Raw genomic sequence first — 57,671 nt, forward strand, 5'->3', positions numbered from 1 at the left:
GAAGTGATGATGCGCTCCTTCTTGAAAAGGCCGGCGTCCTTTATTTTCTGAAGCTCTTGTTCGAGGTCGGGCTGGAGGGTGGCGTACATGGGGTGGTGGGTGGGTGATAATTAAGGCAGGTGCTATTTAGCGAAAGGGCTGAAAAACTTTCTGGATTTGAGGTCAGTGGGCAACCATGCAAAACGCTGTTTGACGAATTCAGTTTTGACGGCTGGTAATATTGCTGACCACTCAATAATATCCCATAACAGCGACGTAACAACCAGTTCGCGTGCATCGCTAAGATGCAGAATTGTATAGCTGTAGTCTGAACTGGCTGCCCGGGTTATGGTTGGCTCGTGGCAGGAGAGCAACTCTATTTCCGACACTGCAAAAGTGAAGCTGATTTCTCGGTTAACATAAGTCATCGTCCTTTCCGCCCGATTAAAGCTGAGACGAGCCCGGCCGTCCCAGTGCCAGTACGTCCAGTACGTCCAGTACAGGCAAATGGCGGGAAAGCATCGCCAAGCCACGAGCAACATAAATATATCAACTATAAAAAGGCCTAACTGCGGCCCGTCTCTGACTATAATGCTGACCGCACCAGCAAGCAGTGCCAAACCAAATGAGGTTTGAACTAAGGTCCAGAACAGGCTCATGTTGTGCCACCATGAGAGCGAGAATTGAACAACTGGTTGCGCGAGATTCTTATCGCGGAAATATTCCTGTGCGCTAAGGCAAAGCGGAAAGACAATAACTAGTAGTAAAGCCGTGATAATTATCCCAATGTCTGGACTCATGGACGAAAAGAATCAGTAATTGTGCATTGTTATCGTCGCATCAGCACACTAATTACAACCTAACGTTGGGCCTGTTGCCGCACCAAAAACGCCTGCGCCCCCTTCCGTCCGCTGTCCATCAACTGCTTCTTTTGCGCGTCCGAAATCCGCTTGATTTTGGGGCTGAAGTTCAGGAAGTCGATGCTGATGGTGCGCTGCCAGTCGGCGGGCTGCACGGGATTGAGGTTTTCGAGGGCCACGGTGTAGAGCGCGCCCATGTAGGTGTTGAAATCGGTAATGTCGTAGGGCGCGAGCTGCTGGCGGCCAGCGGGCGCGCCATCCAGCGGAATCTGCTCGGCGCGGTCGAGGCGCAGGCCCAGGGTTTCGGGGTTGAAGACGTGGCCGTGCGCATCGGGCGCGGCAGCAGTGCCGGCGGCCAAGTAGCGCGGGTAGTCGAACAAATCGATGGGGTAGTTGGCCAGCAGGCCGCCGTCCACGAGCACCTGCACGGGCTGGCTGGGTGCAGGCGTGCCGGTGATTACCTTGTTCTTCGCATCGAGCAGCACGGCCCGGAAGTAAAGCGGAATGCTCATGCTGATGCGCACGGCATCGGCTACGCGCATGGTGGGCGTGGTTTCGTGGCTGAATACCTGCACGCGCTGCTGCGTGAGGTTGGTGCCCGTGGTGTAGAGGTCGCGGAAGCGCGTGGGCTCCTTCTGGGCCAGCGCGTGCAGTTCGCCGAGGGTGAGGTGGGCGTTTTTGGTTTTGCGGGCCACCAGCTCGCCGAGGTAGGTGCTGAACTCGTCGCCACGGTACCAGCCGTATTCCTTCACCAGCCGGTGCGTGCCCCCGAAGAAGATGAACCGGCCGTCGTTGAGCCGCTGCACGGGCGTGGCGTTCACCACGTCGATGATTTCCTGGGCCGAGTAGCCCACCGCCAGCAGCGCCGCCTGAATGGCCCCGGCCGAGGTGCCGCCCACCCGCGTGAGGCCGGCCAGCACGCCGCGCTGCTCCAGTTCCAGCAGGGCCCCGCCGTAGGCAATGCCGCGAATGCCGCCGCCCTCCATCACGAGGTTGCGGTAGCGGGGCGTAGTGGCCGGCTGGGCCTGAATGATGGGGCTGCCGAGCAGCCAGATTCCGAAGGATAACAGCAGCGCGCGCAGCTTCATGGGGCCAAAGATACCGCCGGGCGGGAGCCGGGCCGCCGGGCGCTACTCGTCGTGGGCGCGGCCCTGGGCAAACTCGTGCAGCAGCTGGGTTACTTCTTCGGCCGGGTGTGCGGCGAGGCCGGGCGCAGCCTTGAGAGGTAGGAAGCCGGTGATTTTTTCCAGGGCTTTGGCATCGGCCGGGGCGTAGGCCATGCGCCAGTCGGGAAAGGCGCGCTCGGCAATGGGGCCGTAGGCCAGCGTGCGCACGGCGAAGTGGCGCGGGTCGGCCTGAATGCGGGCGTAGAGCTGGCTGAGGGCCGGCTCGGGGCCTTCGAGCACCTGCATAAATTCGCCGTTGGCATACAGCAGCAGGCCGCCCAGGCGGGTCCGCTCGTTGTGCAGACGGGCTTTGCGCAGCAGCGGCGGCAGCGTCACTTCGTGCACCGCCCGCGAAGCCTGGCTGCGGTAAATCAGCGAGTAAAGCATCGGTTGTGGGGGCATAGGCGGGGCGGGGTTGGTGTAACTAAGGCGCTCCAACACCGTTGTGGGCAAAACGGTGCCCGCGGCGGCGGCGGCCCGGTATCTTTGCAGCCCGATTCCCGCTTTCCCACCTTCAACCCTGAACCACTCCGCGCATGGCTCCCACTCCCGGCGACCCTGAAACTTCTGTATTACCCGGCTCGGTGCTGGTGATTGGCGCCTGCGGCCAGCTCGGCCTGGAGCTGGTGGCCGCCCTGCGCCAGCGCTACGAACCCCACCTGGTAGTTGCCGCCGACGTGCGCCCGCCCAAAGACCCCAACATGCTGGCCGGCGGCCCATTCGAGCTGCTCGATGTGCTCGACCGCACCCGCCTCGACAAGCTCATTCGCCAGTACCGCCCCAAACAGATTTACCACCTCGCCGCGTTGCTTTCGGCCACCGCGGAGAAAAACCCGCTTTTCGGCTGGCAGCTGAACATGGATGGCCTGCTGATTGTGCTCGAAGCGGCCGTGGCCCACGGCGTGGCCCAGGTGTACTGGCCCAGCTCCATCGCCGTGTTCGGGCCCGACACGCCGCGCGACCACACGCCGCAGGTTACCATCATGAACCCCAACACGGTATACGGCATCAGCAAGCTGGCCGGCGAGCAGTGGTGCGAGTGGTACCACCGCAAGCACGGGCTGGACGTGCGCAGCCTCCGCTACCCCGGCCTCATCGGCTACAAGAGCCTGCCCGGCGGCGGCACCACCGACTACGCCGTCGACATCTACCACAAAGCCGTGGCCGGCGAAAACTACGAGTGCTTCCTGAGCGAAGACACGTATTTGCCGATGATGTACATGCCCGACGCGCTCAAAGCCACGCTGGATTTGATGCACGCCCCGGCCGAGCAAATTAAGGTGCGCACCAGCTACAACCTGGGTGCGATGAGCTTCTCGCCGGCCGAAATCACGGCCAGCATTCAGCAGCACGTGCCCGGTTTCGAAGTCACCTACAAACCCGATGGCCGCCAGCAGATTGCCAACTCCTGGCCCGCCAGCATCGACGACTCGAAGGCCCGGCAGGACTGGGGCTGGCAGCCGGATTTTGACCTCGACAAGATGACCGCCGACATGCTGCTGCATCTCAAGGAGATGAAGCAGGCGTAGATTTTTCCGTTTGATTAAAAAGGCCCTGCATTTGAAGATGCAGGGCCTTTTTTCATGCTCAGGCTTCAGCTATTCGACCCGCAGCCGGCTGGCGCCGGCCCCGCACCGCACCACGTAGAGGCCGGGGGCCAGACCGGCCAGGTCGAGCGTGGCGGCCCGGGTGCGGGCCGGCAGCTCCTGGCGGCGCACCTCGCGGCCCAGCGCATCAAGTACCTGCACGGGGCGCGCGGCCGGACTGGTTTCGGGCCAGCTCAGGCGCACAAGGCCCGCCGCGGGGTTGGGTGCCAGGGCAAATACTTCGGCCGGCGCGGGGGCGTGGGTGGCCAGCGCCGTGCCGGCAAAACGCGCCGCAAAGGCCATCGGGAAGCTGGTTGTGCCGCTGAGCGTGAAACCGCCGAAGCCGGCAGCATTGCCGCAGGAGCCCGCTACGGTTATGCTGCCCTCGGCATCGATGCTGACGGCATTGGCTTCGTCGTTGCCGGCCCCGCCGGCGCGCACGGCCTGCGTCCACTGCCCGGCGGCGTCGAGTCGGGCCACAAATACATCGTACAGCCCGCCGCTGCTGCTGAGGGCCAGCGGGCCAAACGCAGCCGTAGCGACCTGCCCCGGGCTGCCGTAAACTCCGAACAGGCCGGCCACCGTTGCATTGCCGGCGGCATCCACGGCCAGGGCGCGGGCCAGGTCGTTGGCAGGGCCGCCGGCGCGCACGGCCTGCGTCCACTGCCCGGCGGCGTCGAGCCGGGCCACAAATACATCGTAGCTGCCCGCGCTGACGAGGGTGGTCGGGCCAAAGGCCACGGTTTCCAGCAACACGCCGGCAACGGTAGCCGTGCCCGCCCCATCCACGGCCAGGGCATTGATGGTGGGCGGCGGGGCCAGGCGGCTGTTGTTGGTGAGCTGCACGGCCTGCGTCCACTGCCCGCCGGCGCTGAGCCGGGCCAGGTAAGCCGACGTGCCGCCCAGCGCATTGCTAAGTGCGAGCGCGCCAAAGCGGGTATTGGCATCGAACTGGCCGGCCAGCACCACATTATCGGCGGCGTCGAGGGCCACGGCGCTTACCAGGTTGCGGAAAGGCACGGTGCTGAAAGCACAGGTGCTTTGGCTGGCCTGCGTCCAGGTGCCCGCCGCCAGGTTGAGGCGTGCGACGAATGCGGCGGTGGTTACGCCGTCGGCCGCCAGCGTAGTGGGGCCGAAGCCCGGGCTGCCCTGAAAGCTGCCTGCCACCACGGCGTTGCCGGCCGCGTCGAGGGCCAGCGCGTTGGCCTCGTCATTGCCCGGGCCGCCGGCGCGCACGGCCTGCGTCCACTGCCCGCCGGGGTTGAGCCGGGCCACGAAGGCATCGGTACCGCCCGCGCTGGTGAGGGCGAAGGAGCCGAATTCCGCCGTCGCCCCGGCCACCAGGTTGCCAAACCGCCCGCTGATAATGGCGTTGCCCGCCGCATCAAGCTTCAGCCCGCTCACCACGTCTTCGCTCGGCCCGCCGGCCCGCACGGCCTGCAGCCACTCGCCACCGGGCCCGAGGCGGGCCACAAATACATCGGAGTAGCCCTGACTGACGAGCGTGGTGCCCCCCAGCGTGAAACTGCCGGAAAAATTACCAGCTACGACGGTATTGCCGGCCCCGTCCGGGGCAGCGGCAACGATGACTGAGCCGCCGGGAGCTCCCACAGGAGCTGGGTCGACGATGGCGCCGGGGGCACTGGCCCAGTGCCAGCTTTGCGCCTGCAGCGTAGCGGGGGCGGCGAGAACCAGCAGCCAACCAATGGCTTGCCAACGGAATGTATTTTTCTTCATGGGGCAGCGAAAAAAACAGGAATAAAAAGGCTGTGTGGAGCAGCCACTGAATGGCTGATTAGTCACGTCACCTTTTGGTTGCCTGCTGCCCCGAAAAAGTTTCAGCGGCTGTTTTCCTTAAAGCCCACAATGCCCCGCATTAACTTGATACGGGGCGTTGTGGGCATAAAATTGACTCCCGAGTAATCAGGCCTGCTGCTGCGAAGTCTCCGCTGCTTTAGGTTCGGTGGGCCGGCTGCCGCCGGCGTGCCGGGGCACGTTGAACAGCACCGATGTGGCCCACGGCACGGCAAAGGCGGCTACCGTGAGCACGGTAATCACCACGTCGGCGGTTTCGCTTTCCAGCGCCTCGCTCACCGGGTGGCCGGGCAGGAAATGAGCCACCAGCGAGAGCACCAGCTTGAGGCCCAGCAGGCCGATAACGCCGAAAGCGGCGGTTTCCAGAAACGGGTATTTGCCCATGAGCAGCACGAAGCCCTGCGCCACCAGCCGCATGGCCAGAATGCCGATGAACACGCCCACGCAAATCAGAATCAGGTTGTCGGTGAAGGCGACGACGGCAAACACGTTATCGATGGAAAAGGCCAAATCCATCAGCTCAATCAGGGCCACGGTGGCCCAGAACTTGCCGAACAACCCCAGCGTGTTGCGGTAAATCCAGCTTTTTTCCTTCTCAATTTTTTCCTCATCGTGCGCCGGCCGGGCCTTGAAATGGTCGAAAACCAGGTACAGCAGGTAGAGCCCGCCCAACGGCTTCAAAAACCAGAACTTGATGAGAAACGACGCAAACAGAATGCACAGCCCCCGGAAAATATACGCCCCGAAAATGCCGTAGCGCAGGGCCTTATGCCGCTGCTCCTTGGGCAGGTCGCCTACCATCGTAGCCAGCACCGCGGCGTTGTCCACCGAAAGCAGGCTCTCAATGATAACCAGGTTGCCCACGATGGCCAGCGAGGCCAGCGGGTTGTGCAGAATTTGCTCGATGTATTGATTCACGGCGGGAAAAGCTAGGGTAGCTGAGTAACGAGGCAGTAGGCGGAATGATGCCAGAGTGCATGGAATACAAAAGAACGTCATGCCTCGGCTACGCCCGGCATGACGTTCTAATAATCACAATTGAATGATGCCCAGCAGCAGCGACACGGCCAGCATCACCAACACCGTGCCGCCGGCCCATTTGAGGGTGAAGCGCTGATGCGCGCCGATGTCGACCCCGGCCAAACCCACCAGCAAATACGTGGACGGCACCAGCGGACTTAACAGGTGCACCGGCTGCCCCAGCAGTGAGGCCTTGCCCATCGTAGCCGCGCCGATGCCAAATGCCGAGGCCGCCTTGGTGAAAAACGGCAGGATGCCGAAGTAGAACGCGTCGTTCGACATGAAAAAGGTGAGCGGCGCACTCACCAGCCCGGTCAGCACCGGGAAGTGCGGGCCCCAGGCGGCCGGCACCAGCTGCACAAACGTCTGGGCCATGGCATCAACCATGTGCGTGCCGTTGAGAATGCCGGTGAAGATGCCCGCCGCAAACACCATCGCCGCTACCGACAGCGCGTTGCCGGCGTGGGCCGCAAACCGCTGCCGCTGCTGCGACAAATTGGGGTAGTTAATCACGGCCGCCAGCGCAAACGCCAGCATGAACAGCACCGGCAGCGGCAGCAGCTCGCGCACCAGCGCCACCATCAGCCCAATCGTCAATAGCGCATTCACCCACAGCAGTTTGGGGCGGCGCAGGGCTTGGTCTTCGGGCGAAAGCTCCAGGTCGGGGCATTCGGGCAAGGGCTGGGGCAGGCCAGCAGCGAGGCCGAAAACCACGGACTTTTTCTTATTTACTTGGTTTAGATACTCCAGGCCCAGCCGTTTCCGCTCGCGCTTGCCGAAGCGCCAGGCCACGAAGAACACCCACAACAGCCCCGCGCCCATGGACGGAATCAGCGGGTTGAAAAGCTGGGTGCTGTCGAGGTGCAGCACGCTCATGGCGCGGGCGGTGGGGCCGCCCCAGGGCAGAATATTCATCACGCCGCCCACCAGCATGTTCATGCAAGTCAATATCAGCGGGTTGATACCGAGCTGGCGGTAGAGCGGCAGCATGGCCGTGACCACGATGATGTAAGTGGTGGCCCCGTCGCCATCGAGCGACACCAGCAGCGCCAGCAGCGCCGTGCCGATGATGATTTTCAGCGGGTCGCCGTGGGCCACGCGCTGGATGCGGCTGATAACCGGGTCGAACAGCCCGGCATCTGTCATCAGCCCGAAGTAGAGGATGGCGAACACCAGCATGATGCCCGTGGGCGCAATGTTCTTGATGCCGTCAAGCATCATCGGCCCCATTTGCCCTCCGAAACCGGTGAGCACCGCGAAGGCCACCGGCACCAGCAGCAGCGCCGTGATGGCCGACAGACGATTCGTCATAATCAGCACCATGAAGGTGAGAATCATGGCAAAGCCAGCGAGTGCGAGCATGGTGGCGGGGTAATAAAGATGTAAATTTTAGAACGTCATGCAGAGCGTAGCGAAGCATCTTTACCGCTTCGTTGCGCTGTATATTCACCAACCTAAGCAACGAATTCGTCCCACCTCACCCGTTGCAGCGAATGAGTTACTTAATGCGGTAAAGATGCTTCGCTGCGCTCTGCATGACGTTCTTTTTATCGTTCTGAATCAATCGTTCGCTTAGAAGCTGAAGCGCAGGGCCGAGAAATAATACGCGCCCATGAAGCCGAACTGCGAGGTGAAGCGCGTGTAGGGCGTCTGGCCCGAGGCCGTGAGCGAGGGGAAGGCGATTTGGTCGGGGTACACATCGAACAGGTTGTTGGCGCCCAGCGTGAAGCCCACGCGCGGCGTGAAATTGTAGGTCAGCGACGCATCGGTGATAACCTTGGCCGAGAAGGTCTGGTCGAGCTCGGCCGTGCTCTGAATGGCCGTGACCTGGCCGAAACGGGTAGCGCGCACCAGGCCTTCGAGCTTTTTGAAGCGGTAGTTGGCCGAGCCGATGAACTTGGAGCGCGGCTGAGCCACCTCAATCAGGCCAATCATCACGCGGTCGACGAGCGGGGTGCCCAGGTTGGCCAGCGACGGCGGTGTGCGCACTTCGCCCACTACTTTGGTCGAGTTCAGGGCCATGGCCAGGTTCAGGCCGAAATCTTGGTCGCGGCCCATGCGCTTGCGGTAGCTCGCCACCACGTCGAGGCCGCGGGTGCGGGTGTCGAGGGCGTTCGAGAAAAACTGCACCTGGGCGTAGCCCGAGCCGTTGAACACGGGCGCGAGAGCGGGCTTGGTGGCATCGAGCTGGCCCGAAATCACCACGCGGTCGGTGATGTCAATCTGGTAGGCATCGGCCGTAAACGTCAGGTCGGGCGTGACCTGGGCAGTGAAGCCGAGGTTGTAGTCAAGCGTGGTTTCGGCTTTCAATTTGCCCACGCCGAGGGCCTGCACGTAGGGGTTGTCGTTGCGCAGGTGGGCAATGGGGTACGAGTCGAACACGCCGTTGAGCGTCAGCCACTGGGCATCGGCGTAGTTGGAATAGTAGAGCTGGTGCATGGACGGGGCCCGGAAGCCGCGGTTGATAGAGCCGCGCACCGAGAACATCTCGGAGAACTTGTAGCGGGTCGAAATCTTACCGCTCACGTTGCTGCCAAAGTCGGAGTAGCGCTCGAAGCGGCCGGCCACGCCCACCAGAAACTTATCGGTGATGTCGCTGAGCACGTCGACGTACACACCGGCATTGTTGCGGGTGCGCGAAACGGCGTTCACGGCGGCGATGCCTTCGCGCCCGCTGCTGCCCACGTCGGGGTTGTTGGTGGTTACCGGACCTTTTTTCCAGGAAGCCTCGTCGCCGGCCAGCAGCTCGTACTGCTCCACCCGGAACTCGCCGCCGTAGCTCAGGCTCAACGATTTCAGGCTGCTTACTTCGAAGGATTTTGAGACGTTCACGTTGGCCAGCACCTGCCCAAACTTATTGGTGCCGGTGTAGAACGAGGTGGGCGAATTGCTGCCGTAGGAAGGGTTAACGGTGTGGTTGGCGTAAGTCTTGATGATGTTCTGGCCGCCGCCCACGCTGAAATCGAGGTTCCAGCCGCCGGCCGTTTTGCGGCGCAGGCCCACGGTGGAAGCTACGTCCTGCACCGTAGCCGGGAACACGGGGTTGTAGCCGTTCGGAAACAGCGAAAGCACCGCCCGCGCCTTGTTGCTGGGGTTGCGGAAGAAGCCGTAGGCCGTCATGTCTTTATAAGAGTACCCGCCGAACGAATACAGCCGCCAGGCGTCGCCCAGCGCCACTTCGCCGTTATAAAAGAACTGGCCCATCGTGTTTTTGGCCGTGCCGTAGGTGGTCACGTGGCGGTTGAAGCCGTTCTGGGCTACCAGGGCGTCGTCTTTGGCTTTGTCGGAATCGTATACGCGGCCGGTGTAGTCGCCCGAGCGGTTGGTGGGCGTGTTGTGGTGGCCCTGGGCGGTCAGGTTCAGGAAGCCGTCGCGCTTGCCTAGGGGCAGGCCGTAGTTCACGCCGAGGTCGAAGGTGTGGCCGTCGCCCATGGCCGTCACGCCATAATTGCCGTTAACGATGCCGCCGCGCGGGTTTTTCTTCAGCACAATGTTCACGATGCCGGCAATAGCGTCGGAGCCATACTGGGCCGCCGCGCCGTCGCGCAGAATCTCCACGCGCTCAATGGCCGCCGTCGGGATGGCGTTCAAATCAGTGCCCACCGAGCCGCGGCCTACCACGTTGTTCACGTTCAGGGCCGACGACTGGTGGCGGCGCTTGCCGTTAATGAGCACCAGCGTCTGGTCGGGGCCGAGGCCGCGCAGCGTCGCCGGGTCCACGTACGAAGTCACGTTGCTGATGGCGTGCTTAGTCGAGTTGAACGAGGGCGCGGTGAAGTGAATCATCTGGCCCAGCTCGGTCTGGCCGGTTTTGGTGATTTCCTTGGCCGTGAGCACGTCCACCGGCACGGGCAGGTCCACGTTGGTGCGGGCTTCGGAGGCGCGGTTGCCCACCACAATCACGTCGGCAATGGCGTGCGAGGTGGTTTTCATGGGCACATCCAAGGTGGTGGCGCCGGCGGGCACGGGCACTTCACGTAGCTCGTAGCCCACGTACGTCACCACCAGCACGTCGCCGTCTTCCACATCCAGCGTGAAGCGGCCGTCGGCATCCGTGGTCGTGCCCCGGTTGGTGCCTTTGATGGCCACCGAGCTAAACGCCAGCGGCGACTGGTCGTTGCCGTCCACAATCCGGCCCTTGAGTGGCCGGCGGGCCAGCGCCCCGAAATCGTTTGGGGCCGCCGCCACGGCCGGAGCCAGCGAAGCCGCGTGCGCCGCCGGGCTGGCCGCGCACTGCGCCGCCAGCAGCAGCGCCGCGCCCGCCGTCCGGGCCGAGAGGGAGGAGGAAGGTATGATTCGCTTCATGGGAATTTTGATGGAGGTGGGAATGATTGCGTGGTTTGGGAAGCGAAGTAGCGGGGCGATTTAGAATACATTTGGAAGATTTGGAATTTTTCAGAAAATAGTGAGTGGGCGCTTACTTATTTGGATTTAGCGCAAGTAAAATGAACGGTCATGCAGAGCGCAGCGAAGCCTCTTGCCCGCCACCACTAATCCTATCGATTGATTTACTGACTGCGGGCAAGAGGCTTCGCTGCGCTCTGCATGACGTTCTGAAAAAGCAGCCAAGCGCCCAAACCAGCCCTACCTTGCCGCTCATTCCCATCGATACCCCACATGAAACTGCTGCTCGTTGAAGACGAACCGGCCTTGCTGGCCAGCGTGGTGAGCTACCTGCAAGCCCAGCACTACGTGTGCGAAACGGCCACCACCTACGCCCAGGCGCAGGAGAAAATGGCGCTGCACGACTACGAGTGCATCGTGCTCGACCTCACCCTGCCCGGCGGCGACGGCCTCGACCTGCTGCGCGAGCTGCAAAAGCAGCAGAAAGCCACCGGCGTCATCATCACCAGCGCCCGCGCCGCCGTCGACGACCGCATCACCGGCCTGGAGCTGGGGGCCGACGATTACCTGCCCAAGCCCTTCTACCTGCCCGAGCTCAGCGCCCGCATTGCCGCGCTAGTGCGCCGTCGCCACTACCAGGGCACCAACCTATTGCACGCCGGTGAGCTGGCGGTGGACGTGCCCGCTCGCCGCGCCGCCGTGGCCGGCAAACCGTTGACATTGACCCGCACCGAGTTCGATTTACTGCTGCTGCTGCTGGCGAACCAGGGCCGCGTCATCACAAAAGGGGCCATTGCCGAGCATTTGTCGGGCGATGCGGCCGAGCAGTTCGACACGTTCGAAAACGTGTACGCCCACGTCAAAAATCTCAAGCGCAAGCTCACGGAGGCAGGCGCGCCGAACTACATTCGGATGGTGTACGGGCTAGGGTATCGGTTCGAGCCGAATAATTAAACGACCGTCATGCAGAACGCAGCGAAGCATCTCGCCTGCTATCACTAATCAATCAATAATGAGTTGCTACCACAGGCGAGATGCTTCGCTGCGCTCTGCATGACCGTTCAACTAAGTCGCATCCGACCATGAAGCTGCTGGCCCGCACCACCGTCGTTTTCCTGATTTACGCCAGCGTGGTGGCGGCGGCGGGCACGTTCGTGTACTACAACTTCATTCGCAAAATCTATTACCAATACGTCGACCGCACGTTGAGCCGGCGCAAGCTGCGCGTGGATAACGACCTGCGGCTGTACCTGCGCTCGCCGGCCGACCTGGACTTTTGGCATAAGCTCGACCACAACGTGGAGTTTGTGCCGCTGGCCGCGCCGGGACCGCCAGCCGCGTTCAGCGTGCGGATGATGTATAATAAGCTCGTTAATAAGACCGTGCCCTACCGGCAGCTGGCCGCGCCGGTGATGTTTCAGGGGCAGCCGTACCGGCTGGAGCTGCGCACGACGATGCTGGATAGCCAGGAGCTGCTGGCGCGCATCGGGCAGGCGGGGGCGCTGCTGTTTGGGGCGCTGCTGGTGGGGCTGCTGGTGCTGCAGCACGTGCTGGCGCGGCGGCTGTGGGGCCCGTTCTACCACACGCTGGGCGAGTTGCAGAAATACAAGCTCGACCAGCCCGAACCGGTGCACCTCGCGCCCACGCGCATCCCCGAGTTCAAGGCGCTGAACGCGGCCATCGGGCGGGTGCTGCACCGCAACCAGCGCATCTACCACCGCCAGAAGGAATTCACCGAAAACGCGGCCCACGAGCTGCAAACGCCGCTGGCCATTCTGCGCACCAAGCTCGATATGTTGGTGCAGGCCCCCGGCCTGACGGAGGAGCAGGCCAGCCATATCGAGCCGCTGCTCGACGTGACGCAGCGCCTCACCCACCTCAGCCGCAGCCTGCTGCTGCTCGCGCACCTCGACCAGCAGCTGTTCTTCCCCACCGAAACCGTGGATGTGGCCGCCACCATCCGCACGCAGCTGGGGCAGCTACGCGAGCAGCTGGCCGGCGCGGGCCTCACCCTCAGCACCGAAATTGTGCCTGCGCTGCCGCTGGCCGCCAACCGTTCGCTGCTCGATATTCTGGTGAGCAACCTGCTCAGCAATGCCATTCGGCACAACGTGGCGGGCGGCGTGGTGCGCGTAGCCCTCACCCCAGATTTGTTGACGGTGGAAAACACCGGCCGCTCTCGCGCCCTGCCCGCCGACCAGCTCTTCGTGCGCTTCCGGCCCGGGCCCGAGCGCGCGCCGGGCAGCGTGGGGTTGGGGCTGGCCATTGCTCGTCAGGTGTGCGAAACGTACGGGTTTCTATTGAGCTACCACTACGAGGAGCCCGGCCGGCACCAGATGCGCGTGCGGCTGGGGTAGGGTCAGCTTATAATCCCGTCATGCTGAGCGTAGTCGAAGCATCTCGCGTGTGGCACTGAATCAATCGTTGATTACGCCGACTTTCGGTTAAAAAGGATTAGTGGTGGCAAGCGAGATGCTTCGACTACGCTCAGCATGACGTTCTATTTTCGGCTGCCTTACTATCCAGCAGCCCGCTCATCTCCGTCAGTATCGCCGCCCAGTTTTCCAAGTACAGCATGTGACCCTGGGAGGGCAGCAGGTGCACGGGCGCGCCGCCCAGCCGCTGGGCCAGATACGGAATATTGCCGGGGGCCCACACGCCATCGGCCTGGCCGTGCCAAAGGCGCACGGGAGCGCGCACATCCTCGATGCGGAAGCCGGGCGGGCGGCACCAGGCCTGCGCATCGTCGTACACGCCGCGGCCGTGGTGAGCGAAACCGGCCACGGCGGCATCGCGCAACAGCGCCCGGAAGCGGGTGGTGACGCGGGCCTCTTCCGAAAACATGAGCCGGATAAACCAGTCAATCGTGCGGTCGGGGCGGTGCTGCCACTGCCGGCTGAGCCAGAGAAAGGTGGTGCGGTTCAGCCACGGAAAGCCGACCTGGCCCCAGCGCAGCAGCTTCCAGAGCCGCGAAAGGTGCGGGTAGGCGGCACGCTCGCCCAGCGGCAGGCAGGTGCTGAGCAGCTGCCCGGCCGCCACCCGCGCCGGGTGCCGCGCGGCCAGCGCCAACGCGTGCACCCCGCCCACCGACCAGCCCATCACGCCCACCGGCCCGGCAATTCCGAGCGCGTCGAGCATGGCCACCACATCATCAGCAAACGAAGGAAAAGTGAGGGCGCGGAATACGCTCGACTGGCCCACGCCGGGCCGGTCGGGGGCGAGAACCTGGAGTTGCAGGCGGGCCAGCAGGGCCGGGTCGTTCGGCAGCTCCAGGCCCGAGGAGCCGAAGCCGTGGTGAAATACCACCGGCCGGTGCGCCGGGTCGCCGTGGCGGGTGAGGCCCAGGGTGCGGCCGTCGGGCAAGCGGACGGTGAGGGATTCGGGCGTAAGCGAAGCGGACATGCGCCGTTGCATACGCGTAGCTTGGAGCAGTGGCCAATCTGGTGTTCGCGGCAACCTCGGCTTGAGTCGGACAGTTAGCACTAGCGGTAATACTTATCGCGCTGCACTGCTTCCAATTCCCCATGATAGTTAATTACACCGCCGCCGGTTGGGAAATCATCTACCAGCAGGCTCACGCGCTGCTGGCGGCGCAGCTCGCCTACGCCTGGCCCCCCACCCTGCCGCCCGACCGCTGGGTGGGCCTGCTGGCCGCCATCGCGCAGCACGACGACGAGCAGGCCGCCTGGCAAGGCCGCGGCGGCCACTACGGCCTCACGCCCGCCGGGGCCCCGGCCAATTTCACGCACAAGGAATTTTCGCTGGAACAGGCCGCCGGGGTGCTGGCCGCTGCCCGTTTCCAGGGGCGCTGGCGCAGCCTGCTCACCAGCCTGCACCTGAGCTGCCTCTACGAAAACCTGCGGGGCCAGAACAAGGAAATCGACGGCTTTCTGGACGAGCTGCGCACCCGGCAGCAGCAGTGGCGCCGCGAACTCAAGCTCGCCAAAAAAGAAGCCGACCAAGCCTACACCCTACTGCACTGGGCCGACCGCCTGTCACTCATCCTCTGCCGCCACGAAATCCCGGAGATGGGCCGGGCCGTGGAAATTCACCGCGGGCCCGATGGCACGGTGCACACCCTGGCCCAGCCCGATGGCGAGGGCACGCCGGTGGTCATCAAGCCCTGGCCGTTTCAGGCGGCCGAAATCGAGGTGAGCGTGGAGGCGAGCATGCTCACGCAGCTGCAGTTTAAAGACGATGCCGAGCTGGCCGCCGCGCTACGTAATGCGCCGGTGGAGACGCGCCGGTGGGTGCTGCGGCGGGGGTAGTTGATGGTTGGTAAAATCGGCTGTCATCCTGAGCGCAGCGAAGGACCTTATCACGCTAGAACGCTTCGTGCTGACGTGATAAGGTCCTTCGCTGCGCTCAGGATGACAAGTGCCTTCCGCTACTCCTTCAACTTCGCCACCGGCACCGCACTCGTCATCACCCCGGCCGGCACGGCCTGGCCCTGGAAAATATTGTCGAGCCGGGCGGGCTTGGCGGCGTCGCTGCGGTCGGCGGCGAGCAACAGCTGGCCGTGGCGGGCGTAGTCGGCCCAGCGGCGGCGGAAGGCGGGCTGGGCATCGTCGGCCTTGGCAAAATAGGCCCACTCATCGACGAGGCCGGTGGCGCGGTTCACCAGGATTTCGTAGCGGTTCTGGGGCGTCACGCCCACGTTTTTGAAGGTCATCTGGAGCAGATCGGCGAGGGCACCGGCCTGAGTTTTGGCTTCGCCCTTATAGGCGAGGGTCACGCCCGAATCCTTCAGCTTGAAGGGCATGAGCAGCCAGTACATGTTGTTTATCCAGATGGGGTTCATTTTGTCGAGCACCTTCTGGCCGGCGGGCGTGGTCGAAATGTCCCGGCCCCGGCTGTACACCTGGCCGCGCTTGGTGTTCAGGTTGTAGTTGGCCACCAGCGTGTCTTTTTCCCAGTGGAAGTCGCCGGTGTATTTGTCCCACACCTGGTACTGGCCTCCGAAAAAGCTCCAGCCGAAGTAGCGGGCGTTTTGCCAGGCCTCGTAACCACCCATCTCGCGCATCACGCGGTCGGCAATGGTCACGGCTTTGGCATCGGAGCCCGCCGCGTCGAAACCCTCGGCGGCGGGGTACGAGCCCTTGGCCACTTTGACTTTTTTCTGGGCCTGGGCCGGGGCGGCCAGCAGGACGCACAAGCCGGTTATCAATACCAGCGGGCGGGCAATTTGAATAAGTAGTCGCATAGGGGCAAGCATACGGAAAACCGGCCGCCGGGGGTGGCTTGCCTGCACGGTAACGCCGCCTGGCCATGGGGCCGCCCCTGCAAGTAATGCCAACGCCACCCCGCCGCGTGCGTACTAGCCCGGGTGCCGCCTGTTCCGGCACGTCCTTTCCAGTTCTGCATGGCCACGCACTACAAGTTTTCCGATATCCTCGCCGTCATCAAGTCTTCGGCGGGCGAGTTCAACAACAACAACTCCTTCCGGCACGCGGCGGCGCTGTCGTATTACACCATTTTCTCGCTGCCGCCGCTGCTGCTCATCGTCATCACCATTGCCAGCTCGGTGTATGGCGGCGAGGCCATTTCGGGCCAGGTGTACGGGCAGCTGAAGGGCCTGGTCGGGCCCGATTCGGCCAAATTCCTGCAGGATAGCATTGCCAAGTTCACGTTGCAGCAGCGCGGCCCGGTAGCTACTACCATTGGCGTGGCCACCCTCCTTTTCGCCGCCACCACCTTCTTCGTCACCCTGCAGGAAAGCATCAACGACATCTGGAACCTGCGGGTAAAAACCACCGGCATTGGCATCGGCGCGTTCATCAAACAACGGTTTTTGTCGTTCGGGCTCATTCTGAGTGTGGCGCTGCTGCTGCTCATTTCCTTCGTTATCAGCGCCGTGCTCTCAGCCTTCACCGGCTGGCTGCAGCGCCAGATTCCGGAAGCTGGCGTCATTGCCATTAAGGTGGTCGACTTCTGCTTGTCGCTGGGCATTACCACGCTGCTGTTCGCGCTCATCTACCGCTTCCTGCCCGATGCCATTATTCGCTGGCGCGACGTGGGCATCGGGGCCTTTATCACGGCGCTGCTGTTCGTGCTGGGCAAGTTCCTCATCGCCTTCTACATTGCCAAGGCCGACCCCGGCTCTGCGTTCGGGGCGGCGGGTTCGGCCATCGTGCTGCTGCTGTGGGTCAACTATTCGTCGCTCATCATCTTCTTCGGGGCCGAGTTCACCCAGGAATTTGCCGATGCCTTCGGCCAGAAAGTGCACCCCAAGGCCCACGCCGTGCGCGTGCACTGGTGCGAGATTCCGCCCGGCGAGTCGGACGAGGAAAAGGCCACCGGCCGGCCCCACGCCACCGGCAGCTGGCGCAAGTAGCCGCCCGAGGCTGGCAAAACCAGCCCCGCTGGCCCATCTTTGAGTCAGGCTTTCATCGATTCATGCGCACTCGCTTCTGCTCCATCCCTGCCCATCTGGGCCGCTTCGTGCTGCTGGGGGCGGCCCTGGCCGCTGGCCCGGCCCGCGCGCAGGTAGCACCGCCCGACACCGCGGTTAAAGCCACCGGCACCCCGGCCCGCCCCTACGCCGGCAACGGCAGCCGCCTGTTCGTCGGCCCCACGGCCCGCAACCTGCGGCGCGGCGAAGGCACGGTACAGGACATCGCCGTATTTGCCCTGGCGGCCGACTACGGCATCAGCGACCGGGTTTCGGTGGGCGTGCTGGGCACGTTTGTGCCGGGGCTGGGCAAGTATAATCTGGTGGGCATCACGCCCAAGTTCAGCGTGCCGGTGGGCGAGCGGGTGCACGTGGGCGCAGGGGCCTTTGGCTTGTACGTGAATGGGACGGCGGTGGGCCTCACCTACGCCAACGCCACGCTGGGCACGGCCGACCACCAGCTCACGGCCGGCGTGGGCTTTGGCTTCAGCGGCAGCGGGGGCTTTGGCAGCACGCCCGTGCTGATGCTGGGCGGGGCCACGCGCCTGGGCCGCCGCTTGTTTTTGGTCGATGAAACCTACCTGCTGCACACCAGCAGCGGCCGGCGCATCTCGGCGCTGGCAGGCGTGGCGGGTGGCCGGGCCGTGTGGCCGCGCCTGAGCGCCAGCCTGGGCCTGGCCTACCTGGCCTACGACTACCGCGAGCAGTCCGGCAGCAGCGCTATCAGCAACCGTAACGGGGCCGTTGGGCCCTACGCCGACGTGACCTTCCGCTTCGGCCAAGCGAAGTAACGGTTGCTTTTCCGAACACAAAAAGGCCCCTGCCAACCGGCAGAGGCCTTTTTCTTTTTTTGCAGAAAGGAAGGAAATGTGGGAAGCGCCGCTTAGTTGAACACGAACCCGTTCGGCCCCACCTTCACGGTGAAGGAGTCGATGGGCGTACCGTTGGGCTGGTAGCGCACGAAGCGGCCGTTGCTGTTGTAGCTGGGCGCAAGGGCCCCGTAGATGGTGTTGTCGCGCGGGTCGATGCCGAAGCCCGAGAAGCTACGCCGCAGGAAAGGGGTGGTGGGCAGGGCCGTGGCGCTGGTGCTCAACTGGTACTCGGCCCCACCGAAACGGTAGTAAAGCTGGTCCTTGGCCGGGCTGATGCGCAGCTGGCCGGGGCTGGCCGTGCCCGGGAAAGTCAGCTTGAGCTGGGTAGCCGGGCTGGCCGGGTTGAAGCGCACCAGGGTGCCGTTCGATACGCGCGTGGCCGTGTAGGGCGGCACCGACAGGTACGTTACGAAGCCCGAGCACAGCACCCACAGGTTGCCGTCTTTATCGGCCACCATGCTGCCGGGGCCATCGGCCACCGTAATGGTGCTGCTGAGCGTGCCGGTAGCCTCGTCAATCACCGACACGGTATTGTCGAGGCTGTTGGGCACGTAAATTTTGCCGCCCAGGGCCAAGAGCTGCTCGGGATTCCGGCCCACCGTTACGCGGCTGCTCACGGTGTTGGTCGTCAGGTCGATGATGCTGAGCACGCCGGGCAGGTAGCCGGTGTAGGGGCCGCGCCACTCCGTCACGTAGCCGCGCGTGGCCGAGGTGGAAGTGAAGTAACGCGGCTGCGTGAGGCCAGCAATGGTACCGGCCGTTTTGAAATCGGGCAGGTTCACCACCTCAATTTTGTTGGAAGCATTCACTACGATGTAGCCCTTGTTGCCCTGCACGCCCATGCTCTGCACCACATCGCCGAGCTTGGCCCCGCTGTTGGCGCTGCCGAAGGCATCCACGGTCAGCGTTTTAGCCGTGCGGTCGAACACGCTCACTGCGCCGTCGCCGGCCCCAAACTGGCCTTCGCTTAGCACATACACGCTGGTAGTAAGCGGAGCGGGCTCCGTAATAATTTCCTTTTTCGGGTCGCAGGAAGCGAGCAGCGCCAGAGCCGCCAGGGCCAGAGGGGTCAGATTTTTCATAAAAAAAGAAGAGGAAAACAGCGCCGACCGCAGCCGGCAAATAGGGTGTTGAAGAGAAAAATGAAATCAGAAATCGACCCGCAGGCTGCCGCCCACGCTGCGCGGCGGGGCCGGCCGGCCGGGGTAGCTCTCGTAGGCCTGGCCCAGCAGGTTGCTGGCTTGGGCCAGCAGCAGCAGCTTCGTGCCGGCCGGCCCGGGCAGCGTGCGCCCCAGCGTGGCCCCGAGCAGCAGCGTGCCGGGCAGGTAGTCCTGGCCCGAAGCGTTGATGTAGCGGTAGCTGCTGAACACCAGCGTGCTGCTGGCCAGCCAGCCACGCCAGCGGTGGTCGGTACTAAAACTAGCCTGGTGCCGGGGCACAAAGGCCAGCTGCACGCCCACGGGGTCGGGGTCGTCGGGCGCGCCCTGGGTTTTGCGGGTATCGGTGAGGTGGTAGGCCAGCTGCGCGCTGCCGGTGTAGTGGCCCCGCTGCCGCCGCAGCGCCGTGCTGGCTTCGAGGCCCTGGCTGCGCACGCGGCGCAAGTTGCGCGGGCTCCAGATGCCCGTGCCGGCAGTAGGCAACCACTGCACCCAGTTGTCCACTTCCTGCCGGAAGGCGGTAAGCTCGGTTTCGAGCACCAGGCCCGGCTGGCCGGCCAGCCGGTGGCGCAGGCCGGCTTCGTAGCCGAAGCCCGACTCGGGGCGCAGGTCGGGGTTGCCGCCAGGCCGCCAGTACCGCTCGTTCAGGGTAGGAGCGCGGTAGCTGCGGGCCGCGCTGGCGCTGAAAGTGAGTAAATGAGTAACTGAGTAAGGGAGTGAGGGGGGCAAATCCAGCTTCCCCGTTTCTGAAGCGGCTGCCGCAGCAGCGGGGGCAGCAGTTTCGGCTTCGGCCGCTGAGGCATTGGCTGCCGGATGCAGCAGGTCCCACTCCAGGCCCACGGTGGGCGTGAGGGGGGCCAGGCCGGCGGGCAGCGCGGCCTGCCGCAGGTTGGCCGAGAGGCGCAGGGTCGGGCGCGAGTCGTAGCGCAGCAGGGCGAAGGCGGCGGCGCGGTTCTCGGTTACCGGAACGGCCCCGTAGCCATCCACCAACGCCGCAAAATGCTGGGCTTCGGCCCCCAGGCGCAGGCTGCCGCGCGCGCCCAGCGCAGCGGTGTGCTCGGCCTGGGCCTGGGTGGTGCGCACGCGCGAGTTGCTGGGCGCGCCGCCGTCGCGGTAGTTCAGCACGTCCTCGAACCAAGCAGCACGGCCGCTCCACTGGCTGCGGGCGGCCACGTGGCGGTAGCCCAGCGTGAGGCGTCGGCTCTGGTCGCGTTCGCGGGCCTGCCCGCCGATGATGCCGGTACCGGACTGGATTTCGCGGTCAGTGTCCGTCAGCCAAGCGGCGACGCTGAGCTCGCCGGCCCGGCCCACGCGCCAGGCCAGGTCGGGGCTGAAACTCCACTGGTGGCGCAAAGCCGCGTTTTGCAGCGTGTAGCGCACGGGGCCGCGCGCCTCCTGCACCAGGTAGGAATAGTTGTTCTGCGCCTCGCGGTAGCCGGCGGCCACGCGCACCGCCACCGCCGCCGAGGCAGCCCGGACATCCAGGTTGCCGCCCACCAGTCCAAAACTGCCGGCCTCGGGCTGCACGCTCCCCCGATGCCCCACGCGCCAATCCGGCGCGGCATCGAGCAACACCGCGCCGCCCACGGCCCCGCTGCCGTAGAGCGCCGCCGCCGGCCCGGGCTGGATGCTAACGCGGGTGCTGGCCCCCACGGGCAGCAGCGCAAAATCCGTCTGGCCCAGCGTGGGCAGCATGATGTTCAGCCCGTTCCAGAGCACGGCCGTGTGCTGGGCCGAGGTGCCGCGCAGGGCAATAGTGGCCAGCTGGCCCGGGCCATAGTATTTGAGCGCCAGCGGGGTGCGGGCCTGCAGCACTTCGGCCAGGTTGCTGCCCCGGTACTGAGCTAGCACCGCCGAATCGAGCTCGGTGAGGGTGCTGCCCACGGCAAACCGCTCGGGACCAATAGCGCGCACGCGCACCTCGCCCAAGCGGTGCTGCCGCCGGCTCAGACGGGCCGAGTCGGCGGGCGCGGGCGAGCCGGCGGGGTTGGCCGGGGCCTGGGCCCACGCGCCGCCCATCGCAGCCAGGGCCAGCAGCGCACCGGCCAGCAGCCGGCGAAACAAGGAATTCAAACGCAACCGAATCAAATTCTCACTGAAGAAAATTCGATTCAAAATCTGCCCGCAAGCTCTTCTTTTGGAAGAAGCCCGCTGCCAGACCGAGGCCGAAAAACAGGGGGTAAGGTGGCTGCCCGGGGGCGGCCGCTGCTCTCTTTCTCCATCCGTCCTCCGCGAATGCTGAACCTGTGAATGCCCGGGCAGGTCTCCTGGCTTGCTTCGCCGAACGGGCCGCCTTCCCAGCTTACGGTTGCTAATCAACCGAAAATCAGTGGCTTGTGTGGCCCGCTCCGATATGAAGCGTACAGTTGCGGGGACAGCTCCGGCGTTGAACCGGATTCCCTTTTCAGCCGCGCCCCGCGATTGGGGTCTGGCACCTTGGCGGCCCAAAGATACGACAGCGACTAACAGGAACGGTCATGCAGAGCTTGTCGAAGCATCTCTACTGCTTCGTTGATACGATTCACGTGGAGCGGTAGAGATGCTTCGACAAGCTCAGCATGACGTTCTTTCTCGCGCGCGCTACAGGGCTACCGGCGCAGCGTCATGCCCACAAAGTATTCGTGGTCGGTGAGGCGGTTCAGGGCCAGGTGGGTGCCGAAATCGAGCTGCACGTTGGCATTCACCTTAATGATGGGCGCCACGTTCACCGACGACAGCCAGCGGCGCTGCTCGGTGTTCCACTGGGCCACGCCTTCGGTAATGATGCCCAGCCGCTTGGCAAAGTCGTACTCGAAAGCCACCGACGGCATCATGGTGAGGTAGCGCTGGCCGGCTTCGCGGTCGTAGTCAAGTTCGGAGGCCACCTGGGCTTCGAGGTTGAGGTCGTCGGTCAGCTCCACGTCGAGGGGCAGCACCACGCCGTATTCCACGGCCCCGTCGCCAACCTGGCCGCCGGTGGGCAGGCGCGCGTAGCCAATCACCGACATGGCAAACCGGCCCAATTGGTCGTCGCCCACAAAATTGTGCTTGAGGCGCACCGTCACGTCGCCGAAGCCGGCGTGGCGCTCCCGGCCTTCGGCGGGGTCATCGGGCTGCTGCTTAGCCACGCTGTAAACGGGCACTTCGAGTTGGATATCGGTGCGGCGGCTCAAGCCCAGCTTCAGCATGGAGTAGGCGGCGTGCCACTCGCGACGGCTGTTGGCGCCCGAACCACTGTTGATGAGGCGCAGGGCATCCATTTCCAGCTGAAAATGGCCGGCATCAACGGTAAACGGGCTCTCGGTAACGCCCGGGCGGTCGGGCTGCAGTTCGCGCAGGCGGTTGCGTGGCACCGGCTTGCGCCAGCTGAAATGGGCCGAATCGTAGGGCGAAGTTTTGGCGGGCGCCTGCGCCTGGGCGAGGCAGGGCAGGCTGCTCAGCGCCAGCAGGGTGAAAAGGTGTTTCATGGCCGCAGTACGGGCCACGTTGGTTTTTGACCGGAAAAAGCGGGTCATGCAGAGCGCAGCGCAGCATCTTTACTGCTCAATGCACTTATTTACTGCTGCGGTAAAGATGCTTCGCTGCGCTCTGCATGACGTTCTAAAGTCAGCTCTACTCCCATCTAAAACGGCACCACCATTTTCACCGCCACGTTGCGGCCGGGGTTGTAGATGCCGGTGCGGCCGGTGGGCGAGGCGGCGTAGTACTCGAAGTATTTCAACCGGTTGAGGTGGGCCTGATAGGGCGTATCGAACACGTTATCAACCTGCAACACGAATTGCGCCACTGGCCGGCCGGCCCGGCTGGTGAGCGTGGTGCCCGCGCCCAGCCCCAGCAGGGCGTAGCCGGCGGTGGCAGTTTCGCTGTTGTCGAGGGCCAGGAAGCGGTTTTGGCGGGCGCTGGCATCAAGGCTGGCGCGGAAGTAGGTGGCCGTAAGGCGGGCGCCTTCGCGGGCGGGCAGGGTGGCGCGCAGCTCGGTGCGGACCCGCAGCGGCGGCAGCAGCGGCAGGTAGCGGGCGGCGGGGCCGTCGCGCTCGAGCCGGGCGGCGTCGGCGTTTTCGCCGTTCACGAAGGCGATGTTGCTGGTGCTGGTCAGCCAGGGCAGGGCGGCTGGGCGCAAACTCAGGCTGGCTTCGAGGCCGTAGAGACGGGCGGCGGCCTGCTGAAACTGGTAGGTGGTATTGCCCGGCACGATGACGACCGGCTGGCCGGCCGCGTCCAGCAAGCGGGCCTGGTAGATGAAGTTCTGCACGTAGTTGTGGAAGACTTCCACACTCACATCGACCGTGGGCTGGTGCCAGAGCGCGCCCACGTCCTGCTGCCAGCTGAACTCGGGCCGGAAGTCGCGGTTGCCCAGGTACACGATGTGCGCGCCGGGGTCGAGGCCGTTCGAGCCGATTTCGGGGATGTTGGGGGCGCGGTAGCCACGGGCCAGATTGGCGCGCAGCGTGAGCCGCTCGGTGGCCAGCCAACTGCCGCCCACGCTGGCCGACACGCCCCGGTACCACTGCCGAAACGCCGGAAACTGCAGCTGCGCGCCCGCCGTGCCGGCCTGGACCTGCGCATCGAAGCCGGTGGCGGGGTTGGGCGCCACGTAGAAATCCGACCACGTCACCAGCCGCGTGTCGTAGCGCAGGCCGCCGCTCAGCTCCAGCTGGCCCAGCGGCTTTTTCAGCAGCAGGAAGCCGCCGGCATCGAGCAAATCGTAGTTGGGAATGGGAAAGTCGGTGGCCTGCTGGTGGCGGTTGAGCTGCCCCATACCGTTGCTGCCGACGCTGATTTGCAGGCCCTGCCACTCGGGCAGGTGGTAGCGCACGTCGTAGGTGTAGGTGGTGAGCTGCAGGGCCAGGCCGGCTTGGCTGGGCGCGGTGGGGTGGTTGAACTCCTTACGGTTGTTTTGCTGCGCGCCCAGCAGCAGGTGCAGCTCGCCGCCGCCCAGGTGCACCTGTGTTTTGGTGAACACGCGGTAGTGCCGGATGCGCTGGTGCAGCGGGCTGATGGCGTAGGAATTCAGCTCCTCCTCCCCCACCAACGGCCGGTTCTTAATGTCATCGAGCCCGCTCTCGAAAACCTGCCGGGTGAAGCGCCGGCTGAGCGAATCGCGGCTGCCATCCGGAATTTCCTGGCGGTTGTCGTACAGCGTGAGGTAGGCGTGGGTACTACCCCAGGCCTTGCTCAGGCCCACCATGCCCGTCAGCGTCAGCTCGCGGAAGCCGGTGTTGTATACCAAGCCATCCACACTATTGCGGTAGTCGCGGGCCATCCGGTGGCTGGCCCGAAAGCTGGTCTGGAAGCCATGATTCTGGTAGTTCAGGCCCAGGGAATTGCCAATCAGTCCGTTATTAGACTGATACTCATTAAGTACATCGCCACGCAGCCGACCATCGGGGCCGTCGGGCAAAGCAGGCAGCAGGTTCACCACCCCAGCCACCGCGTCGGAGCCGTAGAGTAAGCTGGCGGGGCCTTTCACCACTTCCACGCGCTCAATGTCGTAGCCGTCTACTTCCACCCCGTGCTCGTCGCCCCACTGCTGGCCTTCCTGCCGCAGGCCGTTGTACAAGGTCAGCACGCGGTTATAGCCCAAGCCCCGAATAAAGGGTTTCGACACGTTGGGTCCCGTCGTCACGGCACTCAGGCCGGGGATGCCGCGCACGGCCGCATCGATGACGTTGGTGTTGGCGTTGAGGGTGATTTCACGGCGGCCCAGCGTGGCAATGGGCACGGGGCTGCGGCGCAGTTCGGTGGCCCGGCTCACGCCCGTCACCACCACTTCGCCCAGGTCGGCGGCAGATGTCGTCAGCCCGAAATCAATGGTGAGTGGCGCACCAGCGGCCACCGTCACGCGCCGCTCGGCGGGCGCGAAGCCCACTGCGCTGGCCCGCAGCCGTTGCGGCCCCGCCGGCACACCGCGCAGCTCGAAGCGGCCGGCTGCGTCGGCAGTCGCGCCCACGGTGGTGCCCACCACGCCCACGCTAGCAAACGGCACTGGCTGGCGCTGCTGGTCGCGCACGGCACCGGTCACTTCGGCAGCCTGGGCAACAGCCAGTTGCGGCAGCCAGCAGAGAATGAGTAAGAGAATTTTCATGGGCATTTTAGCAGTTGGCAAATGGCAATAGCCAGCCGGCCGGCTAAAAAGCCGGTGCTTATCTGATGCCGTTTGGGGAGTAATTGAGGTCAGGAATAGCCCCTACCTCGTCAGGAAATAATTAACCGAAAAACGTCTGCCAGAGCAGAAACAGGTTGAGCACAATGATGATGCCCGACACTACCCAGGCCAGCACCTGCACCGCCGGGCGGTTCACAAACACGCCCATTTTGGCGCGGCTGCCGGTAAATAGCACCAGCGGTACCACCGCAAAGCTGAGCTGCAGCGACAGAATTACCTGGCTGAGTACCAGCAGCTGACCGGTACCTTTCTCGCCGTAGATGATGGCCACCACCAAGGCCGGCACCACGGCGATGAGGCGCGTGATGAGCCGGCGCACCCAGGGCTTCAACTTAATGTCGAGGAAGCCTTCCATCACAATCTGGCCGGCGAGCGTGCCGGTCAGGGTCGAGTTCTGGCCCGAAGCCAGCAGGGCCACGGCAAACAGCACGCTGGCCGCACCTGCGCCCAGCACTGGAGTGAGCAGCTTGTGGGCATCGGCAATGTCGGCCACGTTCTCGTGGCCCTTACCGTGGAAGGCCGCGGCGGCCGTCACGAGGATGGCCGCGTTCACGAAAAACGCCAGAAACAGCGCCAGCGTCGAGTCGATAGTGGCAAACTTGATGGCCGAGCGTTTGCCGGGCTCGTCCTGCGGGAAGGCCCGCGTCTGCACGATGCTGGAGTGCAGGTAGAGGTTGTGCGGCATCACCGTAGCGCCCAGAATACCGATGGCCACGTAGAGCATCAGCGGGTTGGTCACGATTTCAGGCTGCGGCACCAGGCCCTTGCTCAGCGCCAGCCAGTCGGGGTGTGAGGCGATGATTTCGTAGAGAAAACACCCGAAAATGAGCACAATAAGTCCCGCCACCAGGCTTTCGATGATGCGAAAGCCCTTGTTCTGAAAAAACAGCACCACCAGCACATCGAGCGTGGTGAGCACCACGCCCCAGGCCAGCGGCAGCTTGAACAGCAGGTTGAGCGCAATGGCCGAGCCGATGACTTCGGCCAGGTCGCAGGCGGCAATGGCGATTTCGCATAGCATCCACAGCGCCAGGCTCACGGGGCGCGAGTAGTGGTCGCGGCAGGCCTGGGCTAGGTCGCGGCCCGTGACGATGCCCAGCTTGGCCGCCAGGTGCTGGAGCAGCATGGCGAATAGGTTGGAAATCAACACTACGCTGAGCAGGGTGTAGCCGTAGCGGGCACCGCCGGCCAAGTCGGTGGCCCAGTTGCCGGGGTCCATGTAGCCCACGGCCACCAGCAGGCCGGGCCCCCAAAAGGCCATGAGCTTGCGCCAGAACGGGGCGTTGGCGGGCGGCACCTTAATGCTGGCGTACACCTCGCTAAGCGAGTTGCCGCGCCGGGCGTGGCGCCAGCCAGCTTCGGCGGGAGGGGTGGTTTCGGTGAGTAAAGAAGGAGGCACGGACAAATTCGAATAGCTAAAGTTAGCAATTTTTAGACGAACCTAAAAATAATTTTTGACTGGCTTAAATACCGTTTCGCCCGCAAAAGGTTGCGCGCCCTGAATATTTGGTTGGTCCCAGACAATCAGCGGCCCAGCTGCACAGTCGCGGGCCGGTACTACAGCGCCATTTTGCCCCCGGTGGGCCGCCCGCCATTCGTGCCCGACCTTTGCAGCCGCAACCGCCGCTTCATGACGCCCACCAAAATCAAAAACCGCCTCGGCCTGCTTTCCCTCGTGGTGAGTATTGGCCTGGTAGCCATCAAGTTCTACGCCTACCACCTCACCCGGTCGCAGGCCGTGCTTACGGATGCGCTGGAGAGCATTATCAACGTGTTTACCAGCGGTTTTGCCCTATACAGCCTCTACCTGGCCAGCCTGCCTAAGGACGAAAACCACCCCTACGGCCACGGCAAAATCGAGAACCTGTCGCTGGGTTTCGAGGGCGGCCTGATTTTCATGGCCGGGGCCTTCATCCTCTACAGCGCCTCGCGCCACCTGCTGCACCCCGAGCCCGTGGCCAAGCCCGACTGGGGCGTGCTGCTACTGGCCAGCACCGCCGTGGTGAACCTGGCCGTGGGCATGATATTGGTGCGCAGCGGCAAGAAGCTGAAATCGGTGGCGCTGGTGGGCGACGGGCAGCATTTGTTCATCGATGCCATCACGTCCATCGTGTCGTCGGCGGCGCTGCTGCTGGTGCAGGCTACCGGCATTGTGCAGTTCGACAGCGGCGCGGCGCTGCTGCTGGGCGGCTTCATTCTGGTGAACGGCGGCCGGATGCTGCGCAAAGCCGTGTCGGGCCTGATGGACGAAACCGACATTGCCGTGGTGGCCGAAGTCATTGCCGAACTGCAGGCCCAGCGCCGCCCGTCCTGGATTGACGTGCACAACCTGCGCGTGCAGCGCTACGGCTCCAACCTGCACATCGACTGCCACATGCAGATGCCCTACTACCTCACCCTGGAGCAGGTGCACACCCAGCTGCACGACATCGAGGAGTTGATTCGGGCGCGCTTCGCCGTGGAAGTCGAGATGTTCGTGCACGCCGACCCCTGCACGCCAGCCGCCTGCTCGCTCTGCCTGATGCCCGCCTGCCCCGTGCGCCAGCACCCGCTGCTCCACGAAGTGCCCTGGACGGTGCACAACGCCATCAAAAACGAGCGCCACCGCCTGGACTAGGTTGGACAACTACGCAAGCAGAGAAAAATGACCGCAAAAAAAGAAGGCCGCGAAATTCGCGGCCTTCTTTTTTTACTGAAGCAGTAGCGGCGGGATTACTGGCCGCGACGTACTTCCACCCAACCCTTCGACTTGTTGCCGCTGGTGTCGGTGATGTAGTAGTAGTACACGCCATCGGGCTGGCCGGCGCCGGCCCAGGTGTTCTGGTAGTTGCTGTATTCCTGCACCTTATTGCCCCAGCGGTTGAAGATTTCGAGCTTGCCACCGCGCTGGCTCACGGGCAGCACAAACACGTCGTTCAGGTTGTCGTTGTTCGGCGTGATGATGTTGGGCACGTTCAGCTCGGGCACAATGACGAGGCGCTGGAACACCGAGGCCGAGCACTGGCCGGGCACGCGCGAGGTAGTGCCGTTGGTGATGAGCGTGGAGGCCGCGCTGAGCTTGATGAGGTAGGTGCCGCCATCGGTCAGCTTTAGGTCGCGGGGGGTGTAGCCGCGGGCAAACACGACCACCGGCGCATTAGTCGTGGGGTTGCCGGCCCCGTCCTTGATGCGCTGATAAGTCCAGCGCAGCGAGTCGAGGCGGAATTCCGGCGAAGTGTAGCAGTTAGTGGTTACGCCGCTGGCGCACGGCACCTGGCCGTTAATCGTCGACTGGTTGGTGAACTTGTACGTAATCGGCGGCACCAGACGGCCGGGCGCAATGCCCGTGTTGCTCACCGGACGGCTCGAGATGGAGTCGGTGATGGTGAAGCGGGCCGCCACCGGCGGGGCCACCCGCACCAGAATCGAGGTCGTATCGCCGCAGCCCGGGCCGAAACCGCCAGTGGGCGTAATGAGCAGCCGGTAGCGGCTCGTCACGGTCGGGGTTACCGTAATGTTCTTGTTGGTCGCAGTGGCCGTATTGAAGCCGTTGCCGCGCACCAGGCTCCACTGGTAAGCGTAGGTTTGCAGTACCGACTTGCCGGTGACCGGGTTGCGAATCGAGTCGGGACGCACCACCGAGCCATTCAGGGCCAGCGAGCCGTTGCAAAGCGTGATGGGCGATACACCGCTCAGGCTGCTGCCGCCGGCCGTGGCCAGGGCCGTGGCAAAGTTGCCTTTCAGAATCCGAATCACGATAACGCGGTTCTGACGGCCCTTTACCGGGCAGGCATTGTCCTCAATCCCGACGTTGATGCGAATTACCCGGCCTACCATATTAGGCGAGGGCTGGAAGATGAACGTGGCCTGCGGGTTTTCCGACCCGTTGACGTGGGCCGGGTCGGTACTGAAAGAGAATACCCCCACGTCGCCGCTGGCCAGGTAGCTCGAGCCGGAGTTGATGGTAGCGGGCAGCGTCACAGTCAGGCGCTGGTGGGCGCTGGGGGTCTTCAGGTTGTCGGGGTCGGTGAAATTGATAAGCACCCGCGAGTAGTTGCACGAATACACGCTGATACGGGTGGTATCGACCGTGTTGGTGGTGGCCGTGTTCGAGTTCGGGGTCTGGTTCTGAGCCGTTACCGGGTTGGGCGTGGTGTTGGTACCGCAGTCGATAACAATGAGGACGGCCTCGCGGCGCACGCGGCCGATGATGCGGCGCACGCCGTTGATGCGGCGGTATTCGTTCACTTCCACTACCACCACGTACTTGTTGCCGCCGTCGCCAGCCGCCAGGTTGGGCAGGTAAACGTTGGGCTTGAAGGTAACGGTGCGGGCCTGCTGGTTGAGGCGGAAGTACGGCACACCCTGTTTAATGGGGCAGGAGCCGGTGGTGTCGGAAGCAACGGGCAGCGGCAGCTGCGGCGTATAGGTGCTGCCACCGGTGAGCGATGGGAACTCCAGCACGCACAACGGATTGCGGCTGAGAATGACAACACCGCCGAGCGCGCCGGGGTAAGGCTTGTAGGCAATGGGTACGCCGCAGTTATCGAGCGGGGCCGCCAGCGAGTACACCAGCGAGTCGCCATCGGGCTCGATGGCCGAGAAGCCGAACGTGGTGAGCTGGTTCACGCACACGTACTGAATCGGAATGTCCAGCGGGTCGAACTGGGGCGAAGTGTTCACCACACTGGTGCCCCGGTTGTCCAGGTAGGCTTCGGTGTAGAGGTAGTTGCCCGCGCCGCCGGTGAGGTTGCCGATGTCGGGGCGGTTGCCCAGGCGCGTGCTCATCGTCCACTGGCCCGGGGCCAGGGTAACGGTGGCTTCGTAGTTGGTGAAGTCGTAGAGCGGGTACGTGCCCGAGGGGTTGCTGCAGGTAGTGGGGTTGGTGGGGCACAGCGGGGTGGCGGCGATGGTCTGGCCCACGGGCAACAGGTCGGCCGTAACGCTGGCCGGGGCATTGCAGCCCCCGTTGCGGCAAATCAAATCGAACGAATCCGGCGTGGGAGCCCCCGAGCAGTCGCGATAAAGGCGAAACCGCACCCGGTACTGGTTACCCCCGAGCGAGGTATAAGTCATGTCGCAGCCCAGCAAGTGGGATGCCTGCGCGGTTGGCAGCCCGCCCAACAGGGCACACGCCAACAGCAGGAACCAAAAAGAAAGTAGTGTTTTTTTCATTGGGTGAAGGGTGAAGGGGACGAAAACAAAAAAGCGGAGGGGTGGCAGCGCAAGTAGTGGAAAACCCACTGAAGAAGAGCCGTGGTCGTAAGTGCCGGGCTTTGGCCAACCAAGTTACAAGCCAATCCGACACCAACAAAGCCTGGAGGCAAAATCAACCCCCAGAGTAGTTTTTTTTAGCGGCTTCTCAGCGAGCAAATTACGCGCCAAGGCCAGCAAACTTAGAATAAAAATGAACTATTTGGCAATAGTTTTTTCTCCCCATCTTTTCTCTGTATGTTGCTACGCGGTGCGCACCGGCCGCTGGCAGGCGGCCGCGGTAGCAATGTCCTCTTATCAGCGGGGCGCTACTGTAGCCAACTTGATAGCAGCAAGTACCTAAAGGATTTTTATTGCTTCGGCTTTGTGCTTACATTGCCCACTCGGACAGTGACATGACCCGCTTGCCCGGCACCCAAGGCAGCGGGTTTATTTAGTTGTTTCTTCACCAATTTTCCCCTTCACCCTCATGAAAAAACCCTTACTTGCAAAACTGCGTGGCTCGGGAGCCCACGCGCTGGCAATAGCAGCCCTGCTGCTAACCAGCGCGGCCGGCCACGCGCAGACAACGGCCTACTGCGCCACCGGCCTCGGCGGCGTCTGCGGTGGCAATAACATCACCACTCTCGGCATTACCGGCACTACCCTCAATGCTACGGGCCTTACCTGCGCCACCACGGGCGGGCAAGCCTACGCCACCTACCCGGCTACGGGCGCGACGACGGCCACGCTGTCGAGCGGGGTGCCCTACACCCTGAGCACGACGTTGAGCGGCGCGAGCATTGTATCGGTGTGGATTGACTACAACCACAACTTCGTGTTCGAGGCCAGCGAGTGGACGCAGGTGACCACCAGCTCGCCGACGGGCACGCCGGTGAGCGTGCAGCTGATAATACCGACCACCGCCGTGCAGGGCCAGACGGGCCTGCGCATCCGCAGCCGCTTGGCTGGCAACGCCAACGGTGCCACCGATGCCTGCACGTCGTTCGCCAGCGGCGAAACCAAAGACTTTACCGTGACCATTGGGGCACCGGTAGCCTGCCCGACGGTGTCGGGCGTGACGGTAACCAACATCACGGCCACGGGCGCTTCGGTGGGCTTCACTCCGGTTAGCGGCACCACCAGCTACACCGTGACGGCAACCCCAACCGGCGGCACGCCCATTACCCAAACCGGAACCACTTCGCCGATAACGTTGAGTGGCCTGACGGCCAGCACTACCTATACGCTGAGCATTGTGAGCAACTGCGGCGGCACCACTACCTCGGCGGCCGCCACCGGTTCGTTTGCAACGGGCTGCACGGCTGCACCCTATGCAACGGTGAATAACACGACGCCCTACACTCAGGATTTTGAAGCCACCTGGCTGAGCCAGTGCGGCACCCGAGACATACCGGCGACGAACTGGCGCAACACACCCATCACGGGCGACAACTCGTGGCGGCGCGACGACGACGGCGCCAGCGCCGCCTGGACTAGCACCTCGGGGGCCTACACGCCGGCCGGCAGCCCCCTCGGCAGCACCAGCCTGCACTCGGCCCGCTTTCACTCCTATGATATCGCCAACCGTGAGAACGGCCGGCTCGACCTGTCGCTGAACATGGCGGGCAGCAATGGTACCCCTACCCTTACCTTCGACTACATCAACACCAGCGGCTCCGACTCGCTGAAAGTGTACGTGAGCACCAACGGCGGCAGCACCTTCGGGGCCATGCTGCTGGGCCTGCGCAATGCCAGCGCCTGGGCGCGGCAAACGGTAGCCCTGCCCGCGGGCCTGACGGCAACCACCGTTATTCGCCTGCAAGCGGTAGGCGACTATGGCGTTACCGACATCGGCGTCGACAACGTGAGCGTGGGTTACATCAGCTGCCCGCCCGTGACGGCGGCCAGCCTTTCGAACATCACGGGCACGAGTGCTTCGCTCAGCTTCACGCCGGGCGCGGGCGCGGGTTCTTACATCGTGACGGTGACGCCGACCGGCGGCACGGCGACAACCATCACCCCGGCTCCCACCGGCTCGCCCGTGGCCCTGACCGGCCTGACGCCCAGCACGGCTTACACGGTGAGCATTGTGGGCAACTGCGGCACGACCAACGGCAACTCGACCGCCGTTACCCTTACGTTCAATACGGCTTGCGCAGCCGCGCCTTACGCGACGGTGAACAACACGACGCCCTACACCCAGGATTTTGAGGCCACCTGGCTGAGCCTGTGCGGCACCCGCGAAACGCCCGCCGTGAACTGGCGCAACTCGCCGTTGACTGGCAACAACTCGTGGCGCCGCGAGGACGACGGCGCCAGCGCCGCCTGGACCGGCCCGACCTCGGGCGCCTACACGCCCACCGGCAGCACCGTGGGCGGCGCCACCGGCACGCACTCGGCCCGCTTCCACACCTACAACGCCACGCGCGGCACCAGCGGCCAGCTCGACCTGGCCGTGAACATGGCCGGTACCAACGGCATTCCGACGCTGAGCTTCGACTACATCAACACCAGCGGTTCCGACTCGCTGGTTATTGCTGTGAGCACCAACGGCGGTACTTCTTTCGGGTCGACGCTCCTTAAGCTGCGCACCGCTACCGCCTGGACGGCCCAGACCCTAGCGCTGCCCACCACGGGCCTGACGGCAACCACCATCATTCGCTTCACGGCCTTCAGCGACTTCGGCACGACGGATATCGGCCTCGACAACGTGCGCGTGAGCTACGTCAGCTGCCCGCCCGTGACCGGGGTTTCCGTCTCCAACATCACGACCACCACGGCGAGCGTTGATTTTACGGCCAGCCCCAACGGCGGTTCTTACATCGTGACGGTGACGCCGACCGGCGGCACGGCCACTACCCAGACCGTGACCACCTCGCCCGTGAACCTGACTGGCCTGACGGCCAGCACCAACTACACGGTGAGCATTGTGGCCAACTGCGGCGCGGCCAATGGCAACTCGACCGCCGTTACGGCCACTTTCCGTACCGACTGTCTGCCCGCGCCTTACGCGACGGTGAACAACACGACGCCTTACACCCAGGATTTTGAGGCCACCTGGCTGAGCCTGTGCGGCATCAACGAAGTGCCCGGCGTGAACTGGCGCAATACCCCCACGACCGGCAACAACTCGTGGCGCCGCGAAGACGACGGTGTCAGCGCTGCTTGGACCGGCCCGACCTCGGGCGCCTACACGCCCACCGGCAGCACCGTGGGCGGCGCCACCGGCACGCACTCGGCCCGCTTCCACACCTACAACGCCACGCGCGGCACCAGCGGCCAGCTCGACCTAGCCGTGAACATGGCTGGTACCAACGGCATTCCGACACTGAGCTTCGATTACATCAACACCAGCGGCAACGACTCGGTGAGCGTATCGTTGAGCACCAACGGTGGCACCTCTTTCGGCCGGACGCTCCTTAAGCTGACGACGGCCGCCACCTGGACGCGCCAGACCCTGGCGCTGCCCACCACGGGCCTGACGGCGAACACCATCATTCGCCTCACAGCCTTCAGCGACTTTGGCACAACGGATATTGGCCTTGACAACGTGCGCGTGAGCTACGTGACCTGCCCGGCGGTGACGGCGGTGACGGCCACCAACGTGACGGCAACGACTGCAACGGTGAGCTTCACGGCACCAACCGCCGGGGTTTCGTACACCTTGACGGTGACGCCGGCGACCGGCACGCCCACCACGCAAACGGTAACGGCCTCACCCGCTACCCTCACCGGCCTGACGCCCAACACGGCTTACTCGGTGAGCATTGTGGCCAACTGCAGCGCGGCCAATGGCAACTCGGTAGCCGCAGCGGTGGCTTTCACCACCGAGTGCGCACCCGCGCCCTACGTGCTGGTGAACAATTCGACTCCTTATACCCAGGATTTCGAAGCTGCCTGGCTGAGCCAGTGCGGCACCAACGAAATTCCCAGCGTGAACTGGCGCGGCAAGCCCGTGACGGGCAACAACTCGTGGCGCCGCGAAGACGACGGCGCCAGCGCCGCCTGGACCGGTCCGACCTCGGGCGCTTACACGCCCACGAGCAGCACCGTGGGCGGCGCCACCGGCACGCACTCGGCCCGCTTCCACACCTACAACGCCACGCGCGGCACCAGCGGCCAGCTTGACCTGTATGTGAACCTGGCCGGCACGGGTGCCGCCGCCGGCCTCACGTTCGATTACATCAATACCAGCGGCGCTGACTCGCTGAACGTGTTTGTGAGCGTGAATGGCGGCAGCACGTTCGGCCGCTCGCTTGTGAAGCTGACGACGGCCGCCGCCTGGACGCGCCAGACCCTGTCGCTGCCAGCTAACGCGGGCGCTACCACCATCATCCGCTTCGCGGCCACCAGCGACTTTGGCACGACGGATATTGGCCTCGACAACGTGCGCGTGACGTACTCGGCCTGCTTGCCGGTATCGAACCTGACGGCTACCAACGTAACCAGCACCGGCGCGCAGCTTGGCTTTACGCCTCCGGCTGGTGCTCCCACGGGCACGACCTACGAAATCGAGTACGGTCTGCAGGGCTTCACCCTGGGCTCGGGCACGAAAGTGACCGGCCTGACGGCTCCCACCTACACGCTCACCGGCCTCACGCAGAGCCGCGACTATTGCTTCTACGTGCGGCAGAACTGCGGCACGGCCAACGGCAACAGCAGCTACGCCGGTCCCGTGTGCTTCACCACGCCGCTGCCCGTGCCGGCCAACGACGAACCTTGCGGCGCCGTGGCCCTGGGCAACACCGTAACGACCAGCACCAACGTTGGCGCTTCGACCAGTGCCCAGAACGGCATTGCGCTGCCCACCTGCTCGGGCGCGCAGCTGCCGAAAGATGTGTGGTTCACCTTCACGGCTACGGCCGCCTCGATGCCGATGACGGTGACGGGCACGGCCGCCGGTGTGGTGCAGGTGTATAGCAGCCCCAGCTGCTCGGCGGGTCCGTTCACGCGGGTATTCTGCCAGGCTGGCCCCAACAACAACCAGAACGTGGGCGCGCTCACCATCACCGGCCTCACGCCGGGCACGCGCTACTACATGTCGGTGAGCGGCTACGGCAGCGGCGACACGCAGGGCAGCTTCACCATCGGCGCCATTGCCACGGGCACCAAGGCCCAGGCCGACACCGATGCCCTGCTGGTGTACCCCAACCCGAGCAACACCGGCCAACTCACGCTGCGCCTGAATGGCCAGACGGGTGCCGGCCAGGCCACGCTGCTCAACGCGCTGGGCCAGGTGGTAGCCACCAAAAACCTGAGCGGCACCACCGAGCAGACCCTGAGCACCCGCGGCCTGGCCACGGGCCTCTACACGCTGCGCGTGACGGTGGCCGGCCAGGTGCTGACCCGCAAAGTGGTGCTGGAATAGTTTTCAGTCCCTTAGCGCACAAAAAAGAGCCGGCAGCTTTGCCGGCTCTTTTTTTATGTCCGATACGCAGGCAACTTACTCCACCACTAGCCGGCGCGTGGCGCGCCCGGCCGGGCCGTCGGCCTGCACGAGGTAGGTGCCCGCACGCAGCGCGGCTAAATCGAGCACGGCGGTGGCGCTGGCACCGGGCGGCTGGCTGAGCACCATGCGGCCCAACAGGTCGGCCACCTGCAGGCGGTAGCCGGCGGTGGGTAGCTGCACAGTGGCCAGCCGCCGGGCCGGGTTCGGAAACAGGCCGAAGGAAAAATCTGCCGCCGGGCGGGTGGCCGTGGCGGTGTAGGCGCGGTTTTCGAGCACGAGAATACGGTCGTCGGCAGCGGCGGGATTGCCGCGGCCGTCGCGGTTGCTGGTGCCCACGTACACCCGCCCCTGCGGCGACACGCAGACGGCCCGCAGCCGCCCAAAGCCGGTGAGGTAGTCGGTGCGGGTAGGGATGGCGAGGCCAGCCGCATCGAGCGTGAGCTGGGTGAGCCGGCTGCCTTTGAGCACGGCCAGCAGCAGGCTGCCGCGCCAGCCCGGAATGGCGGGGTGGTCGTAGTAAGCCAAGCCCGCCGGCGCGATGGTGGGCGTCCAGGTAGTGAGGGGCTCGCGCACGTTGTTGGCCGTGCAGAAAGTGGCCTCGGCGGGCAGGTCGCAGTAGCCTTCCACGGTAGGCCAGCCGTAGTTACGGCCGGCTTCAATCTTGTTGATTTCGTCGTCGTTGTTGGGGCCGTGCTCCGAGCTGTAGATGCGGCCGTTGGGCAGCTGCACCAGCCCCTGCGGGTTGCGGTGGCCCAGCGTGTACACCGGGCTGCCGGGCGTGGGGTTGTTGGCCGGAATGGTGCCGTCGAGGTTGAGGCGCAGAATCTTGCCGTTGAGCGAGGCCAGGTTCTGGGCCTGGGGCTGCTGCTGGGCATCACCGGTGGTCATCAGCAACGTGTTGTCGGGCAGCAGCAGCAGGCGCGAGCCGCTGTGCGTGGTGGTGGCCACAATATTGCCCAGCAACACCACTGGGCTGCCCAGCGTGCCGTTGGTATACGTATAGCGCACCAGCTTTTCCTTCAACACGCCCTGGTCGGTGTAGTTATACACCACAAACACCAGGTAAGAAGTGCTGGCCGGCACCGCCGCCGGAACCAGTACGGCCAGGCCCAGCAGGCCGCTTTCGTTGCTTTCCGTCACGTCCGGAATGGTGAGTAGCGGCAGCACCTGCCCGGTAGTGGGGTTCACGCGGCTGATGCGCCCGCTGCGCTCAGTCATCCAGATAAAATTGTCGGGCCCCCACACTAGCTCCCAGATGGTGCTCAGGTTAGAGGCCAGGGCCGAGGCCGTGACGGTGGTGGTGCCCACCGGGAACGTGGTGAGGGCCGGAGCCTGGGCGGCGGCCACCTGGGGCAGCGCGGCCCCGAGGGCCAGCGCTAATCTGCGTAGCAGTTTCAGTTTCATATCGATAGGCAGTAAAGGTGAAAAGCCGGAAAACCACTTGTAGTACAGCGGCTAACGCGCTTTGGTTGTGGTTCCGGGCGGGCCGGAAGCATGCCGGGAGCTTTTGTAGCTTGCGCGGGCATTTTTTCCGGCCCGTATGTCTGCCTTTTTCACCGCCACTCATCCCTCGGGCTATGCCCTGAGCACCGACCCTGCCCAACTCGACGTAACCGCCGTGCACCGCTGGCTGAGCGAAGAGTCGTACTGGGCTCAACATATTCCGCGCGCCACCGTGGAGCGGGCCATTGCCAACTCGCTGTGCTTCGGCGTTTACGCGCCCGACGGCCAGCAGGCCGCCTTTTGCCGGGTAGTTACCGACCGGGCCACGTTTGCCTGGCTCTGCGACGTGTTTGTGCTGCCCGCCCACCGCGGCCACGGCCTCTCGAAGTGGCTGGTGCAGCAAATGCTGGCCCACCCCGACCTGCAAAACCTGCGCCGTCACCTGCTGGCCACCTTCGATGCCCACACCCTCTACCAGCGCTTCGGCTACGCCCCGCTCGATAGGCCCGACCGCTGGCTGGAAATGAAAAAGGATAAGCCGTACGGGTAGCCGGGCGCTTGGCGTGGATACGTTATATTCGACGGTTTGGCTAAACAATTTTAATTGCGAGGTCGAACGCCCAGCAACTGGTACAGTGAAGTATCAGCTATGAAGTTTCGGCCCCGGTATACACTAATGAATTGGCCTATACATATGGTATCCCTGGTGTGGTCATTGTATAACAACACCGCTTTAGCCCGGACATCTACTTCTGAGTGAGTTGTGTCAGGTTGTAATAATGCCAAGCGCCGCATAATAGCCTGCAATCGAGCTGTGTCCTGAATTAAAAAGGGCGTTGCATCGGAAAACTGCCGCTCATAATTCGCGCAGCCAATCCCCACGTAGGTTAGGATGCCAAAAGAGACGAAGGTCCCCTGAACCTGCTGCAATTGTCGTTGCGGAGTGGGGTGTTGCGCGTGTTCCTGCTCAGTTTTCTCCGGATTAGGAGATGAACAAGAAAATACATTAACGAGTCCAAGCACTAGCAAAGTGAGCAGTCTTCTCTGGTTCATTAGTTTCGTGAATTAAGACTACGCCGAAGAACGCGCTTTTCTATCCTTACAAATTCAGCGCAATCGTCTCACTTAGCCGGGCTTGTCCACTTGCTGCCCGCCAGCCGAAACCGCCATGGCAGCCCGGCTGCTTCCGCGCCCGCGTAGGCTAGTCCCACCCGGGTGCTGGCCACAATATCGGCAGCAGCTACTGCTTCGCCGTGGTCCTCAAACCAGATGTGCGGCCCCGTTACCGCCTCGCCGCTGAGCACCGGCGTGATGCCCAGCGCCTGCGTGAGCACGCCCGGCCCGGCCGTGAGGGCCCGCGCCGGCTGGGCCAGCCCGCGCCGCTGCAGCATCTCATCAAGGCCAAGCAGCGGCTCGATGGCGCGGATGAGGACGGCGTCGGGGTGCTGCGCATCATGGCAGGCAATGTTGAACAGCGCGTGGCGGTTATACACGGTGTAGATGTAGGCGTAGCCGCCGGGAACGTGCAGGCCCTGCGCCTGGTGGCGCTTGCGTTGCAGGTGCAGCGTAAGCGAATGGTCGCCCTCGTGCCGGTAAGCCTCCGTTTCGACAATGCGACCGGCCGTAATCACCCCATCAATGTGCGTGTAGAGGTGTTTGCCCAGCAGTTCGCGGGCAATGGTGAGCACATCGGAGCGCTGGAAAAAAGCAAGGGGCAACTTGGTGGGCATCGGCGAAAGAATGTAGCGTGGACTCTGTGAGTCCGCGCATTGGCGAGTTGTTATCCACCTCATACGCAACCGGCCACCAATGCGCCAAGCCGGCTACGGCCGCAACCGGTAGTGCAGCCCCACGCTTAGCACCCAGTGCTGCGGCTGCCACGGCAGCGAAGTGGCGGGTTGGCCATTCACGCGCAGGACCACGTCAGCATCGGGCAGATTGCGCGTCGCCGAGCTGCGCGTGAGGAAAAAGCCGCTTTCCTCGGCCAGCTGCAACTGGGCGCGGGTGCGCAGCGGCAGCAGGTAGCCCGCATCGGCCACCAACTCAAACTGATGCGTTAGCTCCAGCCCCAGGCCCAGGGTGGGCAGCACGGCCTGGGTGAAAGTTTGCAGGCGGGCACTGAGGCGGTCGGCTCCGAGGTTGGTGCCGGCCACGCGCAGGGCCGCGTCGGGGTTGTCGAAGGTGCCCACGGGGCGGGCCACCGATTGGGGAGCATAGGCCAGCCCGGCGCGGCCGTAGAGCGGGCGGTGCCGCGGCCGCAGGTTGCGCTGGTAGCTCAGGCCCAGTTGCCAGCCCTCACCTTCAAATTGCCCGTGCACCCGCGTCGAGGCCACGCGCAATTCCACCGACTTCGAAAGGGCAAACTGATAAGCAAAGCTGGTGAACAACGCCGGCTTTGGAGCCTTCACGCCGGCCGCGCCCCGCAAGGCAAAGCCCGAGCCCGCCGGAGCGAAATCTACCGCCAGCTCGCTGCCCGTTCCCGCCAGCGGCCACGCCCCCACCGCCACGCCGTAGCTGAGGCGACTCAGGAAGCGCAAGAGCCCCGATTCTTTGGGGACGGGCTGGCTGGCCGGGCTGGCGGCGCTGGAATCGGCCCCGGTCCGGCTTCGCCGAAACAGCGAGTCAGCCCGCTGCTGGCGGCGCTGGTCGAGCAGGGCCTGGCGCACCGCCACCGACGGCAGCAGCGTGGTTTGCCCGGCCCAGAAAGCCGAGTCGTAGGCCACCGTGGTGCGCAGAAACACGTCGTGCTCCTGCGCCCGGTCCACATAGCCGGGCCGCACCAGGTTAGCAGTATCAATGGCCGTGGCCAGAAACTCGCCGAAATAGCTGAGCGGTGGGCCGATGGGCAGCTTAGCCCGGGTTTGCCACCACACGGTTTTCAGGTGCCAGCGGCCGGCATAGGGCTGGTAGGCCACCCGCAGCCGGCGCGTACTAATATCATGGCCGGCCCGGCGCAGCCCGGTGGCCGTGAAGTGCCATTCGGCTCCCAAAAAAGCGTAGCTGCTCTGGTCGATGTAGAGCCGGCCCTCGCAGTCGGCGCGGCGGCTGCCGTTGCGCGGCCCAAAGTCAACCACGTACACTGGCCGGCCGGCGTAGCTGCTGCCTGGAGCCAGCCGGTAGGCATAGTCGCGGAAGTGTTTCGGGTTGATGAACTGCGCCCGCCGATGCACAAAATCGCCAAACTGCGCAATGAATGGCCCACCCGCCCAGTCGATGCGCACGGCCTGCCCGGCCGGCCGCAAATCCACCTTGCGGGCCTGCCGAATCTGCACGTCGCCATCGTCGGCCGGTTGGCGGTAGTCGGGCTTGAAAACCGTCAGCAGGCCCTCCACCAGGTAGCGCGGCCGGCCGATGCTGTCGTTGTCCGACTCGCGGTAGAAGCCCGTGAGCTGGGTGGCCCGCGCCGGGTAGTTGCGCGGAATGCGCGCCACGGCCTCGCGCACAATGCCCTCCACCGAGCCCGTTACCTGCACCTCGCCCAACGCGGCCGGGCTTATTCTCAGCTCGATGCGCAGCTCCGGCCCGGGCAGCGGCGGCAGCGGCTGCGTGTGGCTGCGGTAGCCCAGCAGCGCCACCGTCAGGCGTTCCCGGGCATAGGCCGGTGGAATGCTGAGCACGAAGCGGCCGTCATCATTGGTGCTGGTGCCGAGGCGGTTATCGGCCACGCCCACCTGCGCGTTGGGGATGGGCTGGTGGGTTTCGGCGTCGAGCACGCGGCCCCGTAGCACGGCATTCTGCGCGCGCAGGCCCAGCGGCAACAACCACACCAACAGCCCGATGAAGCGCATCCAAAAGCCGAATTTTAACCAACGCATGGGCAGTGTACGCAACGATGCAAGGCAGGACGTTGGCTTAAGCTGGCTTGTCAGCACTCCGAGCATCCTAAAGTAGCCGGTACAAAATGCCCAGCGTGAGTACCGGCCGGCCCAACGACCACGGCGCGGCCCCCGGGGCGTTGTTCACCAGCACGGTGGCCCCGGCGGCCGGCAACGCCAAGTCCACCTCGTTGCGCCCCAGAAAAAAGCCGCTTTCCTCGGCCAGGTGCAGCTCGCTGCGGGTGCGCCAGGGCAGCAGCAGGCCGGCATCGGCCACCACTTCGAGGTGGTGCGTGACTTCCACGCCCAGGCCCAGCCGGGGCATCCAGCCCTCGGAGAACTGTTGCACGGCCACGCTGATGCGGTCGGCGTTGAGCTTGGTGCCGGCCACGCGCAGGCCCTCGTCGGCGTTGTCGAACGTGCCGAAATCGTAGCCCACCCGCTGGTTGAAATACGCCACCCCGATGCGGCCCAGAATAGGCCGGTGGCGCGGGTTGAAGTTGTGCTCGTACGTCGCGCCAATTTCCAGGCTCTGGCCCTGAAAACTTCCCCGCACCTGGCGGGCACTGTAGTAGGCCGACAGGGTTTTGGTGAAGTCGAGCTGCAGGCTGCCCACGAACCAGCCGCCGGCAAAAGCCGCGTCCCGAGCCGGGGTCTGGCGCTGGGCCTGCGCCAAAAACGTCGAGCCCGGCGGCGCAAAGCTCAGGCTGAGGTCGGCGGCGGTGGCGTGCAGCGGCAGCAGGCTCCCCACCGAGCCGGTGCGCAGCCGCTCCAACACCTTCCAGAGCGGGCTCTTTGTTGATTTATTGGTACTGGCCGGAGCCGCCTGCGCGGCAAACAGCAGCTCGGCCTGCTGCTGCCGTTCCTGCTCGCGCAGGGCGTGGCGCAATTGCTCGGGCGGCAGCAGCGTGGTGTAGTTGCGCCAGAAAGCCGAGTCGTAGCGCACCGCATTCTGCCGGAACACGTCGCGGAACTGCGCCTTTTCGATATAGCCCGGCTTCGGGCCCTGCGCCGTGTCGATGGCCGTGGTCAGGAACTCAACCAGGTGGCGCAGGCGCACATGCGTCGCCCCCGTGCCCACGGTGTTGTACCACACACTTTTCAGGTGCCAGCGCCCGGCATAGAATTGATATTCCGTCCGGTAGGCCCGCACCTCGGCCTCGAAATTCCGCGGCATGAAGTCGTGCCGGATGCCTGTCGGCGTGCGGTGCCACTCGGCCGCCAGAAAAGCGTAGCTCTGCTGGTCGATGTAGAGCCGGCCCTCAAAATCGGCGTGGTTGTTCTTCGGCTTGGGGCCGAAGGTGATGACGTACACCGGCCGGTCGTTGTAGGTGGTGATATCGGCCAGCTTGTAGTCGTAATTCTTAAAATCGGCTTCGTTGATAAAGTCCAGCCGGTTGTGCACAAAATCGAACCGATGCGGAATAAACGGTCCCGCGTACCAGCCTTCCTGGAGCAGTCCGGTTTTGTGCTGCAGCCGCAAATCGACCTTGCGCGACTGTTTAATCACGATTTCGCCGTCGTTTTTCGGCTGCGTGTAGGGCGCTTTCAGCACCTTCAGCACGGCCTCGCCCAGGTAGCGGTACTGGTGCCGGTCCAGTTCCTCGTCCGACTCCCGAAAGAAGCCCTCCAGCCGCGTGGGCCGCCCCGGGTAGTTGGCAGGAATGCGCGCCACCGCTTCGCGCACAATGGACAGCACCGAGCCCGCCACTCGCACTTCGCCCAGCGCCGCCGGCGCAATTTTCAGCGCAATCAGCAGCTCCGGTCCCGGCAGCTCCGGCAGCGGCTGGCTGTAATTTCTGTAGCCCAGCAGCGCCACCGTCAGCCGCTCGCGGGCGTAGGCCGGCGGGATGTTCAGGACAAAGCGGCCGTCGTCATTGGTACTCGTGCCAATGCGGTTGTTGGCCACGCCCACCTGCGCATTTGGAATGGGCTGGTGGGTTTCGGCATCGAGCACCCGGCCGCGTAGCACGGCCGGGGCCTGCGCCCACAGCTGGCCCGCCAGCAGCACCAGCCACCCCACAAAAAACCCGCGTATCGTTGTCATCATAGCAGTGTTGCAAAGTAGCAAAGCCACTCAAATTCATAACCCTGCAACGCACCCGCCCGGTTTTCTGGTATGCCGCTTCCCAACGAAACCCGGCTTTGAGCGCCCCACGCCAAACGGCCCCGGCCGGGCATTGCTGCTCCGCCGGGGCCGTTTGGGTCAACGCCTGCTGTAGCGGTTGGCCGCTAGCGCTTGCCGGCCAGGTATTCGGCAATCTGCACGGCGTTGGTGGCGGCGCCTTTACGCAAGTTGTCGGCCACCACCCACATATTCAGGGTTTTGGGCTGGGTTTCGTCGCGGCGTAGGCGGCCCACCAGCACGGCATCCTTGCCGTGGCTGTCCTTGGGCATGGGGTACTTGTTCGTGGAAGGGTCGTCTACCAACTCCACGCCGGGCGTATTGGCCAGGATTTCGCGCACGTCTGCCAGGTCAAATTCCTCGGCGAACTCCACGTTGATGGATTCCGAATGCCCGCCCATCACCGGGATGCGCACGCAGGTGGCCGTCACGCGGATGCTGTCGTCGCCCATGATTTTCTTCGTCTCGTTCACCATTTTCAGCTCCTCCTTGGTGTAGCCGTTGGGCTCGAACACATCGATGTGCGGCAGCACGTTCAGGTCGATGGGGTGCGGGTAGGCGGGGTTGCTGGCGGTCTGGCCGGCGCGCTCCTCCAGCAGCTGGTCCACGGCTTTTTTGCCGGTGCCGGTCACGCTCTGGTAGGTGCTCACCACAATGCGGCGCACTTTGTACTTCTTGTGCAAGTCGTTCAGCGCCACCACCATCTGAATGGTCGAGCAGTTCGGGTTGGCAATGATTTTATCGTCCGGGCCGATGGTGTCGGCGTTCAGCTCGGGCACCACCAGCTTCTTGGTGGGGTCCATGCGCCAGGCCGAGGAGTTGTCAATCACCACGGTGCCCACGGCGGCGAAGCGCGGCGCGTGCTCCTTGCTCACGGAGCCGCCGGCCGAGAAAATGGCGAAATCGGGCCGGGCCGCAATGGCGTCGTCCATGCTCACCACGGGGTATTTTTTACCTTGATACTCAACTTCCTGGCCCACCGATTTGGCCGAAGCCACGGGCAGCAGCTCGGTAAGGGGAAACTGGCGCTCGGCCAGTACTTTCAACATCTCGGTGCCCACCAGGCCGGTGGCACCCACAACAGCAATTTTCATGGAAAAAGCAGAAAATTAAATAGGTACGCCCCTGCGCACACATTCGCAAATGTCGCCAGAAATGGGTTACTTTAGACGCCGCTTCCTGATTTTTGCCTCCTCACTTCTTCGCGTCCCGTTCGCTTGAAACACCTGTACCTGCTCCTTCTGCTGTTGCTGCCCGCCCTGGCCCAGGCTCAGGTCGTTGATGCGTTCACCGACGGCAACTTCACCGCCAACCCCGCCTGGACCGGCGACGCGGCCAGTTTCCAGGTCGTGAATCAGCAGCTGCAGAGCAACGGCCCGGCCATCACCTCCACTACGCCCATTGTGCTCAGCACGCCCAGCCAGGCCAACATTGGCACGGTGTGGGAATTCTGGGCCAACCTGAAATTCGCCACCAGCTCGGGCAACCTGGCCGACGTGTGGCTGATGGCCACCCAGCCCGACCTCAAAAACGCCAACAATACCGGCTACTTCGTGCGCCTCGGCGGCACCGACGACGAGGTGAGCCTCTTCCGCAAGGACTCGACCAAAGCCGCTGTGCTCGTCATCGACGGCTTGAACGGTACGTTGGCCAGCACCACCAACAACCTGGTGCGCGTGCGCGTGACGCGCACCACCGCCAACCGCTGGACCCTGGAGCGCGACCTCACCGGCGGCCGCACCTTCGTGGCCGAAGCCGCCCAGCCCATTGATGCCACTTACCAGCGCAGCGTGGCCTTCGGCGTGTCGCTGCTCTACTCTTCGGCCAACTTCAACAAGTTTGCCTTCGACGACTTTGCCGTGACCGACGCTACCGCGCCGCTGCTGCTGCGCGCCGCGCCCGTCGATGCCCGGCAGGTCGACCTGCTGTTTAACGAGCCCGTGAGCGCGGCCAGCGCCGGCCTGGCCGCCAACTACCGCCTGCAAAGCGGAGCGGTGCCTGTGGCGGCGCAGGTTTCGGCCAGCAACCCGGCCGGCGTGCGCCTCACGTTCGCGGCCGATTTTGCCCCGCAAAGCGTGGTGGAAGCCCGCAGCATTGCTGATTTGTACGGCAACGTGGCGGCCGGGCCGCTCACGGCTACATTCACGGCGCTGCCCTCGGCCCCGGCCGTGGGCGAGCTGATTATCAGTGAGATTTTTGCCGATGAAACCCCGCAGGTGGGCTTGCCACTGTCGGAATACGTGGAGATTTACAACCGCAGCGCCACCAAAACCCTGAGTTTGCGCGGCGTGCGCCTGGGCAAGGGCAGCAGCGCCACGGTGGCCGTTTTTCCGGATACCGCCAAGCTGCTGCCCGGGCAATATGCGGTGCTGTGCGGCAGCACGCGCACCCTGCAATTTGCCAGTTACGGTAAGGTATATGGCCTCACTAATTTCCCCTCGCTCAGCAACGGCGGCGACCAGCTGGTGCTGCGCGGGCGCGACGGCCGCACGTTGTTCGAAGTCTCGTATTCGGACGCCTGGTACCGCGACCCCAAAAAGAAGGACGGCGGCTGGAGCCTCGAAATGATTGATGCCAACAGCTACTGCGGCGGGGCCGAAAACTGGATGGCCAGCACCGACCCCACCGGCGGCACGCCGGGCCGCGCCAACTCGGTGCGCGCCGCCAACGCCGACGTCCTGGCCCCCACCCTGCTCCGCGCCGTGGCCCTGAACGCCAACACCGTGCGCGCCTATTTCTCCGAAAAGCTCGACAGTGCCGCGGCGGCCACCATCGGCCGCTACACGCTGTCGCCCGCCATTGCAATTACCAGCGCCGCGCCCGTAGGGCCCGATTTTCGGCAGGTCGACCTCACGCTGGGGGCCGCCCTGGGGGCCAGCCGCCCCACCACCCTGGCCGTGCAAACGGCCACCGACTGCGCCGGTAACGCCAGCGGCCCATTGCAATCGGCCACTTTCGCCCTGCCCGAAGCAGCCGTGAGCGGCGACGTGGTGGTTAACGAAATCCTGTTCAACCCGCGCACGGGCGGCGTGCGCTTCGTCGAGCTCATCAACCGCAGCACCAAGTTCATCGATTTGCAGGGCTGGCAGCTGGGCAATTTGAAGCCCGACGGCAGCGTCGACAATGCGATTCTGAGCAGCGGGCCGCTGGTGCTGGGGCCGGGTTTGCTGCTGGCTTTCAGCAGCAGCACGGCCATCATCACGGCGCAGTACCCCACCAGCAGCGACGCGGCTAATCTGGTGCAGCTCAGCAGCCTGCCTACTTTCCCCGATGCCAGCACCGTAATACTCGCCGATAGCCGGGGCTTCGAGATTGACCGGCTGACCTACAACAAAAACCTGCACCTGAGCCTATTGAGCACGCAGGAAGGCGTGTCGCTGGAACGCATTCGCACCAACGGCGCCAGCAACGGCAGCAATTTCCACTCGGCGGCCGGCGCGGTGGGCTACGCCACGCCCGGCCGCCCCAACTCGCAGGCCCAGGATGCCGTGGGCGGCGACCAGGAGCTGGCCATCACGCCCGAAATTTTTACGCCCGACGACGACGGCCAGCAGGACTTCGCTACCCTCAACTACCACCTCGACAATACGGGATACGCGGCTACCATCACCGTGTACGACGCTCTGGGCCGCCTCACGCGCCACCTCGTGCGCAACGAAACCCTGCCCACCACCGGCTTCGTGCAGTGGGACGGCATCGACGACCGGGGCCACAAAGCCGCTGTGGGCTACTACATTCTGCTGGTCGAGCTGTTCCGCCCCAGCGGCGGCGAGAAGCGCGAGTACAAGAAGACCGTGGTGCTGGGCGCGCGGTTTTAGGGGGCGCAGGCGATTGAGTTAAGGAATGAGCGAACACCGCTGGCCGCAGTGTAGCGCGCAGCGCCTAACTGCAGGCTTACGCGTAACGCGAGTTTGCAACTCGCTGCTGCGGAGCAGCAATCCAACGCCGTCTACCTCGTGCCAATGGCGAGTTATAAACTCGCCTCACCTATCGGCCTGCAGTTACGCGCTGCGCGCTAAACTGCGGCCAGCGACATGTACCTACTGTACCGCCCCGTTAAACCCGCGCCGCCAAACTGCGTCTGAAGGGGCATGAACAGCTCCCAGCAACTGCAACACCTCTACTGGCGCGCCGGCTTCGGCCCGCGCCCGCAGGACGTGGCCGCCGGCCTGAGCCCGCGCAAAGCCCTGCGCCAGCTGCTCCACGATTCGGCCGCCTCCGAGCCCTTGGTTGGTGCCAGCCTCAACTACACCGACCCGCAGGGCGCGGTGATGGCCGACCCGGCCACCATGAAAAACAACCCCGTGCCCACCGGCATGGTGACCACGCCCGACCAGCCGGCCGCGCCCGGGGCACCCGCCGCCCCGGTGGCACCGATGCGGCCCCGCGCCGCGTTCAGGCCGGGGGTGGCGGCCGGGGTGCCGCGCCTGCGCCGGGCCGACCTCACGCCCGAGCAGCGCAAGATGCAGAACCAGGGCATCCGCGATGCCTTCAACAACATGAGCACGGCCTGGATGGACCGCATGGCCAACTCCCCGGCGCAATTGCGCGAGAAGATGACCTTGTTCTGGCACGGGCACTTTGCCTGCCGCGTGCGCCAGCCCGGCCCGGCCCTGAGCCTGCACAACGCCACCCGGCAGCACGCCCTGGGCAAGTTTCCGGACCTGCTGCTGGCCGTGAGCCAGGAGCCGGCCATGCTGCAATTCCTGAACAACCAGCAGAACCGCAAGGAGCATCCCAACGAAAATTTCGCCCGCGAGGTGATGGAGCTGTTCACCCTCGGCCGCGGCAACTACACCGAGAATGACGTGAAGGAAGCCGCCCGCGCCTTCACCGGCTGGGGCTACGACGGGCAGGGCAACTTCCGGTTTCGGGCGCGGGACCACGATGCCGGCTCGAAAATCTTTCTGGGCCGCACCGGCAATTTCACGGGCGAGGATGTGCTGAAAATCATTCTGGAACAGCCCGTTGCGGCCACGTTTCTCACTACGAAAATCTACCGCTTTTTCGTGAACGACGTGCCCAACCCGGCCCATATCGAGCCGCTCGCCGCCGCCTTCCGCCAAAGCGGCTACGACATGGCCGACCTGCTGGAGCGGATGTTTTCGGCCGACTGGTTCTACGAGCCGGCCAACGTGGGCACCCACATCAAAAGCCCCGTGGAGCTGCTAGCCGGCCTGCGCCGCACCCTGAACCTGAAAATCGACAATGCCCAGCCGCTGCTGGGCTACCAGCGCGCGCTGGGCCAAAACTTGTTTCAGCCGCCCAACGTGGCCGGCTGGCCCGGCGGCCGCAACTGGATTGACTCGTCGTCGCTGCTGCTGCGCCTGCAGCTGCCGGCCATCCTGTTCAAAAACGCCGAGTTCGCCGTGGCCCTGAAGCAGGACGAAAACGACATCGACCCCAACCAGACCAAGGCCCAGCGCACTGTGCGGCCCGGCGCGGGCGCCCACCTGCCGCTGGCCCCGCTGCAACAGTTGCTCGGCGCCACGCCCGCTCCGCAGCAGCCCGAAAAGTTGAGCGACTTCTTATTTCAGGCGAGCATCCGGCCCGAAAACCTGCAGCTGGTGCAGCAGGCCGCCGCGCAAAAAGAGCCGGCCGAAGCCTTGCGCGCCACACTGGTGAGCTTGTTGAGTTTGCCGGAGTATCAGTTGGCCTGATGTTTTGCGAAGGCACGTCGTGCCGAGCGCAGCCGAGCCATCTCGCGTGCCACCACTAAGTAAAACGCCTGAACGATTGAATTATGGCCCCATGCGAGATGCCTCGGCTGCACTCGGCATGACGTGCCCTATCCCATCTTCCCTATCCCCTTCCACTATGCCTACCTCCCGCCGCGATTTCCTGCGCACCTCCGCCCTGGCCAGCACGCTGCTGCTGGTGCCCAAGTTTCTGCACGCCCTGGACCGCGGACCCGGCCTGGCCGGCCTGCGCGATGCGGCCGGCGCGCGCCGCCTCATTGTGGTGCAGTTGGGCGGCGGCAACGATGGCCTGAACACCGTCATTCCGTACCGCAACGACCTGTACTACAAGGCCCGGCCCACGTTGGGCATCAAGGAGGCCGAAGGTATTCTGGGCCTTGAAAAGGACCTGGGCCTGCACCCGGCCCTAAAAGGCCTGAAGGGCCTCTACGACCAGGGCCAGCTGGCCGTGCTGAACTCGGTGGGCTACCCCAACCCCGACCGCTCGCACTTCCGCTCGATGGATATCTGGCAGTCGGGCTCGGGCTCGGAGCAGGTGGTGAGCACCGGCTGGCTGGGCCGCTACCTCGATTCGAGCTGCGCCGACTGCCAGCGGCCCTACAACGCCCTCGAAATCGACGATACGTTGAGCCTGGCCCTGAAAGGCCGTCAGCGCAAAGGCTTGGCGCTGAAAACGCCCGATAAATTCCACCAGCTTACCCAAAACCGTCTGCTCAGCAAGGTGAGCCAGGAAACCGCGCCCGCCCACCAAGAGCAGGTTGACTATCTGTATAAAACGCTGGCCGAAACCGCCTCCTCGGCCGATTACCTCTACGACAAGTCAAAAATCTATAAATCGACGGTCGCCTACCCCAATTCCGACTTCGGCAAGAACCTGAAAACCACCGCCGAACTGATTAACTCAGGCGTCGAGTCGCGCGTTTTCTACCTGGCCCTGAGCGGCTTCGACACCCACGTGCGCCAGCACGAGCAGCAGCAGCGCCTCTTCACTGACCTCGGCGACGGCCTCGCGGCCCTGGCCGACGACCTGCGCCAGCACGACCAGTGGAACAACACGCTGGTGCTGGTTTTCTCCGAATTTGGCCGCCGCGTGGGCCAGAACGCCAGCAACGGCACCGACCACGGCACGGCCAACAACGTGTTTCTGGCCGGTGGTGCGCTCGCCAAAAAAGGCGTCCTCAACGCCGCGCCCGACCTCGCCAACCTCGACCAAGGCGACCTGCGCCACCAAATCGACTTCCGCAGCATCTACGCCAGCGTGCTGAAGGATTGGCTTGGCGCCGACGACTTCGCCATTCTTGGCACCGGCTTCGAGCGAATGCCGGGGCTGGTGTAGAAAGCCGCTCTAAATGCGCTGCAGGCTCTTGTAGAAGCCTTCCTGGTACGACTTGCCGATGGGCACGAAGTGGCCGCCGTGCAGGTTGGCCGTGTTGTCCTCAATCGACTCGATGTGCTGGGTATTAAGCAGGTAGCTGCGGTGCACGCGCACAAAATTGGTGTATGGCGCCAGGCGCGTTTCCAGGGCCTTAAGCGTGGTGTACACAATGTATTTATGCTTGTCCGTCACGATGTTGACGTAGTCGGACAGCGCTTCCACATACAGCACTTCGTCGAAGTTGATGCGCACCATGCGGCTGTTCACCTTCACAAACAGGTCGCTGCGGGTAGGCACTTCGGCGGCGGCGGGGGCGCCGGCCGGGGCGCTGCTGCCCACGCGGCTGCTCACGCGCTCGACGGCCTGCGTGAAGCGGGCAAACTCGAACGGCTTCACCAGGTAGTCGGTCACGCGCAGGGCGAAGGCGTCGACGGCAAAATCCTGCCGGGCGGTGGTGATGATGACCTCTGGCGGGTTGGGCAGCACGCGCAGCAGGTCGAGCCCGCTGAGGTGGGGCATCTCAATGTCGAGGAAAAGCACATCAACACGGTTGCCTTCGCGGAAAAAAGCCAGCCCAGCCATGCCATCGGCCAGCGAGGCCACCAGTTTCAGGTTGGGGGTCAGCGACACATAATGCTCCAGGGTGAGGCGATTAATTTCGTCGTCGTCGATAATGGCGCAGGTCAGCATAGGGGCAGCAAGTGGGGAAGTCCGCTTAAAACGGCTTCGAATTGGGTCGTTCGTCGGTCTAAAGTAGCCGTTCAGATGGCAAGTTAGGCCATCGGCCGGCGAAGTAAATTTATTCTTGATAAAACAATGTGGTAATTTTGATATAGATTTGTGGCATGCCAAGTACTACTCTGCAGCCACTGGCTTGCGCCCAACCTGTTACTTCCGCTATTCGCTGGGCACTTGCTGGCCTATTGGGCCTGCTGCTGGCGCTTTCCGCCGGCCCGGCCCGGGCCCAGCGCTGGGCCACGCACCCCACGGCTACCGCCGCCGAAACGCAGAACGAAACCGCCGCGCCCAGCCTTTCGCGCCACGTGCACGATGTGCAGCGCATCACCGGCTACCTCGCCGATGCCCTGCGCCTGAGCACGGCCCAGCAAATGGCCCTGCAGCACTGCACCGTTGACGAGCGCGCGGCCCTGCTGCTGGCTACTTCCGACAAAGACGCCCGCGATGCGCAGGCCCGCTACCTGGCCAGCGTGCGCCGGGTGCTGGCCTCCAGCCAGCTGCGCAGCTACGTGCTGCTGCGCCAGCAGCTCGAAGGCACCCTGTTGCCCCTCGACGGCCTCGGCCTGGCCATTCGCTAGCGCCAGGCCGGCCGGCGTGTGCCGGCCGCTGGTTTCATTTCCCGCTTTTGCATTAGCTCCAGCCCCGCTTTTCGGCGGGGACGGGCATTTTACATCCTGAAAAAGCTGCTGCCTTTGCGCCCTTCCTGCTCCGTCTGCTTCTTGCTCCGGCCGGGTCGGCTGCCACGCGCAACCGGCAAAGCCGGTTTAGCGGGCGGGTTGCTGGGCCAACTCCTGCTGCACCAAGGCTTGCACGGCGGGTTGCTCGTAGTCGGCTTCGGCTTGAATGTGAGGCATGAGGCGGGCCATAATGGCGTCCTGGCGTTGGCCGGCGGCCCAGGCCTCGGCGTAGGGCGTGTCGGAGAAAGTGACCTGCGAGTACAGCGGCACCCACCGCCCGGGAAATTGCGTGGAAATCTTCGCCTCAATCTTCTTTTGCAGCAGGAAGCGCGGGTCGGCCACGCGGTCGCGCATTTCCACGAAGTTGTAGATGGCCAGGTCAGCCATGGCGTCGTTGTTGGGCTTGCGTTGTGCCTGGAACTCGGCGAAGATATCGGCCCAGGCCGCATCGCCGTGCTGGTCGAGCAGCTGGTTGAGCACGGTGCAGTCCTCGAAGCCGGCGTTCATGCCCTGGCCATAAAACGGCACAATGGCGTGCGCCGCATCACCGAGCAGCAGCACGTCGTCATCGTACTTCCACGGAAAGCACTTCACCGTGACGAGCGAGCCCGTGGGGTGCGCGAAAAATTCCTCCGTCAGGGCCGGCATCAGCGGCGTGGCATCGGGGAATACGCGGGTGAAAAATTCGGTCACGTCGGCCGGCGTTTGCAAAGCAGCAAAGCTTTCGGGGCCTTCGAAGGGAAAAAACAGGGTGCAGTTGAACGAGCCGTCGAGGTTGGGCAGCGCAATCATCAGGTATTGGCCCCGGGGCCAGATGTGCAGGGCATTTTTCTCGAACTGCCACGCGCCGCCGGGGCCGGCGGCAATGGTGAGCTCCTTATAGCCGTAGTCGAGAAAATCCTGCGAGTAGTCGAACCGGTCGGTGCGCTGCAGGGCAGCGCGCACGGCCGAGAAAGCGCCGTCGGTGCCGAACAGGCGTTGGTAGGGCGCAGTGTGCTCCTGGCGGGTTTCGGTGTCGCGCAGGCGCAGCTCTTTGGTTTTCAAATCGATGCCCAGGCACTGCTGACCAAAATGCACCTGCACCCCGGTCTGGCCCTCGGCCAGGTCGAGCAGGCGGCGGTTGAGGTGGCCGCGGTTCACCGAGTAAATGGCCTGGCCCTCGTGGCCGTAGGGCTGGCGCGTGAGGTTGCCGTGCACGTCGTGCATCACGCGGCCGCTCATCGGAATGCCCACCTGGCGGATGTCGTTGGCCACGCCCACGCCGCCCAGGGCCTTCCACCCGCGGTCCGAAAGGGCCAGGTTGATGGAGCGGCCCTCGTGCACATCGGCGCGGCGCGGGTCGGGGCGGCGCTCAAACACCTGCACGGCGTGGCCCCGGCGGGCCAGGTACAGCGAAAGCAGCGAGCCCACCAGGCCGGCGCCCATGATGGTGACGGAATCGGGGGCGGCAGTTGGCGAGGCAGGGGAAGGCGTGGTCATGGGTGGGCGGGAAAAAGGATTGCCCGGCGAAGCTACTACGCGCCTGCCCACTGGCCGGCACCGCAGCGCAGCACCAACGCGAAAGCCCGGGGATTCAACAGGAATTCGGACAAGTTGGTCGTAAATTTTTTACATCGGGCAACTCCCACCGGACTTTTGTCGAATTAGAACTAAATCGATAAAATTATTCATCATGACACGAACTCACGCTTCCCGGACGGGCTTGGTAAAGTGGCGGCAGCTGGCCCTGCGGCGGCGCGGGGTGGCGTTGGTGCTCATTGCCCAAAGTGCCCGGGCCAAGCCGGTGGCAGGCAGCCGGCGCTACCTCGTGGCAGCACCGGTTTGCCCGGTGGGCAAGCGCGCAACCATTCGGATTGGTGAATTTGTAATAAGCCCGGAAGGTGACCCGCGCATTCTAGGCCATCCGCAGATTCGCTATTAGCATTAAAAAACTATCCTCATTGCAATCTGGCTTAAAAAATGGACTGGCGTTGGCCATTTTTTAGAAACCGAACATTACAAAACGCACATTACCAATAGGAAATAACTGGTATATTTGGGGTTCCAATAACCAACTTGTTCTCCTATGCGCAGCGTTTACGTATTTTTTATTCTATGCTTTTGCCTGTCGGCGAGCAGTTATGCCCAGGGCCTGCAGGCCGTGAGCGGCACGGTGCAAACCGAGGCCGGCGCGCCGCTGCCGGGGGCCACGGTTTTCTTCAAGGGTACCTACACGGGTAGCAGCACCAACGAGGAAGGCCAGTTTGAGGTGAAAGGGGATTTTTCGAAGGGCGTGCTTACGCTGTCGGTGTCCTTCATCGGCTACGAAACCCAGGAGCTGCCCATTGCCGGTCCCGACAACGCTTTGGTGGTGACGCTGCGCCCCAGCGCCATGCTCGACCAGGTGGTGGTAGCGGCTTCCCGCGTGGAGGAAAACATTGGCCAGGTGCCGGTGACGGTGGAAAAGCTCGACCAGCGCCAGGTGGAGCAGATTACCACACCCGACCTGGTGGCGGGCCTGGCCCGTTTCAAAGCCATTGATGTGAGCAGTTCGAGCATGCTGGCGGCCAGCTTCAGCACGCGCGGCTTCAACTCGTCGCGCTCGGAGCGCATCATTCAGTTGGCCGATTACATGGATACGCAGATTCCGAGCATCAGCAGCAACTTTGGCAACCTGTTGGGCGTGCCGGTGCTGGATGTGGCCAGCGTGGAAGTGGTGCACGGCCCGGCTTCGGCCCTCTACGGCGCCAACGCCTTCAACGGCGTGCTGCTCACCAACTCGAAAGACCCGTTCCGCGACCCCGGCCTGACCTTGCGCGTGCGCGCCGGCAACCGCAGCATGCTCGACGGCCAGTTCCGCTACGCCCAGAAAATCGGCGAGCGCATGGCGTTCAAGATTTCGGGCGGCGCGATGCGGGCCAACGACTTCGTGGCCACCAACTTCGATGCCACTTCGCCGTTCATTGAGCCGGCCAACAACCCCGCTGGCTCGAACCTGGGCTACGACGCGGTGAGCCGCTACGGCGACATTGGCAACACGTTTCCGGCCAGCCCGACGACGCAGGGCTACGCCGGGCCGTTGCTGGCCAACAAAACGGTGTTTCTGCCCGGCTACACCGAACGCCAGCTCGTGGCCGGCGACAGTACCACGCACTCCTACAAGCTGGCACCTAGCTTTTCGGTGCTCGTGACCAACCGCATCAAAGCCACCGTGGACTACCGCTACACCAACGGCACCACCACGTACCAGAGCGCGAGCCGCTACCGCTTCATCAACAGCGGCGCGCACCAGGGCCGGGTGCAGCTGGAGGGCAGCAACTGGTTTTTGCGCGCCTTCACCACGCACGACTACTCGGGCCAGCGCGACCCGCAAACCGACGGCTCGTACAACCTGGGTTTCCTGGGCGCTTTCCTGCAAACGCAGGCGGCCCCGGGCAACGCCATCAACCCCAACACCGGCAAACCCGTCACCTACGCCGAGCGGTATTTTGGCACGTATGCCGTGGCCTACAACACCGCTTACACCCAGGCGCTGGGAGCCGGCAACAGCGCCGCGGCGGCAGCCGATGCCGCAGCCCTCGCAGCCCGCAACGCGGCCAATACCAGCGCCCCGCTGCTGAAGCCGGGCACGCCGGAGTTCGACGCGGCCCGCAACAAAATTATTCACGACCCGACGCCGGGCCAGGGCGCGCGCCTCATCATCCGCTCCATTCTGAACGAGGGCAGTGGGCAGTACACGTTCAAAAACAACTTTGCCGACCTGACCGTGGGCGCGGCCTACCGCCAGTTTCTGCTGGGCTCGGATGGCAGCCTGTTTGAAGACACCAAGGACGGCGACCGCATCAAGAACTACGAGTACGGCGCCTACGCCCAAGCCACCAAAACGCTGCTCGACGACCACCTGAAGCTGGCCGCGGCCGGCCGCATCGACAATTTCAAGAACTTCGGCACGGCGTTTTCGCCGCGGGCTTCGGCCGTGTACTCGCTCGGGGCCGATAAGCTGCAGAACTTCCGTGTGAGCTACAGCCGCGCCTTCCGCGCCCCTACGCAGAATGACCAGTACATCAAGCTCGACGTGGGCCGCGCCTTGCTACTGGGCAACGTGCGCGGCGGCTTCCAGGGCTACCTGCCGTCGTTGGGTGGCCGCCTGGCCACCGACCCCACCATTCTGGCCCCAACCCGCGCCGCCGAGCTGGCCGCCTACGAGTACGCCGCCCCGGCCCTGAAGCTGGAGCAGGTAAACAGCGTGGAATTTGGCTACCGCGCCCAGATTGCCAAGAAGCTGTACCTCGACGTGGACTACTTCTACAACGTGTACAACAACTTCATTGCCACCCAGAACTTCATTGGTAATGTGGATGGTAGCCGCCCCACCGCTACGCAACTCGCTACCGGTGGCAGCGTGCGCTTCCAAAGCCCAACGTTGCTCAACGGCACCGTTAACAATACCCGCGTGATTCAGATTGCCGCCAACGTGGACCAGCGCGTACAAAGCCAGGGCGCGGGCCTCACGCTGAGCTACGCCTTCGCGCCGGCCCTGACGGTGAGCGGCAACTATAGCTACAACGACCTCATCACGAAGGCCTTCAAAGTCGGCACGCAGTCGTTCTTCAACACGCCCCGGCACAAGTACAACCTCGGCCTCGACGGCCAGGCCCTGAACCGGACCCTGAGCTACAACGTGAACTACCGCTGGGTCGACAGCTTCCTGTACGAGTCGACCTTCGCTACCGGCACCGTGCCCACGGCCCACACCGTGGATGCGCAGGTGGGCTACCTCATCAAGCCGCTGCACCTCACGGCCCAGGCCGGTGTCACCAACCTGTTCGACGCCCAGAACTTCCAGGTATACGGCGCGCCCAGCTACGGCCGCCTGGGCTACTTCGGCTTGCTGTTCGACATTAAATAACCCGCCGGTCTTCTGGCGGCAAAAAGCCCCGTCCAATAGCTGGACGGGGCTTTTTCGTATGCGTAGCTGAACAGTAAGGCGCAGTATGTCAGGTTTATCGAAAAGGCTGTCGCCAAAACTGGTACGTTCCTTGAAACGAGTCCGACGCCGCCGGGCCGTCCGGGGTTGGGTTGTTGGCGATTCCCACCGCCGCCTTTCCTGCCTGCTCATGCCTGCAAGTATCGCCTTTCGCCGCCCCAAGCCTTCGCTGGTGGTCGCGGCCGACCTTTTCTCCGCCGAGGAGCCGCCCACGGCCGCGTACCCGCTGCCGCTAAACAAAGCCTTTGCCGTGCGCGCCGTGCTGCGGGTGGGCGACTACGAAGTGGGCGAAACCTTCTGCCCGCGCCTGTGCGGGCATCCCGGCATCCGGTACTAGCGCGGCGCGGCTGGTTCCACCCACCGAAACGTGAGGTTGAGGCGCGGCCCCACGGGCCGGGCCGTTTTGGGCAACGCGTGCTGCCAGTGCTGCTGCGTGGGGCCCCGCATCAGCAGCAGGCTGCCGTTGGGCAAATCGAGGCCAAAAGGCGCGTGCGCCAGGCCCGGACGCGGGCGCAGCCGGAAGCGCCGCACCGCGCCCAGGCTGAGCGAGGCAATGGCGGGCGCGGGGCCGAGTTCGGGCTCGTCGTCGGCGTGCCAGCCCATGCTGTCGCGCCCGTCGCGGTACAAGTTCAGCAGCACGCTGTTGTAGCGGGTGCCGGTGGTGGCTTCGAGGCGCTGGCGTAGCTCGGCGAGGGCGGGCAACCAGGGGCGCGGCTCCCAGGCCAGGCCCGAGTAGGTGTAGCGGGCTTCGGGGTCGCCGTACCAGGCGGTGAGGCGCGGCTGCGGAAACTCCTGCCCAAACAAGCGAATGGTGCGCTGCTCCCAGGCCGCCGCGGCCGTGAGGTGGGCCAGCAGCGCCGTGGCTTCGGCGGCG

40 protein-coding genes and 1 riboswitch (2 of these 41 cut by a window edge) are annotated in these 57,671 nt (G+C 64.2%); of the genes, 16 read left to right on the forward strand and 24 right to left on the reverse strand.

Annotation, left to right across the window (positions count from 1 at the left end):
* The 4 genes in view from kbl to MON38_RS12210 are tightly spaced (at most 59 nt apart) and all read right to left on the reverse strand, a layout consistent with a single transcriptional unit that may run on beyond the window.
* A protein-coding gene (kbl, locus tag MON38_RS12195; RefSeq protein ID WP_241936447.1) for a glycine C-acetyltransferase crosses the window boundary here: on the reverse strand, positions 1-89 show its 5' end (the start). 1,108 nt of this gene lie to the left of the window's left edge; only the first 89 of its 1,197 coding nucleotides appear in the window; the start codon lies at positions 87-89; its stop codon lies beyond the left edge, outside the window.
* A 33-nt stretch (positions 90-122) separates the two neighbouring features.
* Positions 123-779, reverse strand: a complete 657-nt coding sequence (locus MON38_RS12200; RefSeq protein ID WP_241936448.1) for a PH domain-containing protein — start codon at positions 777-779, stop codon at positions 123-125.
* Between the two features lie 59 nt (positions 780-838).
* Positions 839-1,927 carry a patatin-like phospholipase family protein gene (locus MON38_RS12205; RefSeq protein WP_241936449.1) on the reverse strand — a complete coding sequence of 363 codons (1,089 nt, stop codon included), beginning with the start codon at positions 1,925-1,927 and terminating at the stop codon, positions 839-841.
* 42 nt (positions 1,928-1,969) lie between these two features.
* Positions 1,970-2,407, reverse strand: coding sequence for a BLUF domain-containing protein (locus MON38_RS12210; protein ID WP_241936450.1), 438 nt, complete (start codon positions 2,405-2,407; stop codon positions 1,970-1,972).
* 134 nt (positions 2,408-2,541) lie between these two features.
* Here MON38_RS12210 and MON38_RS12215 point away from each other — a divergent pair, with 134 nt between their 5' ends.
* Positions 2,542-3,534: an NAD-dependent epimerase/dehydratase family protein gene (locus tag MON38_RS12215; RefSeq protein ID WP_241936451.1), complete on the forward strand. Its 993-nt coding sequence runs from the start codon at positions 2,542-2,544 to the stop codon at positions 3,532-3,534.
* A gap of 69 nt (positions 3,535-3,603) precedes the next feature.
* Here the strand turns inward: MON38_RS12215 and MON38_RS12220 are convergent, their stop codons facing one another.
* The 4 genes from MON38_RS12220 to MON38_RS12235 all read right to left on the reverse strand — a co-directional run bounded on the left by MON38_RS12220 (position 3,604) and on the right by MON38_RS12235 (position 10,731).
* Positions 3,604-5,328 (reverse strand): T9SS type A sorting domain-containing protein, encoded by a 1,725-nt coding sequence (locus MON38_RS12220; RefSeq protein WP_241936452.1) that lies wholly within the window; start codon positions 5,326-5,328, stop codon positions 3,604-3,606.
* 186 nt (positions 5,329-5,514) lie between these two features.
* Entirely contained in the window at positions 5,515-6,324 is an 810-nt protein-coding gene (locus tag MON38_RS12225; RefSeq protein WP_241936453.1) for a TerC family protein, read from the reverse strand.
* Between the two features lie 114 nt (positions 6,325-6,438).
* Entirely contained in the window at positions 6,439-7,788 is a 1,350-nt protein-coding gene (locus MON38_RS12230; protein WP_241936454.1) for a CitMHS family transporter, read from the reverse strand.
* Between the two features lie 210 nt (positions 7,789-7,998).
* Positions 7,999-10,731, reverse strand: coding sequence for a TonB-dependent receptor (locus MON38_RS12235; protein WP_241936455.1), 2,733 nt, complete (start codon positions 10,729-10,731; stop codon positions 7,999-8,001).
* A gap of 312 nt (positions 10,732-11,043) precedes the next feature.
* Here MON38_RS12235 and MON38_RS12240 point away from each other — a divergent pair, with 312 nt between their 5' ends.
* Complete coding sequence (locus tag MON38_RS12240; protein ID WP_241936456.1) at positions 11,044-11,724, forward strand: response regulator transcription factor; 681 nt, start codon at positions 11,044-11,046, stop codon at positions 11,722-11,724.
* 128 nt (positions 11,725-11,852) lie between these two features.
* Positions 11,853-13,127 carry a sensor histidine kinase gene (locus MON38_RS12245; RefSeq protein WP_241936457.1) on the forward strand — a complete coding sequence of 425 codons (1,275 nt, stop codon included), beginning with the start codon at positions 11,853-11,855 and terminating at the stop codon, positions 13,125-13,127.
* A 130-nt stretch (positions 13,128-13,257) separates the two neighbouring features.
* On the opposite strand, the gene MON38_RS12250 is transcribed toward MON38_RS12245, so the two are convergent.
* Positions 13,258-14,172, reverse strand: a complete 915-nt coding sequence (locus MON38_RS12250) for an alpha/beta fold hydrolase (protein ID WP_241936458.1) — start codon at positions 14,170-14,172, stop codon at positions 13,258-13,260.
* A gap of 122 nt (positions 14,173-14,294) precedes the next feature.
* On the opposite strand from MON38_RS12250, the gene MON38_RS12255 reads away from it, so the two are divergent.
* Entirely contained in the window at positions 14,295-15,038 is a 744-nt protein-coding gene (locus MON38_RS12255) for a DUF3891 family protein (protein ID WP_241936459.1), read from the forward strand.
* A gap of 119 nt (positions 15,039-15,157) precedes the next feature.
* On the opposite strand, the gene MON38_RS12260 is transcribed toward MON38_RS12255, so the two are convergent.
* A complete protein-coding gene (locus MON38_RS12260; RefSeq protein WP_241936460.1) occupies positions 15,158-15,973 on the reverse strand; it encodes a DUF6503 family protein in 816 nt (271 codons plus the stop codon).
* Between the two features lie 159 nt (positions 15,974-16,132).
* Between MON38_RS12260 and MON38_RS12265 the strand changes: the two genes are divergently transcribed.
* Positions 16,133-17,104, forward strand: coding sequence for a YihY/virulence factor BrkB family protein (locus MON38_RS12265; protein ID WP_241936461.1), 972 nt, complete (start codon positions 16,133-16,135; stop codon positions 17,102-17,104).
* Positions 17,105-17,166: 62 nt separating this feature from the next.
* Positions 17,167-17,952, forward strand: a complete 786-nt coding sequence (locus MON38_RS12270; RefSeq protein ID WP_241936462.1) for a hypothetical protein — start codon at positions 17,167-17,169, stop codon at positions 17,950-17,952.
* A 92-nt stretch (positions 17,953-18,044) separates the two neighbouring features.
* Here the strand turns inward: MON38_RS12270 and MON38_RS12275 are convergent, their stop codons facing one another.
* The 5 genes from MON38_RS12275 to MON38_RS12295 all read right to left on the reverse strand — a co-directional run bounded on the left by MON38_RS12275 (position 18,045) and on the right by MON38_RS12295 (position 26,734).
* A complete protein-coding gene (locus tag MON38_RS12275) occupies positions 18,045-19,115 on the reverse strand; it encodes a DUF5074 domain-containing protein (RefSeq protein WP_241936463.1) in 1,071 nt (356 codons plus the stop codon).
* A 66-nt stretch (positions 19,116-19,181) separates the two neighbouring features.
* Entirely contained in the window at positions 19,182-21,263 is a 2,082-nt protein-coding gene (locus MON38_RS12280; RefSeq protein WP_241936464.1) for a TonB-dependent receptor plug domain-containing protein, read from the reverse strand.
* Between the two features lie 167 nt (positions 21,264-21,430).
* Positions 21,431-21,644, reverse strand: a riboswitch (cobalamin riboswitch).
* A gap of 134 nt (positions 21,645-21,778) precedes the next feature.
* Positions 21,779-22,636, reverse strand: a complete 858-nt coding sequence (locus MON38_RS12285; protein WP_241936465.1) for a transporter — start codon at positions 22,634-22,636, stop codon at positions 21,779-21,781.
* A gap of 155 nt (positions 22,637-22,791) precedes the next feature.
* Positions 22,792-25,254, reverse strand: coding sequence for a TonB-dependent receptor (locus MON38_RS12290; protein ID WP_241936466.1), 2,463 nt, complete (start codon positions 25,252-25,254; stop codon positions 22,792-22,794).
* A 121-nt stretch (positions 25,255-25,375) separates the two neighbouring features.
* A complete protein-coding gene (locus MON38_RS12295) occupies positions 25,376-26,734 on the reverse strand; it encodes an Nramp family divalent metal transporter (RefSeq protein ID WP_338423771.1) in 1,359 nt (452 codons plus the stop codon).
* Between the two features lie 198 nt (positions 26,735-26,932).
* Between MON38_RS12295 and MON38_RS12300 the strand changes: the two genes are divergently transcribed.
* Positions 26,933-27,952: a cation diffusion facilitator family transporter gene (locus MON38_RS12300; RefSeq protein ID WP_241936467.1), complete on the forward strand. Its 1,020-nt coding sequence runs from the start codon at positions 26,933-26,935 to the stop codon at positions 27,950-27,952.
* A gap of 95 nt (positions 27,953-28,047) precedes the next feature.
* Here MON38_RS12300 and MON38_RS12305 read toward each other — a convergent pair whose 3' ends face one another.
* Positions 28,048-30,489, reverse strand: coding sequence for a T9SS type B sorting domain-containing protein (locus MON38_RS12305; protein WP_241936468.1), 2,442 nt, complete (start codon positions 30,487-30,489; stop codon positions 28,048-28,050).
* A gap of 508 nt (positions 30,490-30,997) precedes the next feature.
* On the opposite strand from MON38_RS12305, the gene MON38_RS12310 reads away from it, so the two are divergent.
* Positions 30,998-35,878: a fibronectin type III domain-containing protein gene (locus MON38_RS12310; protein ID WP_241936469.1), complete on the forward strand. Its 4,881-nt coding sequence runs from the start codon at positions 30,998-31,000 to the stop codon at positions 35,876-35,878.
* 75 nt (positions 35,879-35,953) lie between these two features.
* On the opposite strand, the gene MON38_RS12315 is transcribed toward MON38_RS12310, so the two are convergent.
* A complete protein-coding gene (locus MON38_RS12315; protein ID WP_241936470.1) occupies positions 35,954-37,363 on the reverse strand; it encodes a PQQ-dependent sugar dehydrogenase in 1,410 nt (469 codons plus the stop codon).
* A 136-nt stretch (positions 37,364-37,499) separates the two neighbouring features.
* Here MON38_RS12315 and MON38_RS12320 point away from each other — a divergent pair, with 136 nt between their 5' ends.
* Complete coding sequence (locus MON38_RS12320; protein WP_241936471.1) at positions 37,500-37,952, forward strand: GNAT family N-acetyltransferase; 453 nt, start codon at positions 37,500-37,502, stop codon at positions 37,950-37,952.
* A 571-nt stretch (positions 37,953-38,523) separates the two neighbouring features.
* Here MON38_RS12320 and MON38_RS12325 read toward each other — a convergent pair.
* The 4 genes from MON38_RS12325 to MON38_RS12340 all read right to left on the reverse strand — a co-directional run bounded on the left by MON38_RS12325 (position 38,524) and on the right by MON38_RS12340 (position 44,436).
* Entirely contained in the window at positions 38,524-39,132 is a 609-nt protein-coding gene (locus MON38_RS12325; protein WP_241936472.1) for a DNA-3-methyladenine glycosylase, read from the reverse strand.
* 93 nt (positions 39,133-39,225) lie between these two features.
* Complete coding sequence (locus tag MON38_RS12330; protein ID WP_241936473.1) at positions 39,226-41,217, reverse strand: carboxypeptidase-like regulatory domain-containing protein; 1,992 nt, start codon at positions 41,215-41,217, stop codon at positions 39,226-39,228.
* Between the two features lie 67 nt (positions 41,218-41,284).
* Positions 41,285-43,267, reverse strand: a complete 1,983-nt coding sequence (locus MON38_RS12335; RefSeq protein ID WP_241936474.1) for a carboxypeptidase-like regulatory domain-containing protein — start codon at positions 43,265-43,267, stop codon at positions 41,285-41,287.
* Between the two features lie 182 nt (positions 43,268-43,449).
* On the reverse strand, positions 43,450-44,436 hold the full coding sequence (locus tag MON38_RS12340) for an aspartate-semialdehyde dehydrogenase (RefSeq protein WP_241936475.1): 987 nt from the start codon (positions 44,434-44,436) through the stop codon (positions 43,450-43,452).
* 123 nt (positions 44,437-44,559) lie between these two features.
* Here MON38_RS12340 and MON38_RS12345 point away from each other — a divergent pair, with 123 nt between their 5' ends.
* From MON38_RS12345 to MON38_RS12355, 3 genes are all read left to right on the forward strand, one after another.
* Positions 44,560-47,160: a lamin tail domain-containing protein gene (locus tag MON38_RS12345; protein WP_241936476.1), complete on the forward strand. Its 2,601-nt coding sequence runs from the start codon at positions 44,560-44,562 to the stop codon at positions 47,158-47,160.
* Positions 47,161-47,433: 273 nt separating this feature from the next.
* On the forward strand, positions 47,434-49,002 hold the full coding sequence (locus MON38_RS12350) for a DUF1800 domain-containing protein (protein ID WP_241936477.1): 1,569 nt from the start codon (positions 47,434-47,436) through the stop codon (positions 49,000-49,002).
* A gap of 157 nt (positions 49,003-49,159) precedes the next feature.
* Complete coding sequence (locus MON38_RS12355) at positions 49,160-50,377, forward strand: DUF1501 domain-containing protein (protein WP_241936478.1); 1,218 nt, start codon at positions 49,160-49,162, stop codon at positions 50,375-50,377.
* A gap of 9 nt (positions 50,378-50,386) precedes the next feature.
* Here MON38_RS12355 and MON38_RS12360 read toward each other — a convergent pair whose 3' ends face one another.
* Positions 50,387-51,106 carry a LytR/AlgR family response regulator transcription factor gene (locus MON38_RS12360; protein ID WP_241936479.1) on the reverse strand — a complete coding sequence of 240 codons (720 nt, stop codon included), beginning with the start codon at positions 51,104-51,106 and terminating at the stop codon, positions 50,387-50,389.
* A gap of 155 nt (positions 51,107-51,261) precedes the next feature.
* Here MON38_RS12360 and MON38_RS12365 point away from each other — a divergent pair, with 155 nt between their 5' ends.
* Positions 51,262-51,732: a hypothetical protein gene (locus tag MON38_RS12365; protein WP_241936480.1), complete on the forward strand. Its 471-nt coding sequence runs from the start codon at positions 51,262-51,264 to the stop codon at positions 51,730-51,732.
* A 186-nt stretch (positions 51,733-51,918) separates the two neighbouring features.
* On the opposite strand, the gene MON38_RS12370 is transcribed toward MON38_RS12365, so the two are convergent.
* On the reverse strand, positions 51,919-53,310 hold the full coding sequence (locus MON38_RS12370; RefSeq protein WP_241936481.1) for an FAD-dependent oxidoreductase: 1,392 nt from the start codon (positions 53,308-53,310) through the stop codon (positions 51,919-51,921).
* Positions 53,311-53,503: 193 nt separating this feature from the next.
* Here MON38_RS12370 and MON38_RS12375 point away from each other — a divergent pair, with 193 nt between their 5' ends.
* From MON38_RS12375 to MON38_RS12385, 3 genes are all read left to right on the forward strand, one after another.
* Positions 53,504-53,752, forward strand: coding sequence for a hypothetical protein (locus MON38_RS12375; protein ID WP_241936482.1), 249 nt, complete (start codon positions 53,504-53,506; stop codon positions 53,750-53,752).
* Positions 53,753-53,896: 144 nt separating this feature from the next.
* On the forward strand, positions 53,897-56,719 hold the full coding sequence (locus MON38_RS12380) for a TonB-dependent receptor (RefSeq protein WP_241936483.1): 2,823 nt from the start codon (positions 53,897-53,899) through the stop codon (positions 56,717-56,719).
* Positions 56,720-56,927: 208 nt separating this feature from the next.
* Positions 56,928-57,134 carry a hypothetical protein gene (locus MON38_RS12385; RefSeq protein WP_241936484.1) on the forward strand — a complete coding sequence of 69 codons (207 nt, stop codon included), beginning with the start codon at positions 56,928-56,930 and terminating at the stop codon, positions 57,132-57,134.
* Here the strand turns inward: MON38_RS12385 and MON38_RS12390 are convergent.
* Positions 57,131-57,671, reverse strand: the 3' portion of a protein-coding gene (locus tag MON38_RS12390; RefSeq protein WP_241936485.1) for an alpha-ketoglutarate-dependent dioxygenase AlkB family protein. The gene runs 62 nt beyond the window's last position; the window shows 541 of its 603 coding nt (coding positions 63-603); its start codon lies beyond the right edge, outside the window — the gene reads right to left on this strand; the stop codon is at positions 57,131-57,133. The two genes, MON38_RS12385 and MON38_RS12390, sit on opposite strands and share 4 nt — an antisense overlap.

Source organism: Hymenobacter cyanobacteriorum (assembly GCF_022631375.1).
In the GTDB taxonomy this organism is placed as follows: Bacteria; Bacteroidota; Bacteroidia; order Cytophagales; family Hymenobacteraceae; genus Hymenobacter; species Hymenobacter cyanobacteriorum.

Bases quoted from the DNA above. Each gene is read 5' to 3' on its own strand.
- MON38_RS12260 (WP_241936460.1), bottom strand. From the start codon at position 15,973: ATGCGACTACTTATTCAAATTGCCCGCCCGCTGGTATTGATAACCGGC.
- MON38_RS12305 (WP_241936468.1), bottom strand. From the start codon at position 30,489: ATGAAAAAAACACTACTTTCTTTTTGGTTCCTGCTGTTGGCGTGTGCC.
- MON38_RS12355 (WP_241936478.1), top strand. From the start codon at position 49,160: ATGCCTACCTCCCGCCGCGATTTCCTGCGCACCTCCGCCCTGGCCAGC.
- MON38_RS12315 (WP_241936470.1), bottom strand. From the start codon at position 37,363: ATGAAACTGAAACTGCTACGCAGATTAGCGCTGGCCCTCGGGGCCGCG.
- MON38_RS12205 (WP_241936449.1), bottom strand. From the start codon at position 1,927: ATGAAGCTGCGCGCGCTGCTGTTATCCTTCGGAATCTGGCTGCTCGGC.
- MON38_RS12365 (WP_241936480.1), top strand. From the start codon at position 51,262: ATGCCAAGTACTACTCTGCAGCCACTGGCTTGCGCCCAACCTGTTACT.
- MON38_RS12330 (WP_241936473.1), bottom strand. From the start codon at position 41,217: ATGCGTTGGTTAAAATTCGGCTTTTGGATGCGCTTCATCGGGCTGTTG.
- MON38_RS12210 (WP_241936450.1), bottom strand. From the start codon at position 2,407: ATGCCCCCACAACCGATGCTTTACTCGCTGATTTACCGCAGCCAGGCT.
- MON38_RS12200 (WP_241936448.1), bottom strand. From the start codon at position 779: ATGAGTCCAGACATTGGGATAATTATCACGGCTTTACTACTAGTTATT.
- MON38_RS12245 (WP_241936457.1), top strand. From the start codon at position 11,853: ATGAAGCTGCTGGCCCGCACCACCGTCGTTTTCCTGATTTACGCCAGC.
- MON38_RS12380 (WP_241936483.1), top strand. From the start codon at position 53,897: ATGCGCAGCGTTTACGTATTTTTTATTCTATGCTTTTGCCTGTCGGCG.
- MON38_RS12275 (WP_241936463.1), bottom strand. From the start codon at position 19,115: ATGAAAAATCTGACCCCTCTGGCCCTGGCGGCTCTGGCGCTGCTCGCT.
- MON38_RS12285 (WP_241936465.1), bottom strand. From the start codon at position 22,636: ATGAAACACCTTTTCACCCTGCTGGCGCTGAGCAGCCTGCCCTGCCTC.
- MON38_RS12360 (WP_241936479.1), bottom strand. From the start codon at position 51,106: ATGCTGACCTGCGCCATTATCGACGACGACGAAATTAATCGCCTCACC.
- MON38_RS12385 (WP_241936484.1), top strand. From the start codon at position 56,928: ATGCCTGCAAGTATCGCCTTTCGCCGCCCCAAGCCTTCGCTGGTGGTC.
- MON38_RS12340 (WP_241936475.1), bottom strand. From the start codon at position 44,436: ATGAAAATTGCTGTTGTGGGTGCCACCGGCCTGGTGGGCACCGAGATG.
- MON38_RS12350 (WP_241936477.1), top strand. From the start codon at position 47,434: ATGAACAGCTCCCAGCAACTGCAACACCTCTACTGGCGCGCCGGCTTC.
- MON38_RS12370 (WP_241936481.1), bottom strand. From the start codon at position 53,310: ATGACCACGCCTTCCCCTGCCTCGCCAACTGCCGCCCCCGATTCCGTC.
- MON38_RS12240 (WP_241936456.1), top strand. From the start codon at position 11,044: ATGAAACTGCTGCTCGTTGAAGACGAACCGGCCTTGCTGGCCAGCGTG.
- MON38_RS12215 (WP_241936451.1), top strand. From the start codon at position 2,542: ATGGCTCCCACTCCCGGCGACCCTGAAACTTCTGTATTACCCGGCTCG.
- MON38_RS12265 (WP_241936461.1), top strand. From the start codon at position 16,133: ATGGCCACGCACTACAAGTTTTCCGATATCCTCGCCGTCATCAAGTCT.
- MON38_RS12230 (WP_241936454.1), bottom strand. From the start codon at position 7,788: ATGCTCGCACTCGCTGGCTTTGCCATGATTCTCACCTTCATGGTGCTG.
- MON38_RS12335 (WP_241936474.1), bottom strand. From the start codon at position 43,267: ATGATGACAACGATACGCGGGTTTTTTGTGGGGTGGCTGGTGCTGCTG.
- MON38_RS12320 (WP_241936471.1), top strand. From the start codon at position 37,500: ATGTCTGCCTTTTTCACCGCCACTCATCCCTCGGGCTATGCCCTGAGC.
- MON38_RS12375 (WP_241936482.1), top strand. From the start codon at position 53,504: ATGACACGAACTCACGCTTCCCGGACGGGCTTGGTAAAGTGGCGGCAG.
- MON38_RS12290 (WP_241936466.1), bottom strand. From the start codon at position 25,254: ATGAAAATTCTCTTACTCATTCTCTGCTGGCTGCCGCAACTGGCTGTT.
- MON38_RS12250 (WP_241936458.1), bottom strand. From the start codon at position 14,172: ATGTCCGCTTCGCTTACGCCCGAATCCCTCACCGTCCGCTTGCCCGAC.
- MON38_RS12325 (WP_241936472.1), bottom strand. From the start codon at position 39,132: ATGCCCACCAAGTTGCCCCTTGCTTTTTTCCAGCGCTCCGATGTGCTC.
- MON38_RS12235 (WP_241936455.1), bottom strand. From the start codon at position 10,731: ATGAAGCGAATCATACCTTCCTCCTCCCTCTCGGCCCGGACGGCGGGC.
- MON38_RS12220 (WP_241936452.1), bottom strand. From the start codon at position 5,328: ATGAAGAAAAATACATTCCGTTGGCAAGCCATTGGTTGGCTGCTGGTT.
- MON38_RS12310 (WP_241936469.1), top strand. From the start codon at position 30,998: ATGAAAAAACCCTTACTTGCAAAACTGCGTGGCTCGGGAGCCCACGCG.
- MON38_RS12255 (WP_241936459.1), top strand. From the start codon at position 14,295: ATGATAGTTAATTACACCGCCGCCGGTTGGGAAATCATCTACCAGCAG.
- MON38_RS12270 (WP_241936462.1), top strand. From the start codon at position 17,167: ATGCGCACTCGCTTCTGCTCCATCCCTGCCCATCTGGGCCGCTTCGTG.